Here is a 57,671-nt window from a genome sequence, read left to right on the forward strand (position 1 = left end):
TTAGCTCATCACGGTGAATATGAATACGGATCACCAAAAAAACCCAAAACAAAAGAGGCTATTTTGATAAATCTGATAGATATGCTGGATTCTCGAATGGAGCCAGTTTTAAATGCAAAGATAGATGAAAACACAGGCTGGAGCGATATGATTAGAATTATAGGAAAGAGTATCTATGCGCCAAAAAAACAAAAAGAACTCTTATAAATATATTGCCTTTGAAGGTATAGACAAAAGCGGCAAGACCACCATAGCGGAAAAATTTGCCGATTATCTTTCTATTGAATACCCTGTCTTTCTAACAAAAGAACCTGGTGCAAAAAGCGGCGTTTTCAGAGATCTACTGTTAAGTCAGAGATGGAATAAAAAAACCGAGTTGTTTTTGTTTTTGGCAGACAGAGCAGATGGTGTTGAACTTATAAAAAAAAGGCTTACAGAAGGTATTGTAATAAGCGACAGAAGCCTATATTCAACTCTGGCTTATCAGGGCTACGGTGAGGGTATAGATATAGATTTTTTAACAGAGCTAAACAGGTTTGCCACAGATAATCTGTTTCCCGATGTTGTTTTTTTGATCGATATAGACCTTGATACAATGAAAAAAAGAAGCAGTCAGGCTGATGCCATAGAATCAAAATCTATTGAGTTTTTTAAACGGGTAAGAGAAGGTTATCTGAGACTTGCAGATAGATTTGATAATTTTTTTGTTATTGATGGAACTAAAACTATAGAAAAGGTATTTAACCAGGTGGTTGATATATGGAATTCTCTTTAGATAAATTCAGTGTTTACATACTTGATGGTTTCAGAAAAGATGAAGCAGAAGCCCTGTTTGATGCAAAAATAGAGTATTTTGATAAGCTTTCAATAGATGATGTAAGAAACATCAAACAGATGGCTGAGACTGCAACATCGAAGATAGCTTTCTTTATTAATGAGGTGGGTTTTGAGGCTCAAAACGCCCTTCTAAAGATTACCGAGGAGCCGCCGCAAAATGTCTATTTTGTATTTTTAAATAAAGAGCTTCTATTGGATACACTTATCTCACGAGCGCAGATTATTAGAAAACCATCTAAAAGGTCTATTGATGATGAGATAGAAAGACTCATGAATAGTGATAAAGAAGAGATTTTTAGCTATATCATGCAATTAAAAAAGGATGAGATTTTAACCTTTACTGAGAAACTGAAGGATACACTTGCTTTAAAAGGAGAATATAGAAAGCTTGAAAAACTCTCAGAGATGATAGCCGATTTTAAGCAATTCAACTTAAATGAACAGCTGTTTCTTGCTAATGTATTTGACTGTATAATGGAGGCGTGATGAAGATTGCAATTGTTGAATTTATGAGGGTGGGTCACCTTTACCCATACACCTTTGATGGTATCGAATTAGAAAGAGGCGATATGGTGCTTGCGGAGTATGAGAGGGGTCTGCAGTTAGGGAAGGTTGTAAAAATCGATGAAATCCAGACAACTGATGAGGATGTAAAGCCAATTATCAGAAAGGCAACGCAGGAAGACTTAGAAACCTACAACGAAAACAGAGAGCTTGAGAAAAAGGCTTTTGAGGTTTGCAGAGAGGAGATAAAGAAATTTCAACTCAATATGAAGCTTGTAAAAGTTGAATATATGATGGATAGAAAAAAAATCGTTTTTTACTTTACCTCACCCACGCGGGTGGATTTCAGATCGCTTGTCAAAAGCCTTGCCTCAATCTTTAAAGCCCGCATAGAGATGCGCCAGATTGGCGTAAGGGATGAAGCTCGAATTCTTGGAGGGTTGGGATTGTGTGGCGATGAGCTGTGCTGCTCTCGTTTTTTGAGGGTGTTTAACCCTGTAACAATGAAGATGACAAAGCAGCAGAATCTCAACATAAATGTTAAAAAAATATCCGGTGCATGTGGCAGGCTGATGTGTTGCCTGTGGTATGAACATGAGTTGTATGAGGAATTTCTGGAGATTGCACCACCCATGGATGCATTGGGCAGGGCAGGAGAGATAGAAGGTAGGGTTGTTTACATAAACCCTATAAAAAGAACCGTTATTTTAAGAACGCAGGATGGTATTATGGCAGAGGTTGCCTTCAACGAAGTGGAGGTTATAGAAAAACCGCAAAATAGTATGGAAGATGATCAAAATAATGATGAAGGAGAGGAACAATGAAAAAACATTACATTACCACACCGATCTACTATGTAAACGATGTGCCCCATATCGGGCATTCCTACACAACACTTGCAGCCGACACACTTGCAAGATACAGAAGACTGTTGGGTGATGAGGTATTTTTTTTAACGGGCACAGACGAGCATGGGCAGAAAATTCAAAAAGCAGCAAAGCAGCAGGGACTAAGCCCCAAACAGCTTGCCGACAGGGTTGTTGAAAACTTTAAAAAATTGTGGGTAAAACTTGACATAACCAACAATTACTTTATCAGAACAACCAATGAAAACCACAAAAAATGTGTTCAGGAAGCGTTTGAATATATCTACAAAAAGGGTGATATCTATAAGGGCGAGTATGAGGGATGGTATTGCATACCCTGCGAAAGCTACTACTCAGAAATCGAAATAGGCGAGGATAAAACCTGCCCTGTATGCGGTAGAAAGCTGGACCTTGTAAAAGAGGAGAGTTATTTCTTTAAGCTTTCTGCCTATCAGGATAGGCTACTTGATTTTTACAATAAGCATCCCGATTTTGTTTTGCCTCAAAGCCGTTATAACGAAATAAAGAGCTTCGTCAATATGGGGCTTAAGGATTTAAGCATCACAAGGACATCATTTGATTGGGGCATCCCCGTTCCGTTTGATGATAAGCATGTGATTTATGTCTGGTTTGATGCACTGTTGAATTATGTGAGCGCCATTGGTTGTAAAAAAGGTGAGTTTAATAGTATATGGCCAGCTGATGTGCATTTTGTGGGTAAGGATATCTTGAGATTCCATGCCGTATACTGGCCAGCCTTTTTAATGGCACTCGATATTGAATTGCCCAAACATGTTGTGGCGCATGGCTGGTGGACTGTGGATGGTAAAAAGATGAGCAAATCTTTAGGCAATGTTGTTGACCCCAATGAGATGATTGAAAAATACCCACGCGATGCATACAGGTATTTCCTTTTGCGTAATGTGCCGTTTGGGCTTGATGGTGATTTTTCAGAGAGCGAGCTAATAGAAAGAATTAATTCTGATCTGGTAAACGATTTTGGCAATCTTTTAAACAGAAGCCTTACCATGATGGAAAAATACTCTGGTGGTATTATTGAGCGCCCTGAGGCTATCGAAGATGATACCCTATCTACATCTGCAAAGGATACATTCGATAAGGTAAAAAAAGACCTTGAAGTGTTCAGGTTTGATGAGGCTTTAATAGATATCTTTGAATACATAAGAAAGGTCAATAAATACATTACAGAAAAAGAACCGTGGAGTTTGAAAAAAGCAAAAAAAGAAGATGAGCTAAAAGAGGTGCTTTATAACATTTATGCAGCCCTGAAGTTTATCAGTGGTGTTATTTCACCGTTTTTACCTGATGCAGCATCAAAGATGCAAAAGATGCTTGCCATAGATAAAAACCACAAAATAGATTTTTATCTTGATTTCTATAATATTGAAAAGGCTACTGTTAAAAAAGAGGGAATGCTGTTTGAAAGAATAGAAACAGAAAAATCTAAAGAGGAAAAAACAGAAAAAAAAGAGGAGGACAAAAGAATTTCGATTGATGAGTTCTTTAATGTAAAATTAAAAGTTGCAAAGGTTCTTGAGGCAGAAAGTGTTGAAAAATCAAGAAAATTGCTTAAACTTAAAATTGATATAGGAGAGAAAAAACCGCGTACACTTGTTGCTGGCTTGAAGGAGTTTTATAAACCAGAGGAGTTGGTGGGAAAATACATAATAGTGGTGGCAAATTTGAAACCTGCCAAACTGATGGGTATTGAATCAAACGGCATGTTGCTTGCGGCAAAGGATGGTGAAAACCTGGCTTTGCTTACAGTGGAAAAACCCGTAAAACCTGGCGCATCGATTAGTTAAAAAGGAGGGGCGGCATGAATGTAAATCCTGCTGCCTCCAATCCCATACTTTACTATAAATTGGATCCGGGCGAGTGGGGATCTTCTGCGCCTGCCTCAGCAGGTCAGTCTGTTGCCCATGTTTCAGGTCATGAATCTGCAAACCTTTTGCGTTTTGAAAATCAGGCTGCTAAAAAGGGCTGCTATGTTGTGGCAAAAGATCTGTATCTAAATTTTTCTAAAAATGGCATCTATCTTGCTGCAACAAGCGGCAGATCACAGGCTATAACATACTGCCCCAAAAAAGATAAAAATCAGATTATAAAAAACAATATCAAAACGGCTATTGACAAAAAGATCGCAAGCTACAGCAAACAGCAACTTGAACTTGAAATCCTTGCAAAAACATCCAAAGATAATGCCTCCAGAACGATTTTTGAGGAAAAACTTAAGGAGATTAGGGATAGAAAACTACTACTTGAACAGAAGAAATTGAGAATTTATACACAACTAACGCTTCTACTTGCCCAGAATATCAATGTAAGCCCGCAGCTTTTAAATATCAATATCTACGCTTGAAAAAACCTATAACATAAAACGATAATCCATACCAGATAGCTGCTAAAGCAAGCATAAAGTAAAAAAGCATGATGCTTCCAGAGCCCCTGCCGTATGAATGCAGACCCGCTGCAATGTAGAAGTTTACGCCAAAGTATGTTAAAAGGATAAAATCAAATCCTAAAAAAGCCAGAATAGATAGTAAAATATCTGATAGTTTTCTTATGTATTTTAAATGCAGAATAAAGCTGTATATGAGAATACTTATCAAAGACCAGGTTTCTTTGGGATCCCAGCTCCAGTATGAACCCCAGCTTTGATAAGCCCATACAGCACCAAAGATTGTGCCTATGACAAGCAACATTAAACCAAAATAAATGTTTATCTCAATAATATTTGAGAGTTGCTCTGTGCTTTTATTTTTTTTCTTTATAAAAAAGTAGATTATAATGTTTAGAAGACCTAATATTGCAGCAATTGAAAAAAATCCATAACTGATAATGGAAAATGCCACATGTATAACAAGCCAGTATGATTTTAGCACAGGCACCATATTTGTTATCTGGGGATTTACATCGCTGATTGCTGCCGTAAGCATAAACATACCCGCTGCAAAAAAACCTCCGCCAAAGACAAGGGGGGATTTTTTTATGAAAAGCATTGAGACAAGGGCACTTGAAAAACCTATAAATACAATAGACTCATAGGCATCAGACCAGGGAGCATGGGATGCTATATACCAGCGCAAACCCATATTGGCAGCATGTATGAGAATAGCTATAAAGCCCAGACTGTATAGTGTTTTTTTGATTTTTTTGAGTTGTTTTTGAAAGATTATCTCAACCAATCCGATTATTATTCCTATTATTCCAAGCAGCGTATAGACACCTATGAGTTTTTCAAATATATTCAGGTGGTTGTAAAGAATCTCTAAATTTAATTTTGTTTTTGATGGCATAATAGAGCCCGCAAGGTTTTTTTGAAGTGTATAGAGCGTATCTACTTGTTTTGTTAATTGTTTTGCATTGTTATCCTTTAAGGCTTTTATAATTCTGTAAAAAATTAGAAATTCTTGTGAGTAGAGTTTGTCTGGTGTTGTATGAAGACGCATAAGAATCTCTATAGGGCTTAGCCACTTTGATGAATTGTCTATCTGTGGAAAGATTGTAAAGATTTGCGATGTAAATGTTTCATGAAATACATACAATGCATCGTTTAATTTCAATAACTCCCTTTCTGTCTCGTTTAGCTGTGACGCTTTTTTATTAAATGCTTTATAGAGTTGCGATAGAAAAATAAATTTACCATTTTTAAAGAAATCGTTATAGCTTGCATATCTGCCCTTTATATGCAGCTGTTTTTTTAAAATTTTGCTTTTAATAAAAAAGAGTGGCATATTTTTAAATTCATCGGGATAGAGCAAAATTCCTAAGACAACCTGGTTATAATTTAATCCGTATATTTTTCTTTTATGTGTTATCTTTTTTGTGATAGACAGATTTAAGCTATCAAGAGGCTGTATCCGTCCATTTGAAAGAATGGCTATTTTTCCAAATTCATTGGCGATGCTTTTTGTTTTTTTAGCGTATAGGTTAAGATTGAAAGCCATTGATTGGATAGATAATGCTACTATTGCAATAATTATAAAAAAAGTTAATTGTCTCTTTAAAAAAAGTAAAGAATACACCAAAAAGGCGATTGATATAAGTAAAAAACCAAAAAAAACTACTTTTGCGCCAGGATCATAGCTTACCGTCAAAATCGTGCCTTTTTTGTCTGGATCGTAGGCTGTTTGATATATATTGTATCCCCTATACGATAAAATATAGTTCATGTAAATATGGTATGGGAATTTTCTGTGGAACTGTTTATCAATCACCTCAATGTAGCTATCATAGGAGCTTGGCTGATTACTACCTGGATAGTAGGAAATTGAGAATTTTGTTAATTTAACGACAAAAGGGATACTCCTTTTTGTTATTGTGTTGTTTTTTATGATTTCTATTGTTGAGGATGACTGGTTGTTTCTTAAGTGCAGAATGCCTGAGAAACCAAAAAAATGCGTAATAAAAGAGCCTGCAATTATAATGACTATAGAAACATGCAAAAGCAAAATCCATAGGTTTTTTTTAGAGGGTTTATATTGTTTAAAAATATAGATAATAGCCATAAATATAAATAGAAAAGCAATACCTACAGGCCAGGTTCCATAGATATAATTTGATAAGTTTTGGTTTAAGGTTGCAATAAGAAGAATTATACTAAACAGGAGGATAATACAGAACGATAGTTTTAGGATAAATTCATAGGTAGTTTGTTTCTTGTTCACAAAATAATTTTACCAAAGAAAAACTTTTTAAACAAGACAAAATAACAATAAATTTATTCTTTAAATACTCAAAATTAAAATTTTTTCTTGACAATTTATTTATTTTATCTTTAATATAGAAGGGGTAATTATTTTTTAGTTAATTATTTAATTGGTGTTTGGGAGGTATGGTATGGGCAAGAAGAAACTTTCGAGGAGGTCACTTTTAAAAGGTGCGGCTATAGGTGGAATTGGTGCAGCTGTAGCAGGCAGTCAGCTTCTTGGCAAAACACCAAAAGCGGATGCAGCAGGAATCTCGGGCGAGCTTGCCAGGGTTATGAAGGAAAGAGGACTTTCACCAGATGATGTGCTGGCTGCTGCAAAAACCTATATCCCTGAGGGTGTACACGATCCTTATCTGTGTATTTCCTCTGGTGGTCAAAGCGGTCAGTTGATTTTATACGGTGTTCCTTCAATGAGGATTCTTAAGATAATAGGCGTTTTTGGTCTTGAGACATGGCAGGGCTGGGGATTTGATAAGGAAAGCCAGGAAATTCTAAAGCAGGGTAATGTTATGGGAAAACCCGTTTATACGGGCGATACCCACCATCCGGGATTTTCTGAAACAAAGGGTGACTATGATGGCGAGTATGTATTTATTAATGACAAAAGCCAGGGTAGAATAGCCGTTATAGACACAAGGGACTGGCAGACAAAACAGATCGTTAAAAACCCTGTTTTAAAGTCCACTCACGGTGGTACAAGTGTTACTCAGGATACTGAGTATGTATTTACGGCCTGTCAGTATGCTGCTCCATACGACAACAAATACTATGATCCGATGGATCAGGAGACTTACAACAAATACTTCAGGGGTGGTCATACCTACTGGAAATTTGATCGCAAAAAAGGCAGAATCGACATGGAAAACTCCTTCACCATTGAGTTGCCACCTTATATGCAGGATATTAATGACTGTGGAAAATTGATGAGTCATGGATGGGGCTTCTCGAACTCTTTTAACACTGAAAGGTACCTTGGTGGAATAGAGAGAGGCAATCCACCATTTGAGGCTGGATGTTCTGCAAACGACACCGACTTTATCCATATGACAAACTGGCTGAAAGCCGAAGAGGTTATAAAGAAAGGTGATTATAAGGTTATCAATGGTCATAAGGTAATACCTATGGATGTTGCCATTGAAAATGGCCTTGTTTACCTGATTCCTGTTATGAAGAGCCCTCATGGTATAACTGTGAGCCCCGATGGCAGATATATACTTGCAAGTGGTAAGCTTGACACTCACGTTTCCGTATATGACTTTAAGAAAATCATGCATCTGATTGATAGAAAAATTTATGACGGCAAAGATCCTTATGGTATTCCTATTCTTTCAATGAGAAGAACTCTGCATGGAATGGTTCAGACCGGTCTTGGCCCTCTACACAACCAGTTTGATGTTGCTGATACCCATATTGCTTATAACTCTCTGTTTGTTGATTCAGCCATTGTTAAATATGATTATATCAAACTTAAGGTTCTTGATAGAATACCGATTCACTATAATGTTGGACATTTAACAGCTGTTCATGGTGACACGGTTAATCCAAGGGGTAAATACCTTATCTCATTGAATAAGCTTGCTATCGATAGATTTGCACCTATTGGTCCTCTCCATCCACAGAACCACGAGCTTATAGACATCTCTGATCCTTTGCATAAAAACATGAGAATGCTTTATGCTATGCCAGTTCCAATAGGTGAGCCGCATTACGCTCAGATCATTGAAACAAGTATTTTGAAGAAGAGAACCTGGAAGGTTTATCCTCTGGGAACAGATGCAACAACAATGGCAAGATCACCTTATAGAACGCTTGCCGGTAGAGAAAAAATCATTAGAAAAGGCAATCATGTTGAAGTATGGGCAACGGCTATCAGGAGTCATTTTAATCCTGAGCATATCTACTGCAAGGTTGGTGATAAGGTTACTATTCATATTACAAACCTTGAAAGGGCTGAGGATGAAACGCACGATTTCGGTATCTATTATTACAATGTAACTGCATCTCTTGAGCCTGGAAAAACCGCCACTGTTGAATTTATTGCAGATAAAGAGGGTATATTCCCGTATTATTGTCAGGAATTCTGTTCAGCATTACATCTTGAGATGTTTGGTTATCTTGCGGTTCTGCCAAAAGATGCAGAATTTCCTGAGGGTGCCTTCTTTAACCATGAAGAAGAATAAAAGTTGAAAGGAGTGTGCTATGAGAAGAATTATTACATTAAATTTTGCCCTGTTTATTCTGGCAGCCTTTTTGTCTCTGCCTGTTTTGCAGGCCCATGCAACAGAAAATTACAAGGCTCTTTATTACAAAACCATTAAAACAAACGACGGAATAAGGCATCAGATAAAAATTGTTAAGAAAAAACTCACAAAAGCTGGCTATAAGAAGAATGCTCATGCTGTTGCAATTATGAGTGATGCAAACGATCAGATAAAGTATGCAAACCAGGTTAGAGCCAAAGCTGAAAAGCTTGCAAAAGAAGGTAAGTATAAAGCTGCGTATCTCTGGGCATATCAGGAATTCCAGTATCTTGTTAAAGCTGTGGTTAAGCTCAATGTTATAAACAATCTTATTACATCCCAGAAATAATTTCTTGCAACATTTTATTAGTTAGATATACAATTGAGTCTAAAGGGGCGGGGCTAACCCGCCTCAATTTTTCAGAAGGAGGATTTTATGAAAGGGTTGAGATTTTTGGGTGTGGCGATTATAGCCGTTTCTATTATTACTTCATCTGTGGCATTTGCTAAAGATAATTCAACAAAAAAACAGTACACAAAAAAGGAACTCAAGCAACTGAGAGATGTGTTTGATAACTACGGCTGCAGTGGATGCCATATGTATATGCACAAAGATTCAACCTCCGGACCAGCTGTTGCCGTAATTGCAGCAATGTCAAAAGCAAAAACAAAGGAATGGGTTGAAAGTTGGATAATGAATCCAAAAAAACATTACAATGAACCTGATGTCAGAGCTTTGATAAATCAGTATGTTCAATACATGCCCAATAATGGAGTTACAAAAGAAGATGCCGAAAAGCTTTATGAGTATTTAATGGCAGTGGCAAACGGAGCTTACGATAAAAAGAAAAAATAAGGAAGGGTTAGAAAGTGAAACTTGAAAGATATCAGATATACGGAATTATAGGTGCAATTTTACTGTTTATTTCCCTTTTGTGGCCTAAAATTTACAACAAGCATGATTATATCAGAATGATAAATGCAGGAAGAATAGAGAATATATACAAACTTAAAGGTTTTGTAAAAAAATGGACAGAAATTGGTAAAAAAATTCCACCTTTTGTTATTAAAGTGGGTAATAAAGTGTTCGTGCCCCAGGGTGCGCCGTTATGGAGAATTATAATAACATCTCCACTATACCCTAAATCTACATACCCCAATGGTCTGGATGTTGATATAATGATCAATGGACCCCATAATGCATGTAAGGTAACCGATTGTTTACATGAAATAAATACACTCAATCACTATATAGGCATGAGCCCATTAAGTAGCGCTGCTCCTGTATTCAGCAGAGTGGGCAGTTATCTGGCTTTGTTAATGTTTTTTATGGTTCTGGTTTTTATTTTTGTGAAAAAGAAGGTGCTTGGGTGGTTTGTTCTTCTACCTATCATAACACCTCTATTATTTTTACTTATATTTACATATTGGACTCACTGGCTCGGGTTTAACCTTGATCCATGGGCATCTTACAAGGTTCATTCTTTTACACCTGTATTGTATGGAATTGGTAAAATTACGGTTTATACGACGCATAATAGACCGGGTTATGGCTTTACATTGATGGTTCTTGCATCAATATTTCTATTTCTTGCCTATTTATCCAAGAAAAAATATGTAGAGAGTACGGAGAAGGTAAATGAAGTTAGTGTTAGTGGTGCTGATAGCACTCATGTTACTGCCACCTCAGGTTAGGGCTTCGGACTATAAACAGTTATATGATAGGCAGGTTGAGACAAATAAAGCTATGGTTGCTACAGATGCAATGATATTACTATGGTTTAAAAATCATCCAGATTATAAGAAATACTCTTCTATAAAAACAAGGGTGCTCAACCTGTATAAAATTTTAGAACAGGCAAAAACTGCGCATGAAAAATCGATTGAGTTTTCTAAGAAGGGAGATTTTGAGAAAGCATACCAGTGGGCAAAAAAGGAATGGGGTTTTTTGAATGATATTGCGGTAAAGGGCAAAAAAATACAGGAGAATTATAAAGAGCTGGAGGCTGAGTAGTTAAATGAATAGAACTTTAAAATTATTTCTTCCTATTGTATTGCTTGTTATAGGTGCAGTTGTTGTTTTTATCTTTATATTTGGTGTTCATAAGAAGAACAACCTGATGAAACCTGTACCTATTAGATGGGGTGAAGATGTATGTGTCAGATGTGATATGAGTATTGTAGATGGTTATCATGCCGCAGAAATCATAAATCCACTTACAAAAAAGGCATATAAGTTTGATGATATAGGTTGTGCGGTACTGTGGTTATACAAGGAACATCATTTTAAATGGGCAGATAAGGCTGTTATATGGGTAACAAGCGCCAAAAATGGCCAATGGATCAACGCAAAAAAAGCCTGCTGGGTATCCGGTCAGATAACACCGATGGGGTTTGGGTTTGGAGCCTACAGGCAGAAACCTTCTAATGTAAAAGAATGTATAAAATGGAAAGATCTCATTAGAAGAATTTTCATAAAAGAGAAAAAATTTGAAAAAGCTCTTTATTCCAATTTTTATTCAGGTGACAATGCTTCCAAGAAATAAAGTATACGGGTTGTTAGCCATATTTGTAATTTTTATAGCCAGTAGTGTATATGCTCAATCTTTGCAACAATTGATTGATAATGCCAAATCTGGCAGTGTAATTGTTTTAAAGAAAGATATATATTATGGTCCTATAACAATTAAAAAACCTATAACAATAGATGGTGCTAATGAGGCAATTATAGATGGTCAGGGTAAAGGTAATGTAATTACAATTCTTTCTGATAATGTAACTGTAAAGAATCTCATCATTCAGAATTCCGGGGATCAGGGATGGCGAATGGATGCAGGCATTGCTGTTAAAAAAGCCAACCATATCAAAATTATACATAATACAATAAAAGATTGCTTATATGGTATTCAGACTAAATATATGAATTATAGTCTTATAGAGGGTAACGATATATCTTCAAAACCATATAAACAGGTAGGGTTAAGGGGGGATGCAATAAGATTATGGTGGAGCCATCATAATCTTGTAAAAAACAATTATGTTCATGATTCACGGGATGTTATTATCTGGTTTTGTAGGCACGACACTTTAGAGAATCAGGTAACGGTAAGATCGCGCTACGGCATACATTTTATGTACTCAAACTACGATAAAGTGATTAATTATCGTGGCGACCATAATATGGTGGGAATATATGATATGTACACAACGAATGTTGAAATAGATGGAGCGCTTATTACAAATAACACAACAGTTACCGCAATAGGTATAGGTTTAAAAGATGCCAGCAATCTCATTGCAAAAAATATTACAATTGAGCATTGTACAAGAGGTATATTTATAGATGAATCACCTTATGAGCCGGGTACATCCTGTAAATTTCAAAATATAAGCTTTTTATATACAACTGTTGCTATGGATTTTAACACAGATGTTACAAGAAACAGGAATATTTTCATACACAACAATTACATTGGAAATCTTAAAGATATACGGGTTACAGGTGGAATGATTGACAGAAAAAGGGGTAAATGGCTAAAAAATTACTGGGATAGGTATATTGGATACGATGAAAACGGCGATGGCATAGGGGATTTACCTTATTTTGAGCTAAGCTATTCAGGATTGATAGGTGAGAACAATCCACAATTGATGATTTTTAATGGTTCGCCGGTTATTACTTTTATTAGGTTCATTGAAAAACTCCTGCCCTTTTCTCAACCACATATACTTCTTGAGGATAAAAAACCCTTAATGAAAATGTTAAAAATAAAATCATTGACAGTTAAGGAGAAGGATGATGGAAAGGCGTGATTTTGTTAAATTTTTAGGTGTAACTGTAGCAGGGACAGCCATTGGTGTTGGAGTAACACCAATTTTATCGAAATCCGGATATAAATTATTAAGGCCACCGGGAGCTATTGATGAAAAAGAATTTTTAGGTGCATGTATAAAATGTGGATTGTGTGTTCAGATATGCCCTGTTAACTGCATTAAACTTGCAGATATTGATGAGGGTTTGTCTTACCAAACCCCCTATATAGATGCTCGAACCAACGCATGTGATTTTTCCTGCAAAGGCGTCCAGTGTGTGCTTGTTTGTCCTACATATGCTTTAGAGCATGAGCTTGCGGAAACGCCTGAAAAAGTAAGAATGGGTCTTGCGAAGGTTATACCTGATAGATGTCTTGCTGTAAAAGGTGAAAAACTCAAGGAAAAATCAAAGCATAAATGGGATGAATGGAAATACAAATGGAAGGTAAATCCCGATTCGTACATAAAGGATGTATGTGAGCTGTGTTTTGATAAATGTCCAATAGGACCATCTGCGATTACCATGGAAGAAAGAAAAGATGAAAAAACAGGCAGAACATATCAAATACCTGTTGTTCAGCAGGGTTGCACAGGTTGTGGAGTTTGCGAGATGGTTTGTCCGGTAGAACCACCGGCCATTGTTATTATTCCAAGGGAAAAATGGGGTGAAAAAAATGGCTAAAAAAGAAATAAAGAGGGGTAATTTCTATGAACTGTTTATAAATACCAGAAAAATTAGACCCGGTAGAATATCGTACAGATGCATAAGATGGTTTAGCATTATTTTGATAACCGCTACATTTGCCTTTTCATATAAATGGGCGCTGGATTTTCTTGCAGGTAGTCTTAATGGGTCAAGACTAATGAGTTTCTTTTTAATTGATCTGTACACGGGGCTTGAATATATACTGGCACATAAGGCTTTAACATTTAACGCACTTGTGGGTTTGTTGACAATACTCCTATTTTACTTTGTTGTGGGCGGAAGAACATTTTGTGGCTGGGTATGTCCATATAACCTACTTGCAGAAATTGGCGAGATTATTCATGAGTACCTGAGAAAAAAGGGTATAATTAAAAAAAGAAGAATGTATTCAGAAAAAATCCGATATGCTTTCTGGGTAATATTCCTGTTAATTCCATTTATTACAGGGGCGATCTTTTTTGAATCCTTTAATCCGCTGGACATAATAAACAGATCTTTTATCTATGGCCCTACAGTAATGGTATTCTGGGCTTTACTGTTGCTATTGGTGGAGGTTTTTTATGCCAGAAGATTCTGGTGCAAGTATGTCTGCCCAACAGGGACAACTTACGGTATGGTTGGCAAAGTGGGTATGCTCAGGGTAAAATTTGACCTTGATAATTGCACGCATTGCGGTAATTGTTATAAGGTGTGTATTGAGCCCACCCTTTTAACAGATGCACTTAAAGAGGCAAAAACAAAAGAAGATAGAAAAGCATTTGTAAAAGGGCTTGCCTGCATAAACTGTGCAAGATGCATAGATGTTTGTGCATATGATGCCTTGAAGTTTGATTTGAGATACATAGAGAAGATACTTTAGGAGGCAATATTGATAAAAATAAGAAATGTTATTAAAGATTTCGGTAAGGGGGCCGTACTTAAAGATATTAATCTTACAATAGAAAAAGGCGAAAGGGTTATGGTAGTTGGTGGAAATGGCAGCGGAAAAACAACGCTTTTGAGGTGCATTATTGGCTCATATTCATTTGAAGGGCAGATAAGTATACTGGATATGGATGCCAGAAAAGATAAAAGCAGACTTGCTTCCTTTATTGGTTATGTGCCACAGGTTCCTCCCCCGATATTGATGAGTGTAGAACAGCTTATAGATTTTGTTGCAGATGTTGATGGAAATGAGAATGAAAAAGATTTGATTTATCAGATGTTAGATAAACTAAACTTTGAAAAATCCGGAATCAAAAGACATTTTAAGAAATTATCAGGTGGTATGCAAAAAAAAGTTCTTGTTGCCATTGCACTTGGCAGGCAGCCAGACATTCTTATCCTGGATGAACCTCTTGCATATATAGACCCTCAAAGCAGGATGGAAATATCAAGGGCTATAAATGAAATGCCAGCAGAGTTAACTCTTATCTACACATCCCACAAAGAGGAAAAGGGCAGCATAAAGGCAGACAGAATTATAGAAATGGATAATGGTCTGGTTGTAAGGGATGAACCTTATTCAGATGAGGTGGAAAATTGAAAAAATTCATTAAAATGGTTTTTTTTGAGCTTAAAGATTCCTTCAGGGCAAGGTGGTTTTATATATATTTTGTGATCTTTTTTGGTATGATGGTTGGTTTTTTGTGGTCTGGTGTTACAGCTTCTGAGGTTTTAGGTTTTACTGGTCTTACAAGGGTGCTGGTAGCCTATATAGAAATTACAGTTATTATATTACCGCTGTTTATTCTCATAAGTGCCTCTCGATCTGTTGTTGCAGAAAAAGAATTTTTTATTCTTGAGTATATACTTTCTTTTCCTGTTTCTATAGGTCAGTACTACTGGGGAAAGTTTGTTGGTAAATTTATAACCATTTTAATTCCCGTCTATCTGGCTTTTCTTGCAAGCGTTTTATGGGGAGGGGTTGTCAAACATTTTGTTATACCGTGGAATATTTACTTCATATACGCAACTCTACTTATATCTTTGTCCATAAGCTTTCTTGGTCTTGCTTTCTTGATTTCTTCTCTTTCTCAGAAACAGGATACAGCAATATTTATGGGATTTTTTGTCTGGTTGTTTTTTGTTTTGTTTATTGATGTGGGAATTCTGGGATTATTCTTAAAATTTGGTATTGATATAAATATAGTGCTTGCTATGGCGTTGGCCAATCCGCTTGATCTGTTTAGAATTGCTGCCTTCAGTCTTTTCGATCCTAAACTGGCTGCAATTGGTCCCATTGCCTGGACATTGCTTGGTAAATTGGGTAACAATGGGCTTTTAGCTCTTGCTTTTATTTATCCATCATTGGTTGGAATAATAATGGGTGTAGTTGGTTATGTTTATTTCAAACATGGTGACTATATTTAATGAGGAGGATAAAATGAAAAAGTATTATATTGGTTTTATTGGAGTTTTGCTGCTTTTATTTGCTATCTCTGCCAATGCATCAACCCTTCAGCAGCTGATAGATAAAGCACAGAAAGGTCAGACAGTTACGCTTAAAAAAGGTGCTGTTTATAAAGGTGGAATAGTAATTAAAAATAAATCTCTAAAACTATACTGCAACCATGCAGTTATTGATGCAGCTTCACAAAAGGATGTTATAACAATAATTCATTCACCTCATACGGTTATTAAGGATTGCGTTATAAAAAATTCAGGCTCAAGCGGATGGAGAATGGACGCTGCTATCAAAGTTGTAGGATCTAAACATGTAACATTAATGAATAATAAAATTAAAAATTGTCTTTACGGTATAGTGGCGAAAAATAGCCCTTATTTGTTAATAGAGGGAAACGAAATAGCCTCTAAATCATTCTCAGAAGGTGAAAAGGGTGATGGTATAAGGTTGTGGTGGTCTTCTAACTCAAGAGTTGTTGACAATTTTATTCATGATTCCAGAGATGTTGTATCTATCTTTTCCAATAATGTTGTATTTAAAGGCAACAAAGCGAAGCATTCTCATATAGGTGTAATGATTCAAAACTCCAACAACAATAAAATACTCGATTTTAAGGGCAAAAATAATGAGGTTAACATATTTTTAAATTCATCGGATGGTACAATAATAAAATCTTTCAGTATAAATAATAATGGCAAATACAGGGGTGTTGTACTTGTAAGGGCAAGCGATACATTAGTGGAAAATGGTAAAATTAGTGGTTGCAAAAAAGCTCTTGTAGTTAATCTGTCACCTGCAAAAGCTGGAAGCAGGAATGTATTTAAAAATATCGTAATAGAAAATAGTAATATAGGTGTTTATCTTCATACAACGAAGGAGCAGGTTAAAAGGAATATTTTTTCAAATATGAAATATTCACATAATAAGGTTAATATTCTTAATGAGTGGAACAAATAAGTATATTAGTACGACTGACAAAAAATGTGTTGCGGGCATTAATTGTAACAGAAGGAGGTTGAGATGAATAGAGTGGCTTTCTGGTTTGGACTTATTGGTACTGTAATTTTGTTAATTACTGGATGGGATATAATAAAAGAGAATTCTCCAAAAACTGTATCTATTCTTTCTTCTGTAAAGATAGATGGTAATATCCAGCCAGGAGAATATACGCATCATTTTATAGATAAGAAGAATAAATATGAACTTTACTGGCGTGTAATTGGCAAGGATATATATTTTGGTTTGCACTCGCCCAAGAAGGGATGGGTCGCTGTTGGTCTGGGAGGCAAAAAAGCAATGCTTGGTGCTGACATTTATATTGCGTATGTTAAAAACGGCAAAACATATATAAGGGAAGATATGGGTAATTCTCCTTTCTCACATATGCCTGTGACTGGTGAAAATACAATTGAGGCGTATGCGGGCAAAGTTTGCTCTAAAGGAACCTTTGTGGAATTTAAAAGGAAACTATCGGGGATGGGAAAAACTGTTACTATAACAAATAAACCAATGAGGGTTATTTATGCTTATGCAAATACTGCTGATTTCAATTCTTATCACGGTCCGGGATCAAGAGGTATAACCCAGATAAATTTTCTTGCAAAAGCCAGAGAGAAAAAGAGCGGTATAGGTATGCTGGTGGAGGATGTAAAATCATATCAGATAGCAGGTATCATATGGGGTGTTTTGTTCTTGTTTGTATCGTTTATAGCAATAGTTACTTCATTTCTTGAAGGCAGGGTTGAATCCCCTGTATTTATTTCAAAAGAGCCTGTGGGCGTGGGACCTTTTGCTGTACTGAGTGGTCTTGCCATTTTTGATATACTGCTTGTTGTTTTATTTGTTATTTTGCTTTTTGTAAAAACAACACCAACATTGAGAGGTCTGATTGCAGCCTCTGTATTTTTAATCCTGTCGATAATAGTGGCATTATATAAATATTTCTACATTGACGAGGAAGTAGTGGTTCATGAACTGGATGATGAATTACCCTGGTAAGAAGGAGGGGGAGGTAAGCAATGTCTGAGAAAGATAGAAAACTTGAGAGTTCATGTGAGGCATGTGTGCACAGAAGAAAAATATTAAAAGGCTTAATTGGTGTGGCAGGACTTGGTGCATCGCTGGGGTTTCTTGCATCTTTTGGAACGATAAAGCCCGAAGAAAAAAAGAAGGGCAGAAGAAAAATTAACAAGGGGGATAAACTTGTATTTGCTGTAGGAGATATGGCAAACAAAGTAATTACTGTTGATTCTTTGCCTGTGGGAAAAGGGACGCTGGCATACCCAAAAGGAAAAGAAGACCATGATAATCTTATTCTACTGTTCCATGCAAAATATGATGAATTTGAAAAACCAACAAAACTAAAATTCGTTACTAAAGAGGGTTTTGCTGCATATAGCGCTATATGCACACATATGGGTTGTACTGTTGAATGGTATCCCAACAAGCAGTTCTCCTTCAATTTCCCGCATCTATTTTGCCCATGTCATCAATCGGTTTTCGATGTATTTCATGGCGCAAAAGTGCTGGCAGGACCAGCACCAAGACCACTACCTCAATTACCAATTATGGTAGCAAATAATGAAATAGTTGCTGCGGGTGATTTTGATGGCCCGATAGGACCATTACCAGGAGGTAAGTAAAATGTATAGATGGCTGGATGAAAGACTTAATTTGGAGAGATTTAAAAAGAAATACCTATCAAAGGTTTTTCCTGTTCACCCTACATTCTTTTTTGGAGAGATAGCTCTATTTAGTTTTGTAATTCTTGTTCTTACAGGTATTTACCTGCTGTTTAGCTATGTTCCTTCTTCAGAAATTGTTACTGTGGGTGGTAAGAAAATGCCCGCCTCTTATTATTCTATACTCTTGATAAATAAACAACCTCTCGGTTTAATTATCAGATATGTTCATCACTGGGCAGCTCATCTTATGATAGCTGCTTTAATTTTACATATGGCAAGGGTATTTTTTACAGGGTCATTTAAAAAACCCAGAGAGATCAACTGGCTTGTGGGCATGATTCTTTTTACACTTGCTATTCTTGCAGGCTTTACCGGTTATTCATTACCATTTGATGCGCTTTCTGTTGTTGCAACAGGTATTGGTTATGAAATCGCCAATTCCATTCCTTATGTTGGTAATGCTATTGCAAATTTCTTTTTTAATGGGCATTTTCCTGCATCAGGTTCGTTACCCAGATTATTTATGTATCATGTGGTGCTGTTGCCCGCCTTGCTATCTGCAACAATTGGTTTACATATGTTGATAATGATAAAACAGAAACATACTCAACCTGCTAAAAATAAAGAAATTGTTGGTCCTGATAAGATTCTTGGAATTCCTTTATATCCCCAGCAAATAAGTTTAATGCTGTTTGTATTTTTATCCACAACAGCTCTGTTGTTTTTTATGGCTTCTTTATTGCCCGTTCACAATGTAGAATATTTTGGACCTCCAACGCTGCAAACGCCAATGGTTAAACCTGATTGGTATCTATTGTGGATATACGGTATTATTAAGCTAATTCCAGGTAGCTGGAATATACCTTTATCAGCCACAGCATCTATAGATCCAGAGGTGATAGGAGGCGTTATAGCGCCCGGTATTATTTTAACAATAATTGCACTCGCACCGTTCTTTTATAAAAATGATGAGTTTGTTAATCATCTGGAGCCTGTAAGCAAAAGACCTATAGGAACATCTTTAGGTGTAGCATTTATCGTGTTGTTTATAGTTTTGAGTTTTACAGGTTATCAGGCAGAACTCAATATCCCCATATGGGTATGTAGAATATACACTGTTGTTTTACCGATTATTGCCTTTGTAATTACCTATTTAATCATTAAAAAACCTTTTAGAAGTTGACAATTTATGTTTATTGTATAAACTTTTAATAAAAAGGAGGTGGGTTAATGAAAAGTTTCTTTTCAAAAAGCATAATTTTGGCAGCAGCTATGTCTTTATCTATTTCAACGTCATCTATAGCTGGGGGATGCATGGGCCAACATTGCAAGATGATGGGCAATAGTGCTGATGCTTCATCAACGATGGCTTCAACAGGTAATAATGCCTATAATCTTGTAAAAGCTAATGGGTGTCTTGCATGCCATGCTGTTGATCAAAACAAAGTTGGTCCTGCATATAAAGTTATTGCCGAGACAAATAAAAAATTATACGGAGATAAAGCTTTGGCTGTTATTGAAAAATCCATTGAGAAGGGTTCCAAAGGCAAATACAAAAAACTTGGCATTCAGGCTGCTATGCCTCCCTATGGATATTTAGGTAAGGAAAAAATTGAAGAAATAGCAAAATGGATCCTGTCTCTTTCTAAGTAAGGGGTATTTTAGTTTCTCTGGCTTAATGAGGAGATGTATTTATCCTCATTAAGCCTTTTTTGTTTTAAGGAGGTTTTGTTATGAGTGATTTTAAGAAAAAGGGTATCACTCGAAGGGTTTTTGTTAAATCCGCAGCAGTTGCCACAGCAGCAGTCTCTTTTGCTCCCGGGGTTTTTGCAAAAAGGTTGCCTTCAAAACCTGTGCTTGAATCCTACTCTGAACCTACAGCTACCCACTGGGGATCTGTTATTGCAGATGTAAGTGGGGGTGAGTTCATAGGTATTAAACCTTTTAAAGATGATTATCCCATACCAATGACGCAGGCTTTAGCCGATAGGGTTAACGCTGAAAACAGAATTAAGTATCCAATGGTTAGAGAGGGTTATTTAAAGCATGGTTACAGAAGCAACAAATCAATGAGGGGAAGAGACAGATTTGTAAGAGTTAGCTGGGAAAAGGCCTATGAATTGATAACAAAAGAGTTAAAAAGGATAAAGAAAAAATACGGAAATGAGGCTATTTTTGCAGGTAGCGTTGATTGGCACAGCGTGGGAAAGCTTCATGCAGCACCTACTTTATTGAGAAGAATGTTGAATTTATTTGGGGGTTTTACAGATGATACAGGTGATTTTTCTGTTCAGGCAGCAATGACAATTCTTCCTCATGTTACCGGAAATATAGAGGTATATGATAGGCAGACTGCATGGCCTACAATTCTTGAGTATACTGATACAATAATTTTATGGGGTGCGGATCTTCTAAAAAACAATCAGATAGGCTGGGATCCACCAGACCATTACGCTTATGACGCAATTAAGGAGTTAAAGAAAAGAAATAAAAAAATTATCTCAATAGACCCTCGTTTGACCGATACAGCTGAGTATTTAAATGCAGAATGGATACCTATTACTCCAAATACCGATGTTGCAATGATGCTTGCTATAGCCCATACTCTTTATAAAGAAAATCTATATGATAAAGATTTTCTTGATAAATATACTGTTGGTTTTGATAAATTTTTGCCTTATTTGTTGGGCAAAACTGATGGTGTTGAGAAAACACCCCAGTGGGCTGAAAAAATAACGGGAATTGAGGCCGATACTATTAAGAAAATAGCCCGTACAATGGCAAAAGGAAGAACAATGATAATGAGTGGGTGGGCTATTCAAAGGCAGGATCACGGTGAACAGGCTCCATGGATGATTGTTACCCTTGCTGCCATGCTGGGTCAGATTGGTTTGCCTGGTGGTGGTTTTGGATTTAGCTATCATTATGCCTCAGGGGGAGCTCCCGAAGCAAACGCCCCGTCGCTACTCGGTATTTCTGCCGGAGATAACCCTGTAAAAACAGAAATTCCATTTGCCCATGCTGTAAGTGATTTACTGCTGCATCCAGGCAAGGTTATAGATTTTAACGGAGAGAAAATCAAATATCCTCTAATTAAGCTAATCTGGTGGGCCGGGGGAAATCCATTGAGTCATCAGATGAATAGAAACAGACAAATAAAAGCGTGGAGAAGGCCTGATACGATTATTGTAAATGAGATTTACTGGACTTCTACGGCGAAGTTTGCTGATATTGTATTACCCGCTAATACTACTTTTGAGCGTAACGATATAGAGGTGATAAGCGAATATACAAACAAATATATTGTGGCTATGAAAAAGGTTATCGATCCATTGTATGAGTCAAAAAGCGACTATGATATTTTTGCTGATATATCAAAGAGACTAGGATTTTACGATAAGTTCACAGAAGGTAGAGATGAGATGGGCTGGATAAAACATTTTTATTCAATAGCTCAAAAACAAGCAAAGATTAAAAACCTTAAAATGCCGTCATTTGAGGAATTCTGGGAAAAGGGATATGTTGAATTTCCTGTACCTGAAGAGTCAAAGAGATGGGTAAGGTATGGTGATTTTAGGAAAGATCCAATAAGAAACCCACTGGGAACTCCATCTGGTAAAATAGAAATTTACTCCAATACTATTGCCAAATATAAATACGATGATTGTCCTCCTCATCCAGCATGGCTTGAGCCAATAGAATGGCTGGGTAGCAAGAAGGCCAAAAGATATCCTTTTCATTTGTTATCCTCTCATCCTAAGTTTAGATTGCATTCGCAACTTGATAACACATGGCTTAGGAGCTTATATGAGGTGAATGAAAGAGAACCTGTCTGGATAAACCCCAAAGACGCAAAAAGATATGGTATAAAGGAAAACGATGTGGTGATTATTTATAATTCAAGGGGAAAGTTAATGGCTGCAGCTGTTATTACAGATAGGATTAGAGAAGGCGTAATACTTGTTCATGAAGGTGCCTGGTATGATCCAGATAAGCCCGGTGAGATAGGAGCTATGTGTAAGCACGGTAATGTTAATCTCGTTACGCTGGATAAGGGAACTTCTAAACTTGCGCAGGGTAATATAGCCAACACAGTCTTGGTTAAAATTAAAAAATATGGAGGAGAGCCACCAACAGTAACAGCTTTTGTTCCTCCGGCAGGGAGTTAATTTTTATGGCAAGAGTTCTAGGCATAATATTTTTCATAATTTTTCTATGTAGTGGGAGCTATGGATATGCAAAAGAAAAGTTTGCCTATATTTCAAAAATAACTCATCTATATTTATCTCCTGATGTTTCAAAGCCTATCGGTGAAATATATGTGGGGGCAAAAGTAGCTATTGTGAAAAAAGAAGGTGGATGGATAAAAGTAAATATTGTTGGCTGGAGACAATATGGATTGAGCTGTGTTATTTATGCCTTTATGGGAAAGCGTATTTTTATGGTACAGCTTAATCATAATGGTGAAAAAATTGTTAAAATTTTAAAAAGTGTAGAGGATAAAGATACTCAACTTAAATGGGAAAAAGTTGAATTGAAAGGGGTTTGGGTAAAAAGTGATGTACTTGTAAAAAACAAAGATCTCCTGTGGGAAAAAGCATCTAAGCTGTTTCATCAAAGATGTTCAATGTGTCATGCTTTACCAAAAACAACCACTTTTACAGCAAATCAATGGCCAGCAACTTTAAGGGTGATGACAAAAAGAGCAGCCCTTACAAAACAGCAGGCATCTATAGTAAGTCTGTTTTTGCAATACCATGCCCGTGATATAGGTAAAAGGTAGTTTTATGTTGAATCCCTCAGGAGTTCGGCTATAGCTAAGTGGCCGTTCTCCTGCGCTTTTTTAAGTGCTGTGTAATCGTTTACATCCCTTAAATTTTTATTAGCTCCATTTTCAAGTAGTAATTTGACAACATCTAAACTTCCCCTAAAAGCTGCCTTCATAAGTGCTGTTTCTCCAACAGCATCCTGTGCGTCAATTTTTGCCTTTTTTGAAAGTAGATATTTAACAATATCAACAAATCCTTCTCCGATTATACCCTCAGATGCGAGCATCAGAGCTGTTTCTTTATAATTGTTATATGCATTTACATTTGCTTTGTTTTCTACCAGATATATAACTACATCGTACATGCCCCTTTTTGCTGCTTCCATTAAAGGCGTGTTTCCCCATTTATCTCTTGTGTTTATTCTGGCATTATGTTCGACGAGTAATTTTATAATTTCCAAATCTGCTTTGGCGACAATGGCTTCCATTAAAATGCTGTTACCCCATGCGTTTCTGGCATTGACCTTTGCCCCGTATTCTATTAATAATTTTGCATTATCGTAGCAATTAGAAGATACAGCCCTCATAAGGGGAGTTTCGCCATATTTATTTTTGTAGTTAACATTTGCACCTTCATCAATTAATTCTTTAATTTTGTTGTTTTTTTTGCATTCCCCGACCAACCTGAAAAGTTCCTTGTTTAGTGATCTTTTGTGAGCCATAATTTCCCCCTGTAATAAGTTTACTTTCTTGAAACAAATTATATAATATTTCATAATGGAAGTAAAAGTTTTAGTTGTAGAAGATGATGTAGATTTAAATAATACGATAACGCAGTTTCTCAAACTAAAGGAATATAAAGTCTATTCCGCTTTCGATGGCAAGAGTGCTTTGGATATTATATTTGATCAACAAATAGATATAATTTTGATGGATATAAAATTACCCCAAATAGATGGATTTGAGGTTGTAAGATATATAAGGAAATTTAAAAAAACACCAATTATTTTTATAACATCTTTAAATAGCGAAAAAGATGTTGAAAAGGGATTTGAAGCAGGTGGCGATGATTATTTGAGAAAGCCCTTTTCTTTGAGGGAACTGGAACTGAGAATCAAGGCAATTGTAAGAAGATTGTATTTCAATGAAGATCTGATCAAAATAAGCGATAATATATATTTTGATGTTACAAAATTTGAAGTTTATAAAAATTCAAAGAGAATTCATCTTAAAAATAAAGAATTATTACTATTAAAATTATTTCTGACAAATAAAGGTAAGATATTGACAAAGGATGAAATTTTCAATGAGATATATACTTCTGATGAGATGCCCAACGAAAACTCCTTAAGAACATTCGTAAAAAGACTGAGGGGTTTGATAGGAAAAGATAAAATTGTTACGATAAAAAACATAGGTTACAAATATGTTGGCTGAAAAGAAGTCGTTAAAGAGATTTCTTTTCGTTTATATATCTTCAACACTACTTTTAATAGGTATCAGTGAGTTTTTTTATTACAGAGCCTTCAAAAGCAGTATAATTGAGCAAGAAAAAGATTTTCTTGAAAGACAGCTAAAGCTTTATCTATCAAAACTAAAAAACAATCAGGATATATTTGCGTTAAAAAAATTAATGGAGTTAAAATCTTTTAAAATAGATATTGCTATATATAAAAATAATATTTTTATGTTCGGAACATCCATGCCCACTTATTTAGTGACGGATAGAGAATACTGGATTGATAACGGAAAGTTGTATTTACTTTTTATAATACCTTCCAAAAAAGAAAAAATATACATTTTGCTATCCAGAGCTCTTGATAAGACAGAACTTCATCTTTTTCTAAAAAAACTTGTAATACTGGATTTTTTTATACTTTTGTTTATTTTACTTGTTTCATACTATCTGGGTAAACTTTTCATAAGCCCCATGAAAGAAGCTTTAAGTAATCTCAACGAATTTGTAAGGGATGCAACTCACGAAATGAACACACCTATTTCAATTATACTGGCAAACCTGGATTTATTGAATATTAAAAAACCAGACCTGGAAAAAAGCGTTGAAATAAAGAGAATAAAGGCAGCCTCAGAAAGATTAAGCAAAATTTTTAAAGATTTAAGTTATATAAAACTTGAGTTTTATCGTCCAAGAAACATTGAACAGTTAAATTTGAGTGATATTATTTTTGAAAGATTGGATGAGTTTGAATTTTTTATAAAAAATAAAGGAATTTCTGTAGAAACAGAAATAATGGATTGTGAAGTCAATGCTGATAAGGAAGATATTGTAAGGTTAATTGATAATATAATTTCTAATGCCATAAAGTATTCACCACATGGTTCAATTATAAATATAACCCTTTTAAATTGTATCTTTAGCGTTGTGAATCCCGGGAAAATACGGGATGCAGGTAAAATTCAAAAAGAATTTGTAAGAGAAAATAGGAATGAAGGTGGATTCGGTATAGGTTTATATATAGTTAGAAAAATTTGTGAATATTACCATTACAATTTCTGGATAGGTTCTTCTGTCAACAATGTTGTTGTTAAAATTCATTTTAAATGATCGGATATTTAATTCTTGAGAAATAGCCCCTCTCCATTGATTTCAAAAGAGAGGGGTAGTGTTTGGGAGGTGAACTGTTATTTGATTTTACACATTTTTGCCTTTTTCATTTCCCACATTTTAGGTTTGAACTTTGCCATCATTTTTTCCTTCTTGATTCCTCTTTCTAATAAGAGCTTTTTTGCCTCCTGCCATGTTAAACATTTTTTGTTAATTTCGCCTTTTTTATAAGCACCAAGGCCGAAATGCATTGGTGTGATTTCTCCATCAATCCAGCAAGCAGTTTTTGCGTTTAGCCATTTTCCTGTTTTTGCATCAGTTACCCATATTTTTGCTTTGTTTTTCCATGGGAATTTACAATCTTGGTATAACCACATTACAGCACACCCGATATCGTCAAATTTGTAAATTTTACCGTTTTGAGGATTACCAATTTCTGCGGAATATCTGGGACTTTTGATTTTCATGAAACATCTCTGACATTTGTCCTTTCCAAAATTAATAGGTATAGGATTGAGTTTTGCAAAAGTAGTAGATGAGTAAATAATTACAAACAGTAAACCCATGAGCAGGTAAGAAACCTTTTTTAGATACATAGGACACCTCCTTCAACTTATTTTTGCCAATTATATCTTTTTTTATAAACTGTTTATAAACTACAAAAAATTTTTATGCATTTAATCTTTTGATAGGTTAAAAATTATTAATCTTAACAATAATATTCTTTCTATTACAAAATTGTATAATAATCTTGATTTATAATTTTAAAAATAAATATAAAATATTGTTATTAAAATAACGGAATTAATATTGCTATAAATGTTAATAATACAGAAGGAGGTGGTGCATGAGAAAGGTTGAGGCGATTATTAAGCCGTTTAAACTTGATCAGGTGAAAGAGGAGTTGTTAAGCAGAGACATTAAGGGTATGACTGTTTCGGAGGTTAAAGGCTACGGTAGACAGAAGGGTCATTCTGAGATTTACAGGGGCGCAGAATATCAGGTGGATTTTCTGCCAAAGGTAAAGATTGAGATTGTTGTTAGGGATGATCAGGCCGATGATGTGGTTGAAGCTATTATTAAATCAGCCAGAACGGGCAAAGTTGGCGATGGTAAGATTTTTATCTTGAGAATAGAAAAAGCAATTAGAATCAGAACAGGAGAGATTGACGATGAAGCTATTTAGGGTGATATTTGTTTTACTGCTGTTGGATATTAGCGTACCCGCATTTGCCGCAGAGGGTTTGAGTGCTGGAGATACATCATGGATGCTTACTTCAACGGCACTTGTTATGCTTATGACACCTGCAGGGCTTGCTCTCTTTTATGGTGGCATGGTAAGAAGCAAAAATATCTTAAACACCATAGCACTTTCCTTTTTAGCATACGCAATTGTAAGTTTTATCTGGATATTTTATGGCTATACTTTTGCTTTTGGGCCTGACGTGAGTGGAATTATTGGAAAACCTGTGTATCTATTCTTTAGCTCCATTACACCAAAAACCCTAAGCGGAGATATTCCAACATTTGTGTTTGCAGCTTTTCAGATGACATTTGCCGCAATTACGGTTGCGCTTGCAAGTGGAAGTATTGTCGAGAGGGTAAAGTTTTCAAGCTGGGTATGGTTTGTAATTTTATGGACAAGTGTTGTTTACCTGCCCGTTGCACACTGGGTATGGGGTGGTGGATTTTTATCAAAATGGGGAGTCTTAGATTTTGCAGGTGGAACAGTGGTTCATATCAACGCTGGCGTAGCTGGCTTAATATTTGCTCTTATTTTAGGTGTCAGAAGGGGTTATAGAAAAACCGCAATGCCACCATCATCAATAGTATTAACAACACTTGGTGCTGCACTTTTGTGGTTTGGCTGGTTTGGTTTCAATGCTGGAAGTGCACTCTCGGCTAATGGACTTGCAGGTATAGCTTTTTTAAATACCAATACAGCTGCGGCTTTAGGAGCTATTAGCTGGATAGCTGCCGAATGGATTATACATAAGCACCCCACTACATTGGGTGGTGCAAGTGGTGCGGTTGCTGGTCTTGTAGCTATAACGCCTGCTGCTGGATTTGTAAATCTTTTTGGTGCATCAATAATTGGATTTGTTTCAGGCATACTGGGATTTTTATCTGTATCCTATTTAAAATTTGCTTTTAACTACGATGATTCATTGGATGCCTTTGGTGTTCATGGAATTAACGGTATATGGGGTGCTATTGCAACAGGTATCTTTGCTGATCCATCAATAGGTGGCTCTGCAGGTCTTTTATACGGCAACACCCATCAACTATTAGTTCAAATTGAGGCTGTTTTGATTGTGATTATATTTGATGCTATAGCAACTTTTGTTTTATTAAAAATCATATCTCTATTTACGGCTGGTTTAAGGGTTGATGAAGAAGATGAAATCAAAGGTCTTGATGTGGCGATTCACACAGAAAAGGGTTTTGATTTGTAAAAAAAAGGGGCTATTGCCCCTTAATTTGCTTTTTTCTTACCCAGATAAGCTTCCTGGATTTTTTCAGAAGCCATGAGTTCGGCTGATGTGCCATCCATGACTATCTTTCCAACCTCAAGCACATAGCCCCTATCTGCTAACTTTAATGCAGCTTTTGCGTTCTGCTCAACAAGTAAAACCGTTACACCGCTTTGTTTTATCTGTTTAATCGTTTCAAAAATAGTCTTAACCAACACAGGTGCAAGCCCCAAGCTTGGCTCATCCAAAAGCAACATCTCTGGCTCGCCCATCAAAGCCCTTCCTATTGCAAGCATCTGCTGCTCGCCCCCGGATAGCGTGCCTGCAAGCTGTGTGCGTCTCTCCTTTAAGCGCGGAAATAACTCATAAATCCATTCAAGTATTGACATATTTGGCTTTTGCTTTGTGTAAGCACCAAGTATAAGGTTTTCTTCGACTGTTAATGTGCCAAAAACGCGTCTGCCTTCGGGGGATTGAGTTATGCCTAACGATACAATTTTGTGAGCAGGCAACGATGTCAGTTCAATATCTTTATATCTAATGCTACCCGATCTGGGTTTGATTAATCCACTGATCGTTCTAAGCGTTGTTGTTTTTCCAGCACCGTTTGCACCTAAAATTGTTATAAGCTCTCCTCTTTTTACCTCAAACGATATACCTTTCACAGCTTCGATGCTACCGTATGCAACAACTAAATTTTCAACAACTAAAAGTTTTTCGTTACTCATCTTCATCCTCTTTGCCTAAGTATGCTTCGATAACCTTTGGATTGTTCTGCACCTCTTCTGGCTTACCTTCTGCAATTTTCTTACCAAAGTTTAAAACGCTTATATACTCAGTAACTCCCATAACAAGATCCATATTGTGCTCGATGAGTAAAATGGTTATGCCCATTTTTTTGATTTCCTTGATAGTGTCAACAAGCTCAAGTCTTTCTTTGTCGTTTAGTCCCGCTGCTGGCTCATCAAGAATCAATAGTTTTGGTTGTGTTGCAAGGGCTCTTGCCATCTCTATTTTTCTTTGGATTCCGTAAGGTTGACTACCTGCAGGCAAACTTGCAAGGTGTGTTAAGCCAAATAGTTCCATATACTCTTTAACTTTTAGCCAGTTTTCTTTTTCATCTTTATAGTAAAATGGCGTGTGGATAATGCCATGCCACCACCTTTGCCTGCTTCGAAAATGCCTGCCTGACATGATGTTTTCTGCAACACTCATCTCTGAAAACAGTCTTATTGTTTGAAATGTTCTAACTATTCCCATGTTGGCAATTTTGTGGGGTTGAAGACCTGTTATATCTTTACCGTTGAAGATAATTTTGCCTTTTTCTGGTTTATAAACGCCTGTTATACAGTTGAAAACCGTTGTTTTTCCAGCACCGTTTGGACCTATGATGCCATAAACCATTCCCTCATCAATAGTAATACTCAATGAGTCAACTGCAACAAGTCCACCAAATATCTTTGTTATGTTATCCAATACTAACAACGCCATGGCTTATTCTTCCCTGATTAGATATTTTGGTATTCTTCCAAATTTTGCTGGCCATATACCCTTTGGCCTGAAAATCATAATCACTATCATAGCTATACCAAAAACGAGGTATCGAGCTTCTGCAAACTGTCTGAACATCTCTGGCACAACAAACATAAAAAATGTGCCAAGCAAAACACCAGGTATAGATGAAGGACCACCCACAAGAACAATAGTAAAGAACAACACCGACTGAATAAAGTTAAATGCATCTGGGCTAACAGCAGAAAACTGCAGCGTAAATACTACACCTGCAAGCCCTGCTATAGCTGCAGACAGTGCAAAGGCATAAAGTCTATAGAATCTTGTGTTGATACCTATACACTCACTTGCAAGCTGGTCTTCGTTGAGATAATGGAGTGCCCTACCAGGTTTTGATGTTTCAAGGTTGTGTATGACGATGAGCGTGAGTATCAGTAAAAACAGGGCAAGGAAATAAATGGATGTTTGGGATGAAAAGCTAAAACCAAACAGCTTTAGAGGCTCTACACCAAAAATACCATTTGGTCCACCGGTTATCCCAAATACATTGTTTTTTAGCGCCTGAGTAAACACGATGTTGAACCCTATTGTTGTAACAAGCAGATAATCGCCTCTTAAATGTATGATTGGAGCAGCAAGCAATACACTTGCAATAGTTGGTAAAATAATAGCCACAGGAATTGTAGCTATTATGGGCCAGCCAAAAACCATATTCAAGATAGCCGATGAGTAAGCTCCAAGACCAAAAAATATAGCATGACCCATATCAAACATTCCAGCTCTACCAAGAACAATATCCTGACTTAGAGAAACAACTGAGTAGATTAAAAATGTTGTCATTACAGATACCCAGTTGGAATTCAAACTAAATGGTATAATTGATAAAATGAGGAGGAATGCACCATAATAAACGATGTTTTTTGTATTCATTATACCTTCTCCGCCACCCTTTCTCCAAGGATTCCTGTTGGTCTAAATATCATGATGACAATTAGCAAAACATAGGTTAAGGCCATTGCCCAGCTACTTGAAAGATAGCCCGATATAAACGCATTGAATACTCCAAGCAATAAACCGCCAAGCATAGCACCTGGGATATTACCAATTCCTCCAATGATAGCTGCAACAAAGGCGTTAAGTCCATAAATCCATCCCATATTGAAATAGATACCGCGATAGTACATGCCTATAAACAGACCACCAACAGCACCCAATGCTGAACCAATAACAAATGTTGTTACAATTACTCTATTTACATCGATACCCATAAGACGGGCTGCATCCTGATCTATAGCGCAAGCCCTCATTGCGGTGCCCAATTTGGTTTTATTAACAAAGAAATACAAACCAACCATAAGCACAAATGAGATTATTAAAACAAGCACCTGCATAAGGCTAATGTAAACACCATGGATATCAAAGTTTACATTGGGAACCACACTTGCAGGGAATATCCTTGGCATGGGACCCCATATCAACATTATGCCGTTTTCAATTACCATTGAGGCACCTAAGGCAGAAACAACCGCTGAAAGCCTCGGCGCTTTTCTTAAGGGACGGTATGCTGCTCTTTCTAAAATTACACCTGCGATGGCTATTATTGCCATAGTCAATAAGAAGGTGAGTATAATTAAAATAGCGGGGGATAGAGCCCCCGCAAGTTGCATCATAATAACAAGACCGACATAGGCAGAAAGTGCAACAAGATCTCCATGTGCAAAGTTGATAAGTTTTAATACACCGTAAACCATAGTGTATCCAAGGGCAACTAAGGCATAGATGCTACCGATAGTTAAGCCGTTAACAAGTTGCTGAAGAAAAATCTCCATGGTTTACCTCTTTTTTTATTTCTCTTTGTAAACGATGTGGTATTTTAGATCTGGACCGATTCTGTATGCCATGTAAGCACTTCCAACTCTTTCGCCATTTTTGGCAAAGCTGATAGGACCTGTTATACCCGGGAAGTTTTTAAGATCGTTGTGGAGATAGTCTGCAATTTTCTTTGTGTCAAGAGATTTTGTCTGCTGTATTGCATAAAGGATTACCCTTAAACCATCAACATTAAACAGTGTCCAGATGCTTGCTGGATTCTCATGATATGTTTCTTTATAAGCTTTTAAGAATTTCTTTGCAGCTGGATATGGAAGCATGTCTGGTAGAGGCACATTGATTAAGTATGCACCCACAGCAGCTTTGCCTGCAAGTTTTAAGAATTCAGGGTTGTCGTTTGAGTCACCGCCCACAAAATCAGCTTTTATTCCTAACTGTACCATCTGAGCTCTTATTAAACCGCCGTCTGTATAATAACCACCAAAGTAGATAACATCGGGATTGTATGATTTAATCTTTGTTAAAATAGGTGTGAAGTTCTGAGCACCGGATGTGATTTTACCGTAGTAAACAACATTACCGCCCATTTTTTTAAGGTTGTCCCTAACGGCGTTTGTCAAGTTAGTTGAGAATGTGGAGTAGTCTGAAATTAAAGCAATCCTTTTATAATGCTGTTTTTTCATAAAAAATTCAGCTGTAAATTTTGCCTCTGCAGAGTTCGGAGAGGAGTTTCTGAAGAATGTCCAGTAGCCGTGTTTAACCAGTGTATCGCTTGTTCCATCAGATGTCTGCAAAACACCCGCTCTGTAGTAAATGGGCTCTGCTGCCTCAGCGCATGTTGAGGTGTATGATCCGATAACGGCAATAACACCAGCATCAACAAGTTTTCTTGCGCAGATTGCAGCTTTAACAGCTTTTCCCTCATCGTCGCAGGTTACAACTTCAAGTTTTTTACCTAAAACTCCACCTTTAGCGTTTACTTGTTTTACGATAAGCCTGACAGCCTTGTCGATGGACTGCCCTTCACTTGCAAACTTACCTGTGATAGGAGCCTGCACACCGATTTTAATTACACCAGCTGCAAATGAAGATACAGCAAACATCAATGCGACCAACAGAGCAACCAAACCGCCAAAAAACTTAGGCCTCATACGGCACCTCCTAAAAAAATTAATTTAGATTAAACATTTAGCTCTACTTTCCTATTATATGCAATTTTTCAATTAAATCAAATAAAATTTTTCATATATTGAAATAGTGTTTTAAATAAATTAAAGAAATTGTTAAAAATTTTAAATGAAATATTTTTAAGTAATGGGTAAAATCGGTATATATAGAACGGCTGTTTTTAGAATTATATTGACAAAGCGATAGTTTTTTAATATACACAGAAAAATCAGCGATTAACGGGGCTGTAGCTCAGCTGGGAGAGCACCACGCTGGCAGCGTGGGGGTCAGGGGTTCAAGTCCCCTCAGCTCCACCATTTTTCAAAAAGGAGAAACAGATGGCTATAAAAAACACTCTGGCAAAGGTTGGTGATTATTTTACCAGGTTTAAGGAATTTGACCTTGAGGGATTTGTTGATGAAGCAAAAGCAAAAATAGAAAAAATAAAGGAAGACCCTGTAGGTTTCACCTTAACTACAGTTTTGCAGCTTAAACTTGCTGTTGAGATGGTTGATTGCTATATAAAAAAACAGTGCAAATTTCCCTATAAAACCCTTCTTTCTCTGGTTGGCGTTTTGCTATATTTTATTAATCCCTTAGATATTATACCTGACTTTTTGCCAGGCATCGGGTATCTTGATGATGCTGTTGTTGTTGGTCTTGCCTTAAAATTTATTAGAGATGATTTAAGAGAATTTGCAATCAGCAGGGGATATAACCCTGCCGATTACGGTCTTGATTGATTATTTTCTTACCCATCCGGTTGCTGTTTGAATATAAGTGCCACTTGGTGCTGTATCTTGCCACTGTTTTGCAAATATTCGTCTGAGCCTGTCTATCTGGCTACTGTTTATATGTAAAACCCTTGCAACCTCTTTGTATAGCAAATTCCTATCGTGGTTTTCTTTAGCAACGAGTTTTTTAAGCTTCAGCCTATCTTTTAATGATTTTGGTTGCCTGTAGATTTTCAAAAATCCATTAAGTGTTTCTCCTAAATAGCCTGCCCTGTAGTAGGGTTTCATTTTTTGAAACCTTATTTTCATTGCCTGCTTTAAAGCCCTGATTTTGGCGTTTGTTGTGTTTAACACATCAGCGGCATAGGCTTTGGGGATTATCTGCAAAAATGAGGTGGGCTTGGGTTGAACTTTAGAAGCTTTACCCCTGATCTGGTTAACAATCTCCTTGGCTTTCTGTTTTGCCTCCTGAGCCGGGAAATAGATGTTTACCGTGACACAAGAATAAAGCCCAACAATAAGCAAAATCAACAGGTTTCTTGCCTTCATACTACCTCCTTTTTGATACCCTTTTTAATCTATTTACAAAATCATCCCACGATATTGCATTATTTCTGTTCATATTAATGACGCTTATACCCACCAAAAACCCTTTTTTTATAATGTACTCTATTTTACCATCCCTGTAAAGACCATGTATGGTAAAAACATTGTTTTTTAGAGTCGCTTTAAAACCAATTTTGGAGTAGGAAAAGTTTTTAAAAAACGGAACGGCAATAGATGCGTATCCTCCACCTACCTTTGATATGCTGTTTACGGCTTTGAGTGATATCTTTTTGCTTACACCTCTGACACTTTGTGTTTTTACAAGCATCTCGAATGATAATGGATTTGTGAAATTAACAAGCTTTAGATTGCGTATATAGCCTTTTATAAAGCCTGTAATTTTCCCAAAGTTTGTAAGCGCTGTTAGTTTTTCTAAGTTAATGTGATTGAAGTTTATATCCATCTTTAAAATAGGAAACTCACCCAGCATAACAGATATATTTTTGATATTTATCTTTCCATCAAACACCTTTGCCGTTATGTTTCCTGAAAGCTTTATCTGCCTGGTTGTTGCATCAACCGATTTTATCTGGGGTTTTAAAATTATAGATTTAAGTTTTATTGATCCTGCTATCGGGTATAGTTTTGCCCTTAAATGTTTAAAGTTAATTGATAAATTGAGGGGTTTTATGTTAATAAATCTGGATTTTATCACTATCCTTGCAGATAGTGCATTGTCTGTTGATGTAATATTTGCAATCAGGGAAGCGGTTTTGTTGTCTATCTTGATTGAGTTTATAGTAAGTTTTCCATCTTGCTTCTTATTTGTATTTAAAAAAAGGGGAAGGTTTAGCGTGATATTATCAAGTGAGATGTTTTTGTAGTTTAGTTTGGCTATAGATGTTTTTATTTCTGACTCAACTGCAACGTTTTGCTTTTTTGCAAAGATATCTATGTTGCCGTCGATCTTTAAGTCATTCAATGCGTCTATCTGATACGATTCATTGAGAAAATTAACAATATTTTGTAGAGTGTGTGAGTTTAAATGTGCTTCTATAAAATTGCGTTTTTTTTTAAAAAGATTGTGCCCAGTCTTGATAGTTCTACTAAAGCCTCATCAGGTGGGTTTATATTTGCCTTTAGGTTATATGCGCCAAAATCGATATACAGACTGTCTTTTACGATAGCTTCACCTTTGTTGATATACAAATTGGCTATCTTGCCATTGTAATTTATGTTTGCCTGTATATGCTCTGCAAAAAGCAAAGGGTGGTTTATGCTTAAATTGTCAATCGTTGCTGCTATTTTTTTGTTTATGTTTATTTTGATTCTGCCTGCTGTTACAAGATCGCCAATAGAAAAGTTCCTCAAAATAGCAGAAATATTTTTTTTATCTATCGATGCATTAATCATAAAGCTTGCTTTTAGATTATCCCTTGCAACTTTTATCTTAGAGTGTATTTTTGCAAGTTTAATATAAAAAGGTGAAAAGTTGATGTATAGATTATCTATAACGATGGGTTGATTTACTATAACCTCGCCTTTTTTGTAGTTTATCTTTAAAACAAACGGCTTTATAAAGGCATGTTTAATAAGGAGCCCAGTTTTTGATAGGCTAAAGTTACCGGTTAGGTTGTCTATAGAGCCAGAAAGAGAAAATCTGTCTGTTTTAACATTAATAAGCCCGCTGAAATAAATCTGCCCGGGTGCAAACTTAAGGTTTCCCTTTAAAGAGAGCGATTGAGCCGCATTTTTAACAGAAACCGTGAGATTATCGGCAGCCAAAAAATGGATATTGACAGGTAAACCAAAAGAGGTTTTCTTTGTTTTTTTTGAAGGCATTATTTTTAAGTTTAAATCGGGATTTGTTAAATGAATATCGTATCCCTTATCTGATACTGAAATTTCTGCTTTTTTGCAGCTGAAGTTTATGTTGTTTTTATGAAATTGAAAACCAGAAACAGAGAAATGTGTGGGTGATTTGATATTTATCTTTGTAAAATGCGTTTTTATATTCAGCTGTTTTAGATAGAGTGATAGGGGGATTTTTAGCAGGCTGGGTTTGTTTAGAATCGCTATATACAATAACAGAATTGCTATAATTGCACTTAATATAACAATCGTTGTTGATTTAATAAACTTCATCTAATAATCCTTAAGTTTTTTCCGTTTATCGTTAAAATCCCGTCTTCCTTGAGTTTTTTTATTATGCGAGAGAATGTTTCTGGTGTTACACCAAGCATGGTTGCTATCTCTTTTTTGGGAAGTGAGAGTCTGACGGTATTTGAACTGTCAGCGTTTTTTTCTAAATACTCCATCACCCTTTCCTTTGCGTCCTCTATCGATAGCTGCTTTAGTCTTTCGGCTAAAAAGTTTATGCGCTTTGCAAAAGCACCTAATAGCTTCATGGCAATGGCCGGGTTTTGAGATATTTTTTCAAAAAGCTTATAGGAGTTTATACTCAAAAGCAAGGTGTCTTCCAGAGCAACTGCAGATGCAGGATATCTATTTTCCAAAAACAGTACAATTTCAGCAAAAATATCGTCTTTTTCTGCGATATGTAGTGTGATTTCTCTGCCATCGTAAGATGTCTTAAATAATCTTACAGCTCCTTTGAGTATAAAATAGAGGTCTTCTCCTTTGTCGCCTTCAAAGAATATATATTCGCCCTTCTGTTTTGCTATAAGCATGGAGACGGCGTCTAAATCTTTCAGTATATAGTTTTCTTCTACGCCAACAACAGTTGCAAAGAGATTCAGGGCTTCTTTTTTATCCATTCTTGACCTTAATCAATTTTTTTAAACTTCTTTTAGTATATAGTTAATTTAAACAAAAAGCAAGGAGGTGCTTTTATGGGTATGTTTTGTTTTCAATGTCAGGAAACATGGAAAAATCACGGATGCACAGTTAAAGGTGTGTGCGGAAAAGAGGAGAATGTTGCAAACCTTGAGGATGTACTTGTCTATGTAACAAAGGGCATCAGTGTTGTGGCAAAAAAAGCAGGTAAGGTTGATCCAGAGGTTGGAAAATACATTTCAAAGGCTCTCTTTACCACAATAACCAATGTTAACTTCGATGAGGATGCAATCAGCAATGTAATTTTAGAAGGATTAAAACTAAGGGATCAGCTTAAAAAGAAGTATTCAGTTAGTGATGAGGGGTTGCACGACTCAGCCACATGGAACGGCACAACAAAAGAGGAGTTTTTGGCAAAATACAGTGTTGCAAGCGTATTAGCCGAAGAAGATGAAGATAAAAGGTCTCTAAAAGAGCTTATGATTTATGGCTTAAAAGGTGTGGCAGCCTATGCTGAGCATGCAGCAGTTTTAGGTTATGAGGATCAGGCTATATGGGATTTTCTTGTTGAAGGTCTTGCTGCAACAACAGAGGATAAATCGGTTGATGAATTGATTGGTCTTGTGATGAAGACAGGCGAGGCTGCTGTTAAAGCTATGGCAATTCTTGATAAAGCAAACACAGAAACCTACGGCCATCCAGAGATTAGCGAGGTAAATATCGGTGTTAGAAATAACCCCGGCATCTTGATTTCAGGTCACGATCTGAAAGATATGGAAGAGCTGCTTGAGCAGACAAAGGGCACTGGTGTTGATGTTTATACGCATGGTGAAATGTTGCCTGCAAACTATTATCCAGCGTTTAAAAAATATGAGCATTTTGTAGGAAACTACGGTAATGCATGGTGGCTGCAGGATAAAGAATTCGAGGCATTTAACGGACCAATTCTTATGACAACAAACTGCCTCGTTCCACCCAAAGACAGCTACAAAGACAGGGTGTTTACTACAGGTAATGTGGGATTTCCGGGTGTAAAGCATATTCCAGATCGTGTTGATGGAAAACCCAAAGATTTTTCAGAGATTATAGAACTTGCCAAAAAATGCAAACCGCCAACGCAGATTGAGACGGGAAAGATTGTAGGTGGTTTTGCGCATGAGCAGGTGTTTAAACTTGCAGATAAGGTTGTTGATGCAGTAAAAAGCGGTGCAATTAGAAAATTCGTTGTTATGGCAGGTTGTGATGGTAGGCATCCATCAAGAAACTACTACACAGAATTTGCAAAAAAACTCCCCAAAGATACGGTAATTTTGACAGCAGGTTGTGCAAAATACAGATACATTAAACTTAATCTTGGCGATATTGGCGGTATCCCAAGGGTGCTTGATGCTGGTCAGTGTAACGATAGCTACTCACTGGCTGTTATTGCCATGAAGCTTAAAGAGATATTCGAACTATCGGATATAAATGAACTGCCAATAGCCTACAACATCGCCTGGTATGAGCAGAAAGCCGTTGCTGTTCTGCTTGCCCTCCTCTATTTAGGTGTCAAGAATATCAAATTAGGTCCAACATTACCCGCCTTTGTATCCCCCAATGTCCTCAAGGTTCTCATCGACAAATTTAATATGTCAACGATTAGCAATGTCGATGACGACCTAAAAGAGCTTGTAGGCTAAGGCAGATAGCCCGCTTTTTGCGGGCTTTTATTTTGCTAACTCAAAGGCCTTTTTAGCCTGACTGTCAGCTATAAATCTACTTTGTGCAATTTCAAATAGCTCGTTATTTTTTGTTAAGCCAAAAAACGTATGCTGAGGATTGAGGCTATAGCCAAACACCACCTCAGCAATTCTTTCATCAAAAGGATTTTCGTAGATATCTAAAATCTTGAATATTATGTTATCCTTCAAGATATACTCTTTGTTGATTTTGATGGGGAATTTTATATCCGGCAAATCTAACGCCTGATGATGTTTGGTTTTAGTGTAGGTGAGTTTATAGATCGTTCTGTTTCTTTTTAGCCATCGCCTTTCGTAATATGTGTCTATTCTTTCTGTTGCGACCATAAATGGGTATTGAGTGGTTGATGTAAGCTGGTCTAAATCATCCAAAGCTGTAGATATACTTAACGCATATGCATGGTTGTCTGTAAAAAGCTTAAAAATTCCACCATTTTTTAAAATATTAGCTATCTTTGAAAGCGTTAATCTATCAAACAATGCATGTTTAAGTCGTTTTTTCTTAAACCACGGCTCAGGGAAAAAAACATAAACAGCATCAACGCTGTCTGGCAAAAACCTATCAAGCAGAAACCTTGCATCGTAGTGAATAAACGAGATATTTTGCAGATTGAGTTTTTCAACCCTAAGGAGAGCTTTTGATAGTGTCTCCTGAACGATTTCGATACCGATAAACTGCTTTTCTTTGTTTTTAGATGCTATCTTTGTTATAAATTCCCCCTTTGCCGAGCCTATCTCCAACTCGATGGGTTTGTCAAAAAGTTTGTTAATAACTGTATGGTTGATTATTCTCAAATCTAAAAGGTATTTTTCAAAGAGCCTGCAATTTTTGCCTGTGGGCTTAAGATTATGATGAACGATTGAACCTTTAAGCCTTTCTGCTAAATATTTGGCAAACTCTAAAACTTTTCCTTTCAGGCAATCTGTAATTAAGGGATGGGTGGCTTTTTCTAACTTTACAATTACATGATCCCTTTTTGAGTATGCCTTTATAAAAAATGCCTCGCAGGCTGTTTCTGCAGGATAAACAAAAGCAGAGCCGCTTGATGAAAAAAATATATCTTTATCATCAATAGCTATAAGCGGCTCCTGCGTTTTGATTACTGCATGTGGCATCTGTGTGTCTATTTTCTAATCTGGCCAAGCACCTTAAGCGGCAATCCCCAGATATAGCAGAACGCTTCGCCGTATTTGTGGTTGAATGTATCTGTTGGGTCGTAAGTGGCAAGCTGTTTTGAATATAAAGCATAATCGGATTTCCTTGCCACTGCTGTAGCTGTTCCTTTGTAAAGTTTAACCTTTACAGTGCCTGTTGCCCTTTTGTTTAAAACATCTGCAAAGGCATCTAAAGCCTCTCTTGTTTCACTAAACCAGTAGCCGTAGTAGACCAATTCTGCATATTTTTGAGCAAGCTGGTCTTTTAAGTGAAGGCTTTCTCTGTCTAAAATAAGCTCATCAAGACTTCTTTTTGCCTCAAGCAGCAACACTGCAGCCGGGGCTTCGTAGATCTCTCTTGATTTAATACCAACAAGCCTGTTTTCAATCATGTCTATTCTACCAACACCGTGTCTGCCTGCTATTTCGTTAGCCTTTTCAACAAGTTCAACAAGCCCCATCCTTTGAGAATTTATTGCAACAGGCATGCCCTCTTCAAAGTCTATTGTTATGTATTCTGGCTCATCAGGTGCTTCTTTTGGGCTAACAGTTAAAGAATAGATATCCTCGGGTGGCTCAAAAAACGGATCCTCAAGTGGTCCTGCCTCTATGGATAATCCCCATATGTTTCTATCGATAGAGTAAGGTTTCTCTTTTGTAACAGGCACGGGTATGTTGTGTTTTTTGGCATATTCAATCTCCTCATCGCGGGATTTCAACTCCCACTCCCTCACAGGTGCAAGCACCTTTATATCGGGTTTTAAAGCCACTGCAGAGACATCAAATCTCACCTGATCGTTACCCTTGCCTGTAGAGCCGTGGGCTATGGCATCGGCGTTTTCCTTTTTTGCTATCTCAATCATCTTTTTTGTTATAAGCGGCCTCCCCAATGCCGTTGCAAGTGGATATTTGCCTTCATACAATGCTCCAAACTTGAAGGCTTTCATAACATAATCCTTTAAAAACTCCTCCCTTACATCCTCAATATAGGCTTTTGTTGCACCCACCTTCAATGCTTTTTCTTTAATCGGCTCTAAATCTTCATTTTGACCTAAATCAGCCGTGTAGGTTATCACCTCACAGCCGTATTTGTCCTGAAGCCATTTAACGATCACTGAGGTATCAAGTCCCCCTGAATAGGCAAGCACAACCTTTTTAATATCCATCATTCAACCTCCCAATTAATTTCATTATTACAGCAAGCTGCGCGTATGTTCTGTTTTCTGCCTCATCCCAAACAACGGAATGCTTTGAATCGATAATATCTGCCTCAACTTCCTCTTCTCTGTGCGCAGGCAGGCAGTGCATAAATATGTAGTCATCCTTTGCATAACTTACAAGCTCTTTGTTTACCTGATAGCTTTTAAGTAATTCATGTTTCTTCTCTTTTTGAGCCTCCTCACCCATTGATGCCCATACATCTGTGTATATAACATCTGCGTCTTTTACCGCTTCTTTTGGATTGTCTGTTAAGGTGATTTTTGCATACGGATTAATCTTAAAAGCATCGTATACCACCCTGCCGTTTGGTGCACAATCGACAGGCGTTGCGATATTTAACTCAAAACCAACCAAAGCAGCTGCATAGATCCAGGAGTTTGCCATGTTATTGCCATCACCCACAAAGGCAACCTTTATATGTTCTATATCACCCCGCTTTTCTTTTATTGTAAACAGGTCAGCCAATACCTGGCAGGGGTGCAGAAGGTCTGTTAATGCATTAATAACAGGAACCGTTGAATGCTCTGCAAATTTTATAAGTCTTTGATGCTCAAAAGTCCTAATCATAATTATGTCCACATAGCGGGAGATTACTTTAGCTGAATCCTCAATTGTTTCACCTCGTCCAAGTTGAATATCCCTTGATGATAAAAATATCGCATCCCCGCCTAACTTTTTCATACCCGCCTCAAAAGATAAACGGGTGCGTGTCGATGACTTTTCAAATATCATACCTAAAATAACGCCATCCAAGGGTTTATAGTTAATCTCGTTTATTCTTTTTTTAATATTGCCCGCCACTTCGATCAGCTCAATAATCTCCTGTTTTGTTAAATCCTTAAGCGATAAACAGTGCCTTATCATAAAGCCTCCTTAAAAACACAGTGTTTTGATAGTGCGGGTTTGAGTTTTCTTGTGCCCCCGCCTTCAGAGATAATCTGCTTTGCCAGTTTGATATCCCTGACTTTGCTTCCGCAGACATGGGTAGCAGCTGAAAAAATCTCTAAATCCATGGGAGCAGATGGACCCATTATGGCAACAATGCGTGCTTTTTTGGGCAGTTTAAGCAGTGCATCAATCGTTTTGTTGATTATAGATGTTGCTGTTATTATAGCTATATCTGCATCCTGTAATTCAAAATAGGCAGCATAGTCTGGCAAAGATTTGCCCCTGACAGAGCGCTCGCAGATTACAAATTTTTCTGTTTTAGCTTCAATAGCCTCAACAAGCGGTCCAAAATACCCTATCATCACAACCTTATCTGTGGGTTTTATAAATTTTACTATATCTATGTCTTTGCTTTCTATATTACTGTTTATAATGGCGTTTGCTGCAGCTAAGGCAATACTGCTGTCAAGCAGGTTATATGAAAAAATTTTTTCTATTAGATATGATGCTTTTTTGCCTGTCAAGCTACCCGCCTCATCCACCACACTGCATGATGTTATGTTTAGTTCTTTTGTAAAGCTATAAGATAGACCAGCCGTGTTGTTATCCAATTCAACAATTGTATATCCAAGGCCAATTCTTACATCTTTAACCTCTAACTCTTTTGCTGTCTCTATCGTTTTTTCAAATATCTTTTGATGAATATAGCTCACACAAACTCCTTTAGTCTCTTTAGTTTTTCTGCTATTTCATCCATAGAAAACACCCTGATAAATCTATAAAGCTCTTTGGATTGAAAAAAGATGCTTACAACCGGCACATTGAATATAGAAAGCCTGCCCGCCAAAATTTTTAAGTCATCTAAATACACTTTTGTTAGTTTGTAGTCGCTAAAGTGTTTCTCAAGTTTAAGCTCAACAGGTTTGCAGGTTGCACAATCCCTGGTTGCAAAAAGCACTATTGCAATCTCGCTGCCTGAAATAAATTCATCAAAAGACTCAACACTTTCTATTGTTTTCATAGCCCTATTTTAACACAAAATAGTTTAAATTGTAAAAAATTAGAATGTTGGAGGATGGTTTACCCAGATGACCTCTGTGGTTTTATCGCTGGGGTTTCTCCATCTATGGGGAATGTTGGAGTTATAAACAGCAGAATCACCTTCGCCTAAAATATAGGTTTTGCCGCCAATCTCAATCTCAATTTCACCCTTTATAACTATAACAAGCTCTTCACCGTTGTGAGAATGCGGCGTGGGGCCACTCAAAGCACCTGGCTCAAGATACATATACAGTGCCTCTATTGTTGTATCGGAAAACTGGGGTCTTAGAAGCTCATATTTAACCCTTGATCGTTTATTTTCAAACTTTCCCCTACTGGATTTTCTTACAACAATGGAATCAACAGGTGGCTCGTTTTCTTCAAACAGGGAGATAATGTTGATATCTAAGGCATCGGCTATTCGTCTTAGACTTGATATTGTTGGCGAAACAAGGTTTCTTTCAACCTGAGAGAGAAAGCCCAGCGAGCAGCCGGACTTTCTGCTTAAGTCTCTTAAGGTCATATTTTTCTTTAGTCTAATCTCTCGAATCTTGTTTCCTACATCCATGTTTTCAATATATAAAACAGCATGAAATAAATCAAGATTTTTTAAAGCTCTCCTAAGTAGCTTTTTTTCACATCCTCATTTTCAAGCAATTCTTTCGCATCGCCTTCAAGTGAAATCTTGCCGTTTTCAAGCACATAACCGTAATCTGCAAGTTTCAGCGCCTGGGCTGCATTTTGCTCAACCAAAAGAATCGTTTTGCCCTGTCTGTTGAGCTCCTTTAGAATTTCAAAGACCTCTGAAACAATCTTTGGTGCAAGTCCTAAGCTTGGCTCATCCAACATCAACAGCATCGGCTCACTCATCAAAGCCCTTGCAATTGCAAGCATCTGCTGCTCGCCTCCAGAGAGCGTTCCTGCCTTTTGATAAGCCCTCTCCTTTAGGATCGGGAATAATTCAAACATCTTTTCATAAAGCGGCTCAAGCTCACTGAGTTTTTTGTTGAAACCACCCATTCTTAGGTTTTCAAGTATTGTAAGGTTTATAAATACGCGTCTGCCCTCTGGCACAAGCGCAACACCCATTTGAGCTATTTTATGGGCGGGTCTTCCTGCTATTTCGTTACCGGCAAAAACTATACTACCTTTTGGTTTTACAAGACCTGCAATGGCATTAAGTGTGCTTGATTTTCCTGCACCGTTTGCACCGATAACCGTTACAATCTTGCCTTCAGGCACATTGAAGCTTATACCTTTTACTGCATGTATAACACCGTAAAACACATTTAAATCTTTTACCTTAAGCATTGATATCTCCCAGATATGCCCGAATAACATCCGGGTTTTTCTGAATCTCTTCAGGTTTGCCTTCTGCTATCTTAACACCGTGATCTAAAACAGCTATCGTTTCACACAGATTCATAACAAATTTCATATCGTGTTCGATAAGGAGTACGGTTAAATCAAAAGTCTCTTTTATTTCCTGGATAAAGTACATTAAAGACATTGTCTCCTGCGGGTTCATGCCAGCAGCTGGCTCATCAAGTAGAAGCATCTTTGGCCCTGTTGCAAGCGCCCTTGCAATTTCCACCTTTCTTCTTTCACCGTAGGGTAGAGCTGTTGCCTTAAAATCCGCTTTATCAGCTAAATTAACCTTTTTTAAAAGCTCCATGGCTTCTTCTTTCATTTTACGCTCATATTTGTAAAAGCGGGGAGTCCTTAAAATGGTGTCTACAAGATTGTATTGAAGTTTGTGGTGAAAACCTACAAGCACATTTTCAAGCACTGTAAGATTGGAAAATAACCTTATGTTCTGAAAGGTTCTTGCCATACCTAAATGAACGATTTTGAAAGGTTTTAGACCGTCTATTTGCTGGTCGTAAAAGTAGATACTGCCTGAGGTAGGCTTAAGATTACCTGTAATCATATTAAAAGCTGTGGTTTTGCCAGCACCGTTTGGACCTATAAGGCCAAAAATCATTTTATCCCTTACTTCGATTGAGAACTCATTCACAGCGGTCAAGCCGCCGAATTTCATCGTTATTCTATCGCATTTCAAAGCTACTTCCATAACTAAACCGTCTTTGCTTTCTTTTTAAATAGATTAAACAAAGCATCCCACGAAAACTCCTTCTGTCCCATAATACCTTCTCTTGCAAAAATCATAATCACTATAAGTAATACAGAAAATACAACCATTCTCATACCAGGAATTCCTGGTATGTGAAGACCAAAAATATTCATAGGTTGTTCTACAAAGCGCAAAATCTCAGAGCCCCATATAACCAAAATTGTTGCTATGGCAGTTCCTGTCATTGAACCAAGCCCACCCACAACAATGATTATCAGTAATTGGAATGTTAAAAAGAATGTAAACATTGTAGGTGATATAATCGAGGTTAGGCTTGCAAGTAATCCACCACCTACACCTTCAAAGAAACCAGCTGCAACAAAGGCGATCATTTTTATCCAGAAAGTGTTGATGCCCATTGCAATGGCAGCATCTTCATCGTCTCTTATTGCCTTCATGGCTCTACCGTAGGCTGAAAATACAATTCTCATAATTATTATCATTGCAACAATTGCCCATCCCCAGCACCACCACGGGTTTGTGTAGCTTGGAAGACCCTTCAAGCCCAAAGAGCCATTTGTAATGGTAATTGTATTGTTTGAGATTACTCTGATTGTTAAACCAAAACCCAATGTAACAATGGCAAGATAATCGCCTCTAACTCTGAAAACAGGAAAACCCAATAGGAACGCCACAAGAGCTGTTACAATACCACCAATTAACAGTGCAGGGAAAAATGACATGTGTAGATTTTTCAACCATGGCACCATTGGCTCTATAATAAACATTGCATCTTTTTGAGCTGGCGTGAGAATCAAAATAGCCGTTACATAAGCTCCTATTGCAACAAAACCGTTAGGCTCTAAAGAAAACTGACCTGTTACACCGTTTATCAAGTTATAGCTTGCTGCAAGCATTAAAAAGATTGCTGTATTTTCCCATATTCTTATAGCATAGGCGCTTAAATGGCTGTTTGAATACCACACAAACAAAAGGAGTAGTAAAATAGATAAAATTGTTAATATGGAATTTCTGTTTAGTGGAATCATTGTTAAAATCGCCCCCTCTCAAGGTCTTCGCCCATAATACCGGTAGGCTTGAAAAGAAGGACAAAAATTAAGAATAGAAAAGCAAAGGCATCTTTGTATCCTGCAAGTGATGGAAACAGTGCTACAACAAAAATTTCAGATATACCTATGATAAATCCGCCAATAGCTGCTCCTGTAACCGAACCGATACCACCTAAAACAGCTGCCGCAAATGCTTTTAAGCCGGGCATAATACCAATCAATGGATTTATTGCAGGATACCTCATCGCCCAGAACACACCACCCAAAGCGGCAAGAAATGAACCTATCATAAATACAAGCGATATAACCATATCAACATTTACACCCATGAGCCTGACTGTAGGTATATCAAAAGACAGAGCCCTCATTGCCATTCCATATTTTGTTTTATGCAAAAGCAAAAGCAGTAAACCCAAAAAGATCATGGCGATAATAGGTGTATATATGGCAATATTTGGAAATATAACACCGTGGATATTTAAAGCTCCGCCAAAAATTGATGGTACAGGAAATGCCTTTGGAACTCCACCAAATACAACAAGAAACAGGTTTTCCAAAAAGAATGAAACACCAATTGCTGTAATCAAAGCTGAAATTCTACTTGCGTTTCTCAATGGCTTGTATGCAACCCTGTCTATAATAACACCTACAAACGCAGTTGCTATCATAGACAGCAAAAATGCAGCCCACCACGGTAAAAATAAAGAGATAATGCCAAACCACGCAAAATACATACCCACCATCATAATGTCGCCGTGGGCAAAGTTGATAAGCCTGATAACACCATACACCATGGTGTATCCTATAGCAACAAGACCGTATAAGCTTCCTAAAGAAATCCCATTTACAAACTGCTGCAACAAAACTGTTACATTCATTACTTTTGTCTCCTGCTTAAGTTAAACAGGGGAGAGAACCTCCCCTGCCTGTTTTGTTTTTTAAGGATTGACGGTTGTTACATATACGAATTTGCCGTTTTCAACCTTTCTAATAACGGCACTCTTGATAGCGTTACCTGTTTCTGGGTCGATTGTAATAACACCTGTTACACCTTTGAACCCTTTTGTATGTCTTATCCAGTAGTTAATCTTTGTTGGTGTTGCTTTGTATCCACCAGCTTTGTTTATGGCATTTAGAAGAACAAAATACGCATCAGCACCTAAAGCTGCCATTGCATCTGGATCTCCATGATATTTTTCTTTGAAAAGTTTTAAAAACTTCTTTGAAAGAGGAGTTGCAGCTGCATGCGGGTCGTAATGTGTTGTAAATGTAACACCCTCAACAGCTTTTCCACCGATTTTGATTAATGTATCCGCCTCAGCACCATCACCGGCCATAACTGTTTGTTTCAAGCCATACTGCCTTGCCTGTTTACAGAACAGAGAGATTTCCTGGTAATATGAAGGCATATAGATAATATCTGGATTCTTTGTTTTAATATCAGCAATCTGGGCTGAGTAGTCTTGATCTGTTGACTGAAAAAACTCAACACCTACTACTTTGCCACCCAATTTTTTAAACGCTTCCATGAAGGCATGTGCCAATCCTACAGAATAATCCTGATCTTTTTCAATCATTACAACAGCTGTTTTAGCATGTAGATTGTTCCATACATACTTTGCAGCTACAGTTCCCTGAAATGGATCGATAAAGCAAACCCTTGATACAAATTTTTTACCCTTTGTAACAAGCGGATTAGTAGCTGAAGATGTAAGCATGGGTATGTGGTTTTTTTCAGCAATTGGAGCACCAGCAAGCGTATTGGAACTTGTAATTGCACCTATAACAGCTTTCACATGATTATCTGTGATAAGTTTACTTACAGCATTGGCTGTTTCAACCTTCATACCTTTGTTATCAAGTAGAATGAGCTTTATCTTTGCGCCGTCTTCTGTTGTTGGCATCATACTTTGAGCCAATGTCGCCCCTTTCCATGCACTCTGACCAAAAGCCGCTACAAGACCTGTCATAGGCCATACAACACCAACCTTGATTTCCTTTTTAGCAGCAACAGCAGTGGGAACCTTTGCAACCTTTTGGGGTTTAGGTTTACTAATAAACTTTAGAAACACGATGACAACCACAGCTAAAACGGCTAACACAACAATACCAGTTAGGCTTTTCTTCATAGCCCACCTCCTTAAAAAATTTACTGCTATCGTTATAGAAGATGGCAAAAAGCTTGTCAAGATAATAATTTTTGTTTTTTAGTTTATAAAATTGAACATTGCTACAATGTTTGATATTTTGAACCTCGACTAAAATTAAAATCTTTTTTAAAAACTCACATTAAAAGACAATAAGTACTTTCAAAATAGTAAGAGAAATTAGATAATAATGCCTAATTTTCAGTATGTTTATCCATCTATTCATGGATACCTATAAGATTAAATTTTCTATCGGCTTGTTTAAGATGAGGCTTGAGTAGAGTGTTAATAGCTTGTTCACATATTCTTCTATAGTGAAATTTTTGGCTATCTCTTTTGCTTTCAGTGATAATTCTTTATAAAGAACTTCATCTGTTAAAAGTTTTTCTATAGAATAAGCTATCTGCTGCGGGTCAATAGGTGCTATAATACTACACTCACTTGCAATCTCTTTTGAGGGCACAAACGGTGATATTATAGCTGGAAGACCAGCATACATCGCCTCAAGATGGGCAATACCAAAACCCTCATACTCAGAAGGCATTAGAAGCATGTATGATTTTTTTAAGATTCCTGGAACATCCTTTCTGTACCCAGCAAAAATGACTTTATCGTAAATATTCAGATCTTTAGTTAGTTGCTGCAATTTTTTATTCATTCCACCATCACCAACAATAAGCAGGCGTGTATCGGGATGATTTTTTTCTATCAAAGAAAAAGCCTTAATTGCCACATCAAAGTTTTTTTGTTTCACCAGTCTACCTACACAGGCTATGTATTTAATTCCTTTTTGGAGATTTAGTGAAGTTTCGGTGTCAAATGCTTTTGTATTTATTGCGTTGTATAAAATATAATGCTGTTTTCTTGCCAAATTATGCTCTTTTTCTACTACCTTAAACACATCCTTTGAAACTGAAAGAAAAACATCTGTTTTGAATGATAGAATTTTGTTAAGAATTCTGCGTTCTAATCTTTTTTCTTTTTTTATGTTGTGAATATGGGTGATTATTTTAATGTCTTTTATGCCTATTGTGGCAATCCTCGAAAAATAATCTGCTGAAAACTGCATTGAATGGATTATATCGGGCTTGTATTGCTTAATAAAATTTCTTAATTTTATTGCTGTTGGTAGCCTGTATGTTTTCAGGATTTTCTTTGAGTTTCCCAAGTTTACTACGGGTAAATTGGCTCTAAAAAATTCCTCTGTTTTTTCTCCTGTGCCTGAAATATTGATAATTCTGTAATCGATGTTTCTTTTTGATAGCTCTATTGCAATATCAAACAGGAGGTTTTCTATTCCTCCAAAGGGCAAACCACCGACAACATAAAGGATTTTCATAACAATACCTCTTATTTTTGCTAATCATATCAAAATTTCTTGGGATGTCACCAAATTTATTTTGCAAAAAAAGGGAAACATTTTTATTTTGTATTGACAAGACATCAATTTTTATTGACTTTACTTAGGTTTTATGTGTATTATTAAATTGATGTCAGTTGTTCTTATTATTCTTGTTGCCATAATTGGAGTATTGATTTTTCCTCTGAATAGTTTTGCATGGGGAGCGGGGGTGCATATTGGTGTATCTTTAAGTGCCGTCTCTGAGCTTGAGCCTTATCTCAAGATGCTTGTATTTGGTAACCTTAACGAATTTCTCTACGGCGTACTGGCACCTGATTTTATTGTGGGAAAGGGCCTGGGCAGCAAACAGAAGCATTCCCACAACTGGGATGTTGCATTCAAGCTTTTAGATAACGCAAAAAACGAGCAGATGGAAGCGTTTGCAATTGGATATCTCTCTCATCTTGCAGCAGATGTAGCTGTTCACGGCTTGATGGTTAAAAAATTTGAAAGGTTTAAAGGAGCAAAACACGCAATTGTTGAGGCAGTGGCTGAAAATCTATGCGATGTGCAATATAAAAATCTTGCAAGAAGGATAATTGGCCGCTATAATTCGCATCTTGATGATGCTTTCAAGAATGATGTTGACAGTGTCCTGTTTAGTTTTGGCTTAAGCAAGCTTATTTTTAAAGGTTTTGTAAGGATTTCAACGACGGATTATTTTTCAAGAGCATTTCTAAGACAGAATGTTTTGACCTTTTTGTGTGTGGATACAGAAACAATTAAAGACTACCTTGAGCTTTCCAAGAAATTTTGTATGGATGTTCTTTTGCATAGAAAAAACTCGCCAGTAACAAAATTAAGTGCTATCAGCGAATAAAAAACCTTAAAAATCAGGAGATAGGAGTGTATGAGTTTTACAAAAGAAGAATTGGCAAATAAAAAGGTTGTTGAACTTGTTGAGATTGGCAAGACTTTGGGTATTCCAACAACCGTAAAAAGAAAAAATGAGCTAATCGAGGAGATTTTAAAAAGAACAACACAAAAGGAGGATGAAAAACTGCAAACCCAACAGAAAAATCAAACAAAGAACACCGAGAAACATCAACCCAAAGTAGAAGTAGTTAGCCTTTTAAAAGGAGAAGGCGTGCTTGAAATTCTTCCTGATGGATACGGTTTTTTGAGGTCTGCAAAAAACAACTATTTATCTGGACCAAACGATATCTATGTTTCACCCAGCCAGATAAAACGGTTTAGTTTAAAAACCGGTGATTATGTTTATGGTCAGGTAAGAGCACCAAAGGATACGGAAAAATACCATGCACTGCTAAAAATAGAACAGATCAACTATCAAGAACCGGACAAAGCCATAAAAAGAAAGAACTTTGATGATTTGACACCTCTGTATCCTATGGAACGAATAAAACTTGAAACAATACCGGATAATCTCTCATCACGCGTTATGGATTTGATTACACCGATTGGTAAGGGTCAGAGGGGTTTAATAGTTGCACCCCCAAGAACGGGAAAAACGATGCTTCTTCAAAATATAGCAAACAGCATAACCCAGAATCATCCAGAGATAAGAATTATTGTGCTTTTAATCGATGAAAGACCCGAAGAAGTCACAGATATGAAGCGCTCCGTAAATGCGGAGGTGATAAGTTCAACATTTGATGAATCGCCAGAGCGTCATGTGCAGGTGGCTGAGATCGTGCTTGAAAGGGCAAAAAGGCTCGTTGAACATGGCCATGATGTGTTAATTTTACTTGATTCTATTACACGACTTGCAAGGGCATACAACTCTGTAATCCCTCCAAGCGGAAAGGTTTTATCAGGTGGACTTGACTCAAATGCCCTCCAGAAACCCAAGCGGTTTTTTGGTGCTGCACGAAATGTGGAGGATGGTGGCAGTCTCACCATTATTGCAACAGCCTTAATCGACACAGGTTCTCGAATGGATGATGTTATTTTTGAGGAGTTCAAAGGCACGGGCAATATGGAGCTGCATTTGGATAGAGGTCTTTCAGATAGAAGAATTTTCCCCGCAATAGATATAACCCGTTCTGGCACAAGAAAAGAGGAGTTGCTTGTTCCAAAAGATCAACTCAACAGAATATGGATATTAAGAAAAATCTTAATCGAGATGAACGATATAGATGCAATGCTGTTTTTGCTTGATAAACTTTCAAAGACAAAAACGAATAAGGAATTTTTAGATTCCATGAATCGTTGATGAATTTAGGCTCTCTTAAGGTCAGCAATCCCTATCTTTTAGCCCCTATGGCAGGTTATACCGATATGCCGTTTAGAAAGATTTGCAGGGAATTTGGTTGCGCATTGACTTTTTCTGAGCTTGTAAGCGTTAATGCTTTATGTTTTGATAATAAAAAGACCCTTCAGTATCTTAAGCGGGATGGGATAGATAAGCCTTTTTGTATTCAGCTGTTTGGAAGTGAGCCTGAGCTTTTTAAAGAAGCGGTCCAGCGGGTTGAAGATCTGTGTGAGTGTATCGATATTAACGCTGGATGCCCTGCCCCCAAAGTAATAAGAGCAAAAGCAGGTGCGTATCTTTTGAAGGACACGGATAATTTTTTAAAAATCATAGATGCTGTTGTGAAGGCAACAAAAAAGCCTGTTAGCATAAAGATGAGGATGGGCTACGATGCTCCAAACAGCGATGATTTATACAGAGCCATTGAGGATAGAGGCGTTAGCTTTATAACAATACACGGAAGGCTAAAGAAAGAATACTTTAAAGGTGAAGTTGACTACAACCATATTGCCCATGTAAAAGAGTTGATAAATATACCTGTTGTTGCAAACGGAGGCATAGACTCTTTTAAAAAACTTCAAAGGGTTAAAGCTATTACGGGTTGTGAATTTTTTATGGTAGGTCAGGCTGCCATAGGAAAACCGTTTATTTTTGAAGATTTTTTAAGCAAAAGGGATACAAAAAGAGATCTGGAATTTATAAAAAGTGTGATGTTAAGACATCTAAGTTATCTTTATAATTTTTCAGGTAAAAAAGCTATCTCTCAATTTCGAAAGTTTTTCCATGCTTATCTAAAAGGCTACCCCAATGTTAAGAAGTTCAACAACATGATTAATCGATGCAGTGATTATTATGAAGCAGTTGAGATAATAGAAAAGGTGGGAAAGCCGACTTAGGTCGGCTTAGTTAAAAAACCACCTTGAAAGCTCTGAGTAGCTTTTTTTCAGCTCATCTATTGCGCATAACAGATTGTATCCTGCATCTGTTAAAGAATTTGTGCCAATGAAACGTGCAAGCCTTGCAATCCGTATCACCTCACCGAATGTTTCTGGATCAAGACCACTTAATTTTTCTACCTCTTTCCATTTATCGGGTCTTACTCTGATCTTTTTCTCTTTTTCATACAGCGTTCCAACCTCTTTGATGGCTCTTAAAACCCTTACAAGGTGTGGTGTAACAGGATTGCCAAATCCGCTTGAAACACCGCTTAGAGCCTTTTTTAGATAAACCCCTGCCTCTGTTAAAATAACAATCCCCGTAGGTAGAATTTCAACAAAACCCTTTGCATCAAGCAGCTCTATGGCTTTTTTGACTTTTTCATGGTCTTTTGAGTTGTATTTTTGTTGATACTCTTTCAAATAAATTGGGTTCTTGTCAGAAATTTTGCTTAAAATCTCCATCTCAAAATCTGTTATGTGTGTTAATCTATCTATAGATATAGCAAGCTCTTCATACATAGAACCTGATTTTGTTGGTCCAAAATCTCCCACGAGGTTTGCTTTTTTAGCCTCTTCATACCAGTCGTTGCCGGGGGCTGAGAATTCCTTTCTTGTGATGGTCAGGCATTTTACAGCTGGAGATGATATCTCTCTTTTCTTTGCCTTCTGATCCTCTAAAACCTTTCTACCCCAGCCTGTTATGTGATAGATTAATCTGTTTCGATCGTCTTTGCGTGAACTTATAAGACCAAAACACTCAAGTGCGTATAGAATCTTGGCTGTATGTTGTGAAATTTCTTCATCTTTTTTTGCTAAAGCCTCTTTTATCTGTTTCTGCGTTGGTATAATATCTTTGTTTGTTTTGTGTTTTTGCCACAGCTCATCGACCACAAAGAGCGTTTCTATCTCTTCTAAAATCAGCGCAATCGATGGTGTTAGAAGGATTGCTCCTTCGCTGTAGAGTTTGTATGCCATGTATAGATCCTCACCTGCAGCCAGAAGCCTGTTATGCTCATCTATATAAGCCATGGCAAGCAGGATTTCTTTTTCTGAATCACTTAACTGGGCCGGGTTTTCCCTGGCTTTCTTTATGCTTAGCAAAATATCCAGATTGACAACCGTGGAAAACGGCTGGCTGCCTTTTAGAATTGCATCTCTAATTTTTCTACCCAGTCCTGTAAATGCAAAGAAATTGGATGGTGGCATTGAAAAAGCTATAAGTCTTTGAGCCTCAAGCCTTCTTGTTAGCTTATCATCTGCATTGATTATACCTGTTCTTTTGGCAGGTCCCTGCGGCAGGGATTTTATGTGGTCTGCAAGTTCTCTATCGATCGTTAATTGTGGCCTTGCAAGTCTGTAGATCTCCCACAATTCGTAAGCCTCATCTGTTAATTTACCATCTTTTGCAAATCCTCTTTCTTTAAGGGGTTTTTCAAAATCTTCAAAAACCTTACCACCTGCTTTAATAGATGAGTCTATCATGGCTATGATCTCTGACCCAATAAATCTAAACTCATCTTTCCAGTTAGAAACATCAATGCCGTTTTTCTCTATCGATTCAAATAGGTTTAAAATTGCCTCGCCGCTGTAGGTAAGCTTGTAATTGCCGTCGGTTGAATAACTCAACAGATCTTCAAGCTCTAAAATGTAGGCATCCTCATCCGAATGATTTAGTTTTTGGCCGTTTTTGATGTTTTTGAGTATCTCGATGTCTTTTTTTCTAATTACCATAAACTCCCTCCTAAAATTTTTTCTATTAAAACAATAGGCTTTAGCGATATATAGTCAAGTTTTAGATGGTATAAACAGTAAAATTAATTTCTTAAGAATGATATTTGATTTGTTCTATCTTTTCTTCAAGTAGATAAACAGCTTCCTCTGCACTTTGTGCTTCATCTAAGGAAATAAAACTCACATAATATTCAAAATGCTGGCCTTCTATCTCTATTTGGCTAAGTCTATCTTTTATGATTTTTGCCATTTCTTCTGGATTGGAGCCTTTATATACAAAACCAAAGAAGTTTGCACCTATGCGTGCATGAAATGAGGTGTTTTCAAGATCCCTTATAAGTTTTGCAACCTCTAATATCAATCTGTTGCCTGCCTCATAGCCAAGTAAAAAATTGATTCTTTTTAGTTTTTTTATATCAACCATAAAGATATAGTAATCCCTTTTCCTTTTTATAAGCTCACCGATAAAATCAAGAAACGCCTTTATCCTGTAAAGTCCGCTAAAGAGGTCTTTTTCAAACAGCTCCATTCTGCTTTGCTCTATCTGCTTTAAAATATCTGTTGTCTGTGGCTGGTCGTTTTCAATCAGCAATAGTCGTGGCAGAGCATCTTCGATCTGTGCGAGTATTTGATTATCTAAGGCGCTTTCTTTCATAATTGTTATAGCTTTCTGTATAGAAAACGCTGCCCTGTAAGGCCTTGAGGTTGTTAATGCATCAAATACATCGGCTATGGCAAGGATTTTTCCTTCAAGCGTTATATCTTTGCAGCTTAACCCATCGGGGTATCCTTTGCCATCACAACGCTCATGGTGTTGCTTTACAAAAATTGCTATGTCTTTAAACATGGATATGTCTTTTACAAGCAGATATGAAAAAAGCGGATGAAGTTTCATTATTTCATACTCATGTTCACTGAGTTTTCCTGGTTTTAACAGTATGGCATCGGGTATTGCAACCTTACCTAAGTCATGCAAAAGACCGGAGATATAGAGATTATGCTGTCTCTTCTCATCAAGCCCTAACATCTCTCCGATTTTCTTTGCATAGTATGCAACACGCTCAGAATGCCCTTTGGTGTAAACATCCCTTGCTTCAACAACCTTTACAAATGTTTCGATAAACTCAACCCTGTTTCGCTCAATCTGATTGTTTTTGTTGATAATCTGGGTTGAGGCTAAATTGATTGCTTCTGCTATTTTTCTAAATTTATCAAACTCTATGCTCTGTAGCTTTATAGGTGTTTCTGTTTTACCTAATTTTTTAAGGCCAGAGATGATTTTTGATGCATCCTCTGATATCCGTTTTGATAGAGCACTTCCTGCACCATTTATAAGAAAAATGGATAAAATAAAAACACCCAATAAAAGCAGATTGAAAAGTTTTAGTTTTTTAGATATCTCATCGGCCATCAACGCAGCGTTCTTTTTTAGATTATCAACATAAAAACCTGTACCCACCATCCAGTTTAGCGGTTTGTAGAGCATTCTGAAGGATATCTTTTTACGCGGTTTTGAGCTTGTTGGTGAGGGATAGTAATATACAGAATAGGTCTGGCCTTTTTCTTTTAAGGCTTTTAGGTATTTTTCTCTGTAGTAATTACCCATTGCATCGGGTTTATGTGAAGAAGCTGGTTTGCCTATAGTAATACCCCTGGATTTGTTGAAAATATTCATGGCAAAGGCATCTCCGCCGTTTATGTTCAAAATTTTGGCTATGAAAAAGTAGCTATCTGAATTTTTATCAGCTAATATGAAATCGTTGATTTTCTTAAAAACCACATCCATGATTTTTTGTTCAACCTCAAGCATCGGTTTGTATGCACCAACCTCAAGATCCAATTGCCTCAGTTTTGTTGTTGCAAGAAGGAATTTTTGCGGCTGATTATTAACCTTAATTGAGGGGGATGAACAGATAAAAAAATGGATTGAGACGAAATTTAAATCTGATTTATATGGCTTGCAGTAGTTTAAGTTTAAAAAATCTATATTACTTGAGCCATCTTTATAAAAAACAGCCAATCTATAGCCATTTTCAAATCCTATATCCTTCAATTTTTGAATTGGATTCCTATCATGATTTGAGATGGTGGATGCAAGTCTAATGGCATAACCAAGTTTTACAAATTCGTCATGCATAATTGTTTTTGTTTGTGCATCTATAAAGGAGATGGCAGCATATGTTTCAAGTTTTATCTGCTGTTTATGTTTTTTGATCTTTGCATTTAAGATATAATTGTAAATGGTTTGTTTTTCGTTCTTTTCTACATACAAGAAAGCAACTGAAATGGCAATAAATATAAAAAAGACCAGGTATGTAAGTTTTTTTAAAACACCCTCGATGGTTCTCATTTGTGTCATACTTAGAGTATCACTAAATTATAGATATTTTTCAAGTGTGTTGTGTAATCAAAAATAATAATATCCACAGAATAGATAAACTCTGCTTGGATGCTACTTTTAAATAAAAAAATAGTAATGGTATATTCTTTTTTTGCAGGGGGCAGTTATTAACAATGAAGCAAAAATTCTTGACTTTTAAGGTTAAAACTGTAAAATTCTCAAGCGGTTTGGGATGTCGTCTAACGGTAGGACAGCGGACTCTGGATCCGCGAGTCGGGGTTCGAATCCCTGCATCCCAGCCATATTTGTGGCCCCATCGTCTAGCGGTTAGGACGTCGGCCTCTCACGCCGAAAACAGGGGTTCGATTCCCCTTGGGGCTACCATTTTTTATTGAAATGTTGAAAAAAATATCCCACTTTGTATACTGAAGGGCAAATAATCTAATTTAGGAGGTTAAAGTGGCAATAAAAGTGGCTATTAACGGTTTTGGAAGAATCGGTAGGTGTTTTTTTAGAACATGTATAGGTTATGAAGATATAGATAT

The 57,671-nt window shown here is 36.9% G+C and carries 60 protein-coding genes and 3 tRNA genes (2 of these 63 only partly in view); 37 read left to right on the forward strand and 26 right to left on the reverse strand.

Translation table 11 applies throughout. The features are described from left to right. The 6 genes in view from EK17_RS03055 to EK17_RS08940 are tightly spaced (at most 14 nt apart) and all read left to right on the forward strand, a layout consistent with a single transcriptional unit that may run on beyond the window. Positions 1-207, forward strand: partial view of a 3'-5' exoribonuclease YhaM family protein gene (locus tag EK17_RS03055; protein WP_051904380.1) — the final stretch only. The gene continues 750 nt to the left of window position 1, outside the view; the window shows 207 of its 957 coding nt (coding positions 751-957); its start codon lies beyond the left edge, outside the window; it ends in the stop codon at positions 205-207. Next, positions 176-775: a dTMP kinase gene (tmk, locus tag EK17_RS03060; protein WP_035587350.1), complete on the forward strand. Its 600-nt coding sequence runs from the start codon at positions 176-178 to the stop codon at positions 773-775. Before EK17_RS03055 ends, tmk begins: the two co-directional genes overlap by 32 nt. After that, positions 760-1,323, forward strand: coding sequence for a hypothetical protein (locus EK17_RS03065; protein WP_035587351.1), 564 nt, complete (start codon positions 760-762; stop codon positions 1,321-1,323). The genes tmk and EK17_RS03065 overlap by 16 nt, the downstream gene beginning before the upstream one ends. Next, entirely contained in the window at positions 1,323-2,165 is an 843-nt protein-coding gene (locus EK17_RS03070) for a PSP1 domain-containing protein (RefSeq protein WP_084675063.1), read from the forward strand. The genes EK17_RS03065 and EK17_RS03070 overlap by 1 nt, the downstream gene beginning before the upstream one ends. Beyond that, the gene (gene metG / locus EK17_RS03075; protein WP_035587353.1) at positions 2,162-4,033 is read left to right on the forward strand and encodes a methionine--tRNA ligase; all 1,872 of its coding nucleotides are present in this window, start codon (positions 2,162-2,164) and stop codon (positions 4,031-4,033) included. Before EK17_RS03070 ends, metG begins: the two co-directional genes overlap by 4 nt. A 14-nt stretch (positions 4,034-4,047) precedes the next feature. Further along, positions 4,048-4,590, forward strand: coding sequence for a hypothetical protein (locus EK17_RS08940; RefSeq protein ID WP_051904381.1), 543 nt, complete (start codon positions 4,048-4,050; stop codon positions 4,588-4,590). On the opposite strand, the gene ccsA is transcribed toward EK17_RS08940, so the two are convergent. Beyond that, positions 4,574-6,898, reverse strand: a complete 2,325-nt coding sequence (gene ccsA, locus EK17_RS03085; protein WP_156957511.1) for a cytochrome c biogenesis protein CcsA — start codon at positions 6,896-6,898, stop codon at positions 4,574-4,576. The genes EK17_RS08940 and ccsA overlap by 17 nt on opposite strands. Before the next feature lie 172 nt (positions 6,899-7,070). Between ccsA and nosZ the strand changes: the two genes are divergently transcribed. The 18 genes from nosZ (at position 7,071) to EK17_RS03175 (ending at position 23,554) form a co-directional block, all read left to right on the forward strand. After that, positions 7,071-9,122, forward strand: coding sequence for a Sec-dependent nitrous-oxide reductase (nosZ, locus tag EK17_RS03090; protein WP_051904383.1), 2,052 nt, complete (start codon positions 7,071-7,073; stop codon positions 9,120-9,122). Positions 9,123-9,141: 19 nt separating this feature from the next. Then, positions 9,142-9,531, forward strand: a complete 390-nt coding sequence (locus EK17_RS03095) for a hypothetical protein (protein WP_035587354.1) — start codon at positions 9,142-9,144, stop codon at positions 9,529-9,531. An 87-nt stretch (positions 9,532-9,618) separates the two neighbouring features. Beyond that, positions 9,619-10,038: a c-type cytochrome gene (locus EK17_RS03100; protein WP_035587355.1), complete on the forward strand. Its 420-nt coding sequence runs from the start codon at positions 9,619-9,621 to the stop codon at positions 10,036-10,038. A gap of 14 nt (positions 10,039-10,052) precedes the next feature. Then, entirely contained in the window at positions 10,053-10,877 is an 825-nt protein-coding gene (locus tag EK17_RS03105) for a hypothetical protein (RefSeq protein ID WP_035587356.1), read from the forward strand. Further along, a complete protein-coding gene (locus tag EK17_RS03110) occupies positions 10,822-11,196 on the forward strand; it encodes a hypothetical protein (RefSeq protein WP_156957512.1) in 375 nt (124 codons plus the stop codon). Before EK17_RS03105 ends, EK17_RS03110 begins: the two co-directional genes overlap by 56 nt. Positions 11,197-11,200: 4 nt before the next feature. Further along, positions 11,201-11,728, forward strand: coding sequence for a hypothetical protein (locus tag EK17_RS03115; protein ID WP_051904384.1), 528 nt, complete (start codon positions 11,201-11,203; stop codon positions 11,726-11,728). Continuing rightward, positions 11,712-12,995, forward strand: a complete 1,284-nt coding sequence (gene nosD / locus EK17_RS03120; protein ID WP_051904385.1) for a nitrous oxide reductase family maturation protein NosD — start codon at positions 11,712-11,714, stop codon at positions 12,993-12,995. The genes EK17_RS03115 and nosD overlap by 17 nt, the downstream gene beginning before the upstream one ends. Further along, entirely contained in the window at positions 12,982-13,677 is a 696-nt protein-coding gene (locus tag EK17_RS03125; protein ID WP_051904386.1) for a 4Fe-4S dicluster domain-containing protein, read from the forward strand. The genes nosD and EK17_RS03125 overlap by 14 nt, the downstream gene beginning before the upstream one ends. Then, a complete protein-coding gene (locus tag EK17_RS03130; RefSeq protein WP_035587358.1) occupies positions 13,670-14,560 on the forward strand; it encodes a NapH/MauN family ferredoxin-type protein in 891 nt (296 codons plus the stop codon). The genes EK17_RS03125 and EK17_RS03130 overlap by 8 nt, the downstream gene beginning before the upstream one ends. 9 nt (positions 14,561-14,569) lie before the next feature. Beyond that, the gene (locus tag EK17_RS03135) at positions 14,570-15,226 is read left to right on the forward strand and encodes an ATP-binding cassette domain-containing protein (protein WP_051904387.1); all 657 of its coding nucleotides are present in this window, start codon (positions 14,570-14,572) and stop codon (positions 15,224-15,226) included. After that, a complete protein-coding gene (locus tag EK17_RS03140) occupies positions 15,223-16,053 on the forward strand; it encodes an ABC transporter permease (protein ID WP_051904388.1) in 831 nt (276 codons plus the stop codon). Before EK17_RS03135 ends, EK17_RS03140 begins: the two co-directional genes overlap by 4 nt. A 13-nt stretch (positions 16,054-16,066) precedes the next feature. Then, positions 16,067-17,044, forward strand: a complete 978-nt coding sequence (locus tag EK17_RS03145; RefSeq protein ID WP_035587359.1) for a right-handed parallel beta-helix repeat-containing protein — start codon at positions 16,067-16,069, stop codon at positions 17,042-17,044. Between the two features lie 63 nt (positions 17,045-17,107). Then, positions 17,108-18,085 (forward strand): DOMON domain-containing protein, encoded by a 978-nt coding sequence (locus EK17_RS03150; protein ID WP_035587361.1) that lies wholly within the window; start codon positions 17,108-17,110, stop codon positions 18,083-18,085. Positions 18,086-18,105: 20 nt separating this feature from the next. After that, positions 18,106-18,729 carry a QcrA and Rieske domain-containing protein gene (locus EK17_RS08945; protein WP_051904389.1) on the forward strand — a complete coding sequence of 208 codons (624 nt, stop codon included), beginning with the start codon at positions 18,106-18,108 and terminating at the stop codon, positions 18,727-18,729. 1 nt (position 18,730) lies between these two features. Further along, positions 18,731-19,954, forward strand: a complete 1,224-nt coding sequence (locus tag EK17_RS03160; protein WP_035587363.1) for a cytochrome b — start codon at positions 18,731-18,733, stop codon at positions 19,952-19,954. A gap of 47 nt (positions 19,955-20,001) precedes the next feature. Beyond that, a complete protein-coding gene (locus EK17_RS08950; protein ID WP_051904390.1) occupies positions 20,002-20,424 on the forward strand; it encodes a c-type cytochrome in 423 nt (140 codons plus the stop codon). Between the two features lie 80 nt (positions 20,425-20,504). After that, positions 20,505-22,940 (forward strand): trimethylamine-N-oxide reductase TorA, encoded by a 2,436-nt coding sequence (gene torA / locus EK17_RS03170; protein WP_035587364.1) that lies wholly within the window; start codon positions 20,505-20,507, stop codon positions 22,938-22,940. A 5-nt stretch (positions 22,941-22,945) separates the two neighbouring features. Then, the gene (locus EK17_RS03175) at positions 22,946-23,554 is read left to right on the forward strand and encodes a hypothetical protein (RefSeq protein WP_035587366.1); all 609 of its coding nucleotides are present in this window, start codon (positions 22,946-22,948) and stop codon (positions 23,552-23,554) included. 2 nt (positions 23,555-23,556) lie between these two features. On the opposite strand, the gene EK17_RS03180 is transcribed toward EK17_RS03175, so the two are convergent. Then, the gene (locus EK17_RS03180; protein WP_051904391.1) at positions 23,557-24,261 is read right to left on the reverse strand and encodes an ankyrin repeat domain-containing protein; all 705 of its coding nucleotides are present in this window, start codon (positions 24,259-24,261) and stop codon (positions 23,557-23,559) included. Between the two features lie 55 nt (positions 24,262-24,316). Between EK17_RS03180 and EK17_RS03185 the strand changes: the two genes are divergently transcribed. Beyond that, complete coding sequence (locus EK17_RS03185; RefSeq protein ID WP_035587367.1) at positions 24,317-24,976, forward strand: response regulator transcription factor; 660 nt, start codon at positions 24,317-24,319, stop codon at positions 24,974-24,976. Further along, positions 24,969-26,105, forward strand: coding sequence for a sensor histidine kinase (locus EK17_RS03190; RefSeq protein ID WP_198018139.1), 1,137 nt, complete (start codon positions 24,969-24,971; stop codon positions 26,103-26,105). Before EK17_RS03185 ends, EK17_RS03190 begins: the two co-directional genes overlap by 8 nt. 77 nt (positions 26,106-26,182) lie before the next feature. Here EK17_RS03190 and EK17_RS03195 read toward each other — a convergent pair whose 3' ends face one another. Then, positions 26,183-26,701, reverse strand: a complete 519-nt coding sequence (locus EK17_RS03195; protein WP_051904392.1) for a nitrous oxide reductase accessory protein NosL — start codon at positions 26,699-26,701, stop codon at positions 26,183-26,185. A 251-nt stretch (positions 26,702-26,952) separates the two neighbouring features. Here EK17_RS03195 and EK17_RS03200 point away from each other — a divergent pair, with 251 nt between their 5' ends. Further along, a complete protein-coding gene (locus EK17_RS03200; protein WP_035587370.1) occupies positions 26,953-27,291 on the forward strand; it encodes a P-II family nitrogen regulator in 339 nt (112 codons plus the stop codon). Further along, positions 27,278-28,561 carry an ammonium transporter gene (locus EK17_RS03205; RefSeq protein ID WP_035587372.1) on the forward strand — a complete coding sequence of 428 codons (1,284 nt, stop codon included), beginning with the start codon at positions 27,278-27,280 and terminating at the stop codon, positions 28,559-28,561. The genes EK17_RS03200 and EK17_RS03205 overlap by 14 nt, the downstream gene beginning before the upstream one ends. 20 nt (positions 28,562-28,581) lie before the next feature. Here the strand turns inward: EK17_RS03205 and EK17_RS03210 are convergent, their stop codons facing one another. From EK17_RS03210 to EK17_RS03230, 5 genes are read right to left on the reverse strand one after another with little or no spacing between them, the layout of a single operon-like run. Then, on the reverse strand, positions 28,582-29,307 hold the full coding sequence (locus EK17_RS03210; RefSeq protein WP_035587374.1) for an ABC transporter ATP-binding protein: 726 nt from the start codon (positions 29,305-29,307) through the stop codon (positions 28,582-28,584). Further along, positions 29,300-30,070: an ABC transporter ATP-binding protein gene (locus EK17_RS03215; protein WP_035587375.1), complete on the reverse strand. Its 771-nt coding sequence runs from the start codon at positions 30,068-30,070 to the stop codon at positions 29,300-29,302. The genes EK17_RS03210 and EK17_RS03215 overlap by 8 nt, the downstream gene beginning before the upstream one ends. Before the next feature lie 3 nt (positions 30,071-30,073). Then, a complete protein-coding gene (locus EK17_RS03220) occupies positions 30,074-31,021 on the reverse strand; it encodes a branched-chain amino acid ABC transporter permease (protein WP_051904393.1) in 948 nt (315 codons plus the stop codon). Next, positions 31,021-31,920 carry a branched-chain amino acid ABC transporter permease gene (locus EK17_RS03225; RefSeq protein WP_035587377.1) on the reverse strand — a complete coding sequence of 300 codons (900 nt, stop codon included), beginning with the start codon at positions 31,918-31,920 and terminating at the stop codon, positions 31,021-31,023. The genes EK17_RS03220 and EK17_RS03225 overlap by 1 nt, the downstream gene beginning before the upstream one ends. Positions 31,921-31,935: 15 nt before the next feature. Further along, positions 31,936-33,072 carry a branched-chain amino acid ABC transporter substrate-binding protein gene (locus tag EK17_RS03230; RefSeq protein WP_035587379.1) on the reverse strand — a complete coding sequence of 379 codons (1,137 nt, stop codon included), beginning with the start codon at positions 33,070-33,072 and terminating at the stop codon, positions 31,936-31,938. 257 nt (positions 33,073-33,329) lie between these two features. On the opposite strand from EK17_RS03230, the gene EK17_RS03235 reads away from it, so the two are divergent. Further along, positions 33,330-33,405, forward strand: a tRNA-Ala gene (locus EK17_RS03235). Between the two features lie 21 nt (positions 33,406-33,426). Then, on the forward strand, positions 33,427-33,831 hold the full coding sequence (locus EK17_RS09250; protein ID WP_084675066.1) for a YkvA family protein: 405 nt from the start codon (positions 33,427-33,429) through the stop codon (positions 33,829-33,831). Here EK17_RS09250 and EK17_RS03245 read toward each other — a convergent pair whose 3' ends face one another. From EK17_RS03245 to EK17_RS03260, 4 genes are all read right to left on the reverse strand, one after another. Next, a complete protein-coding gene (locus EK17_RS03245; protein ID WP_035587381.1) occupies positions 33,832-34,371 on the reverse strand; it encodes a DUF1318 domain-containing protein in 540 nt (179 codons plus the stop codon). It abuts the gene before it with no gap. Between the two features lies 1 nt (position 34,372). Then, on the reverse strand, positions 34,373-35,350 hold the full coding sequence (locus EK17_RS03250) for a translocation/assembly module TamB domain-containing protein (protein ID WP_035587383.1): 978 nt from the start codon (positions 35,348-35,350) through the stop codon (positions 34,373-34,375). 71 nt (positions 35,351-35,421) lie between these two features. Then, positions 35,422-36,513, reverse strand: coding sequence for a hypothetical protein (locus EK17_RS03255; protein ID WP_035587384.1), 1,092 nt, complete (start codon positions 36,511-36,513; stop codon positions 35,422-35,424). After that, positions 36,510-37,145 (reverse strand): Crp/Fnr family transcriptional regulator, encoded by a 636-nt coding sequence (locus tag EK17_RS03260; protein WP_035587386.1) that lies wholly within the window; start codon positions 37,143-37,145, stop codon positions 36,510-36,512. Before EK17_RS03260 ends, EK17_RS03255 begins: the two co-directional genes overlap by 4 nt. 75 nt (positions 37,146-37,220) lie before the next feature. On the opposite strand from EK17_RS03260, the gene hcp reads away from it, so the two are divergent. Continuing rightward, positions 37,221-38,843: a hydroxylamine reductase gene (gene hcp / locus EK17_RS03265; protein WP_035587387.1), complete on the forward strand. Its 1,623-nt coding sequence runs from the start codon at positions 37,221-37,223 to the stop codon at positions 38,841-38,843. A gap of 27 nt (positions 38,844-38,870) precedes the next feature. On the opposite strand, the gene trmB is transcribed toward hcp, so the two are convergent. The 12 genes from trmB to EK17_RS03325 all read right to left on the reverse strand — a co-directional run bounded on the left by trmB (position 38,871) and on the right by EK17_RS03325 (position 49,838). Then, complete coding sequence (trmB, locus tag EK17_RS03270) at positions 38,871-40,019, reverse strand: tRNA (guanosine(46)-N7)-methyltransferase TrmB (RefSeq protein ID WP_035587389.1); 1,149 nt, start codon at positions 40,017-40,019, stop codon at positions 38,871-38,873. Positions 40,020-40,027: 8 nt separating this feature from the next. Further along, positions 40,028-41,227 carry an argininosuccinate synthase gene (locus tag EK17_RS03275; RefSeq protein WP_051904394.1) on the reverse strand — a complete coding sequence of 400 codons (1,200 nt, stop codon included), beginning with the start codon at positions 41,225-41,227 and terminating at the stop codon, positions 40,028-40,030. Continuing rightward, a complete protein-coding gene (gene argF / locus EK17_RS03280; protein ID WP_035587392.1) occupies positions 41,214-42,143 on the reverse strand; it encodes an ornithine carbamoyltransferase in 930 nt (309 codons plus the stop codon). The genes EK17_RS03275 and argF overlap by 14 nt, the downstream gene beginning before the upstream one ends. Continuing rightward, complete coding sequence (locus tag EK17_RS03285; RefSeq protein ID WP_035587395.1) at positions 42,140-42,880, reverse strand: Rossmann-like domain-containing protein; 741 nt, start codon at positions 42,878-42,880, stop codon at positions 42,140-42,142. The genes argF and EK17_RS03285 overlap by 4 nt, the downstream gene beginning before the upstream one ends. Continuing rightward, a complete protein-coding gene (locus tag EK17_RS03290; protein WP_035587397.1) occupies positions 42,877-43,188 on the reverse strand; it encodes a thioredoxin family protein in 312 nt (103 codons plus the stop codon). The genes EK17_RS03285 and EK17_RS03290 overlap by 4 nt, the downstream gene beginning before the upstream one ends. 39 nt (positions 43,189-43,227) lie before the next feature. Continuing rightward, positions 43,228-43,776: a helix-turn-helix domain-containing protein gene (locus tag EK17_RS03295; RefSeq protein ID WP_035587399.1), complete on the reverse strand. Its 549-nt coding sequence runs from the start codon at positions 43,774-43,776 to the stop codon at positions 43,228-43,230. Positions 43,777-43,817: 41 nt separating this feature from the next. Then, positions 43,818-44,519: an ABC transporter ATP-binding protein gene (locus tag EK17_RS03300; protein WP_035587401.1), complete on the reverse strand. Its 702-nt coding sequence runs from the start codon at positions 44,517-44,519 to the stop codon at positions 43,818-43,820. Further along, the gene (locus tag EK17_RS03305; protein WP_035587402.1) at positions 44,512-45,282 is read right to left on the reverse strand and encodes an ABC transporter ATP-binding protein; all 771 of its coding nucleotides are present in this window, start codon (positions 45,280-45,282) and stop codon (positions 44,512-44,514) included. Before EK17_RS03305 ends, EK17_RS03300 begins: the two co-directional genes overlap by 8 nt. 2 nt (positions 45,283-45,284) lie before the next feature. Then, entirely contained in the window at positions 45,285-46,331 is a 1,047-nt protein-coding gene (locus EK17_RS03310) for a branched-chain amino acid ABC transporter permease (protein ID WP_035587403.1), read from the reverse strand. Between the two features lie 2 nt (positions 46,332-46,333). Continuing rightward, positions 46,334-47,230, reverse strand: coding sequence for a branched-chain amino acid ABC transporter permease (locus EK17_RS03315; protein ID WP_035587404.1), 897 nt, complete (start codon positions 47,228-47,230; stop codon positions 46,334-46,336). Between the two features lie 60 nt (positions 47,231-47,290). Continuing rightward, positions 47,291-48,481, reverse strand: coding sequence for an ABC transporter substrate-binding protein (locus tag EK17_RS03320; protein WP_084675067.1), 1,191 nt, complete (start codon positions 48,479-48,481; stop codon positions 47,291-47,293). A gap of 250 nt (positions 48,482-48,731) precedes the next feature. After that, positions 48,732-49,838: a glycosyltransferase gene (locus EK17_RS03325; protein ID WP_035587405.1), complete on the reverse strand. Its 1,107-nt coding sequence runs from the start codon at positions 49,836-49,838 to the stop codon at positions 48,732-48,734. Between the two features lie 151 nt (positions 49,839-49,989). Here EK17_RS03325 and EK17_RS08955 point away from each other — a divergent pair, with 151 nt between their 5' ends. From EK17_RS08955 to EK17_RS03340, 3 genes are read left to right on the forward strand one after another with little or no spacing between them, the layout of a single operon-like run. Beyond that, positions 49,990-50,721, forward strand: coding sequence for a zinc dependent phospholipase C family protein (locus tag EK17_RS08955; RefSeq protein WP_051904395.1), 732 nt, complete (start codon positions 49,990-49,992; stop codon positions 50,719-50,721). Positions 50,722-50,751: 30 nt separating this feature from the next. Next, positions 50,752-52,077, forward strand: a complete 1,326-nt coding sequence (rho, locus tag EK17_RS03335; protein WP_035587406.1) for a transcription termination factor Rho — start codon at positions 50,752-50,754, stop codon at positions 52,075-52,077. After that, positions 52,077-53,012, forward strand: a complete 936-nt coding sequence (locus EK17_RS03340; RefSeq protein WP_035587407.1) for a tRNA dihydrouridine synthase — start codon at positions 52,077-52,079, stop codon at positions 53,010-53,012. Before rho ends, EK17_RS03340 begins: the two co-directional genes overlap by 1 nt. Positions 53,013-53,018: 6 nt before the next feature. Here EK17_RS03340 and EK17_RS08960 read toward each other — a convergent pair whose 3' ends face one another. Then, positions 53,019-54,785 (reverse strand): DUF505 domain-containing protein, encoded by a 1,767-nt coding sequence (locus EK17_RS08960; RefSeq protein ID WP_051904396.1) that lies wholly within the window; start codon positions 54,783-54,785, stop codon positions 53,019-53,021. 91 nt (positions 54,786-54,876) lie between these two features. Continuing rightward, positions 54,877-57,144: an HD domain-containing phosphohydrolase gene (locus EK17_RS08965; RefSeq protein ID WP_084675069.1), complete on the reverse strand. Its 2,268-nt coding sequence runs from the start codon at positions 57,142-57,144 to the stop codon at positions 54,877-54,879. Positions 57,145-57,354: 210 nt separating this feature from the next. Here EK17_RS08965 and EK17_RS03355 point away from each other — a divergent pair. From EK17_RS03355 to gap, 3 genes are all read left to right on the forward strand, one after another. After that, a tRNA-Gln gene (locus EK17_RS03355) sits at positions 57,355-57,428 on the forward strand. 7 nt (positions 57,429-57,435) lie between these two features. Beyond that, positions 57,436-57,510 (forward strand) — tRNA-Glu (locus EK17_RS03360). Positions 57,511-57,585: 75 nt separating this feature from the next. Next, positions 57,586-57,671: the beginning of a type I glyceraldehyde-3-phosphate dehydrogenase gene (gene gap, locus EK17_RS03365; RefSeq protein WP_035587408.1), read on the forward strand. 928 nt of this gene lie beyond the right edge of the window; the window shows 86 of its 1,014 coding nt (coding positions 1-86); the start codon lies at positions 57,586-57,588; its stop codon lies beyond the right edge, outside the window.

It is taken from the genome of Hippea jasoniae, assembly GCF_000744435.1.
Classification (GTDB): Bacteria; Campylobacterota_A; Desulfurellia; order Desulfurellales; family Hippeaceae; genus Hippea; species Hippea jasoniae.

Bases quoted from the DNA above. Each gene is read 5' to 3' on its own strand.
- tmk (WP_035587350.1), top strand. From the start codon at position 176: ATGCGCCAAAAAAACAAAAAGAACTCTTATAAATATATTGCCTTTGAA.
- EK17_RS03065 (WP_035587351.1), top strand. From the start codon at position 760: ATGGAATTCTCTTTAGATAAATTCAGTGTTTACATACTTGATGGTTTC.
- EK17_RS03070 (WP_084675063.1), top strand. From the start codon at position 1,323: ATGAAGATTGCAATTGTTGAATTTATGAGGGTGGGTCACCTTTACCCA.
- metG (WP_035587353.1), top strand. From the start codon at position 2,162: ATGAAAAAACATTACATTACCACACCGATCTACTATGTAAACGATGTG.
- EK17_RS08940 (WP_051904381.1), top strand. From the start codon at position 4,048: ATGAATGTAAATCCTGCTGCCTCCAATCCCATACTTTACTATAAATTG.
- nosZ (WP_051904383.1), top strand. From the start codon at position 7,071: ATGGGCAAGAAGAAACTTTCGAGGAGGTCACTTTTAAAAGGTGCGGCT.
- EK17_RS03095 (WP_035587354.1), top strand. From the start codon at position 9,142: ATGAGAAGAATTATTACATTAAATTTTGCCCTGTTTATTCTGGCAGCC.
- EK17_RS03100 (WP_035587355.1), top strand. From the start codon at position 9,619: ATGAAAGGGTTGAGATTTTTGGGTGTGGCGATTATAGCCGTTTCTATT.
- EK17_RS03110 (WP_156957512.1), top strand. From the start codon at position 10,822: ATGAAGTTAGTGTTAGTGGTGCTGATAGCACTCATGTTACTGCCACCT.
- EK17_RS03115 (WP_051904384.1), top strand. From the start codon at position 11,201: ATGAATAGAACTTTAAAATTATTTCTTCCTATTGTATTGCTTGTTATA.
- nosD (WP_051904385.1), top strand. From the start codon at position 11,712: ATGCTTCCAAGAAATAAAGTATACGGGTTGTTAGCCATATTTGTAATT.
- EK17_RS03125 (WP_051904386.1), top strand. From the start codon at position 12,982: ATGGAAAGGCGTGATTTTGTTAAATTTTTAGGTGTAACTGTAGCAGGG.
- EK17_RS03130 (WP_035587358.1), top strand. From the start codon at position 13,670: ATGGCTAAAAAAGAAATAAAGAGGGGTAATTTCTATGAACTGTTTATA.
- EK17_RS03145 (WP_035587359.1), top strand. From the start codon at position 16,067: ATGAAAAAGTATTATATTGGTTTTATTGGAGTTTTGCTGCTTTTATTT.
- EK17_RS03150 (WP_035587361.1), top strand. From the start codon at position 17,108: ATGAATAGAGTGGCTTTCTGGTTTGGACTTATTGGTACTGTAATTTTG.
- EK17_RS08945 (WP_051904389.1), top strand. From the start codon at position 18,106: ATGTCTGAGAAAGATAGAAAACTTGAGAGTTCATGTGAGGCATGTGTG.
- EK17_RS03160 (WP_035587363.1), top strand. From the start codon at position 18,731: ATGTATAGATGGCTGGATGAAAGACTTAATTTGGAGAGATTTAAAAAG.
- EK17_RS08950 (WP_051904390.1), top strand. From the start codon at position 20,002: ATGAAAAGTTTCTTTTCAAAAAGCATAATTTTGGCAGCAGCTATGTCT.
- torA (WP_035587364.1), top strand. From the start codon at position 20,505: ATGAGTGATTTTAAGAAAAAGGGTATCACTCGAAGGGTTTTTGTTAAA.
- EK17_RS03175 (WP_035587366.1), top strand. From the start codon at position 22,946: ATGGCAAGAGTTCTAGGCATAATATTTTTCATAATTTTTCTATGTAGT.
- EK17_RS03180 (WP_051904391.1), bottom strand. From the start codon at position 24,261: ATGGCTCACAAAAGATCACTAAACAAGGAACTTTTCAGGTTGGTCGGG.
- EK17_RS03185 (WP_035587367.1), top strand. From the start codon at position 24,317: ATGGAAGTAAAAGTTTTAGTTGTAGAAGATGATGTAGATTTAAATAAT.
- EK17_RS03195 (WP_051904392.1), bottom strand. From the start codon at position 26,701: ATGTATCTAAAAAAGGTTTCTTACCTGCTCATGGGTTTACTGTTTGTA.
- EK17_RS03200 (WP_035587370.1), top strand. From the start codon at position 26,953: ATGAGAAAGGTTGAGGCGATTATTAAGCCGTTTAAACTTGATCAGGTG.
- EK17_RS03205 (WP_035587372.1), top strand. From the start codon at position 27,278: ATGAAGCTATTTAGGGTGATATTTGTTTTACTGCTGTTGGATATTAGC.
- EK17_RS03210 (WP_035587374.1), bottom strand. From the start codon at position 29,307: ATGAGTAACGAAAAACTTTTAGTTGTTGAAAATTTAGTTGTTGCATAC.
- EK17_RS03215 (WP_035587375.1), bottom strand. From the start codon at position 30,070: ATGGCGTTGTTAGTATTGGATAACATAACAAAGATATTTGGTGGACTT.
- EK17_RS03220 (WP_051904393.1), bottom strand. From the start codon at position 31,021: ATGAATACAAAAAACATCGTTTATTATGGTGCATTCCTCCTCATTTTA.
- EK17_RS03225 (WP_035587377.1), bottom strand. From the start codon at position 31,920: ATGGAGATTTTTCTTCAGCAACTTGTTAACGGCTTAACTATCGGTAGC.
- EK17_RS03230 (WP_035587379.1), bottom strand. From the start codon at position 33,072: ATGAGGCCTAAGTTTTTTGGCGGTTTGGTTGCTCTGTTGGTCGCATTG.
- EK17_RS09250 (WP_084675066.1), top strand. From the start codon at position 33,427: ATGGCTATAAAAAACACTCTGGCAAAGGTTGGTGATTATTTTACCAGG.
- EK17_RS03245 (WP_035587381.1), bottom strand. From the start codon at position 34,371: ATGAAGGCAAGAAACCTGTTGATTTTGCTTATTGTTGGGCTTTATTCT.
- EK17_RS03255 (WP_035587384.1), bottom strand. From the start codon at position 36,513: ATGAAGTTTATTAAATCAACAACGATTGTTATATTAAGTGCAATTATA.
- EK17_RS03260 (WP_035587386.1), bottom strand. From the start codon at position 37,145: ATGGATAAAAAAGAAGCCCTGAATCTCTTTGCAACTGTTGTTGGCGTA.
- hcp (WP_035587387.1), top strand. From the start codon at position 37,221: ATGGGTATGTTTTGTTTTCAATGTCAGGAAACATGGAAAAATCACGGA.
- trmB (WP_035587389.1), bottom strand. From the start codon at position 40,019: ATGCCACATGCAGTAATCAAAACGCAGGAGCCGCTTATAGCTATTGAT.
- EK17_RS03275 (WP_051904394.1), bottom strand. From the start codon at position 41,227: ATGATGGATATTAAAAAGGTTGTGCTTGCCTATTCAGGGGGACTTGAT.
- argF (WP_035587392.1), bottom strand. From the start codon at position 42,143: ATGATAAGGCACTGTTTATCGCTTAAGGATTTAACAAAACAGGAGATT.
- EK17_RS03290 (WP_035587397.1), bottom strand. From the start codon at position 43,188: ATGAAAACAATAGAAAGTGTTGAGTCTTTTGATGAATTTATTTCAGGC.
- EK17_RS03295 (WP_035587399.1), bottom strand. From the start codon at position 43,776: ATGGATGTAGGAAACAAGATTCGAGAGATTAGACTAAAGAAAAATATG.
- EK17_RS03300 (WP_035587401.1), bottom strand. From the start codon at position 44,519: ATGCTTAAGGTAAAAGATTTAAATGTGTTTTACGGTGTTATACATGCA.
- EK17_RS03305 (WP_035587402.1), bottom strand. From the start codon at position 45,282: ATGGAAGTAGCTTTGAAATGCGATAGAATAACGATGAAATTCGGCGGC.
- EK17_RS03310 (WP_035587403.1), bottom strand. From the start codon at position 46,331: ATGATTCCACTAAACAGAAATTCCATATTAACAATTTTATCTATTTTA.
- EK17_RS03315 (WP_035587404.1), bottom strand. From the start codon at position 47,230: ATGAATGTAACAGTTTTGTTGCAGCAGTTTGTAAATGGGATTTCTTTA.
- EK17_RS03320 (WP_084675067.1), bottom strand. From the start codon at position 48,481: ATGAAGAAAAGCCTAACTGGTATTGTTGTGTTAGCCGTTTTAGCTGTG.
- EK17_RS03325 (WP_035587405.1), bottom strand. From the start codon at position 49,838: ATGAAAATCCTTTATGTTGTCGGTGGTTTGCCCTTTGGAGGAATAGAA.
- EK17_RS08955 (WP_051904395.1), top strand. From the start codon at position 49,990: ATGTCAGTTGTTCTTATTATTCTTGTTGCCATAATTGGAGTATTGATT.
- rho (WP_035587406.1), top strand. From the start codon at position 50,752: ATGAGTTTTACAAAAGAAGAATTGGCAAATAAAAAGGTTGTTGAACTT.
- EK17_RS03340 (WP_035587407.1), top strand. From the start codon at position 52,077: ATGAATTTAGGCTCTCTTAAGGTCAGCAATCCCTATCTTTTAGCCCCT.
- EK17_RS08960 (WP_051904396.1), bottom strand. From the start codon at position 54,785: ATGGTAATTAGAAAAAAAGACATCGAGATACTCAAAAACATCAAAAAC.
- EK17_RS08965 (WP_084675069.1), bottom strand. From the start codon at position 57,144: ATGACACAAATGAGAACCATCGAGGGTGTTTTAAAAAAACTTACATAC.